The 57,671-nt window shown below is 33.7% G+C and carries 46 protein-coding genes and 2 riboswitches (2 of these 48 cut by a window edge); of the genes, 38 read left to right on the forward strand and 8 right to left on the reverse strand.

The genetic code is table 11. From position 1 onward, the window contains the following. A protein-coding gene (locus SD960_RS09070; protein WP_318802366.1) for a hypothetical protein crosses the window boundary here: on the reverse strand, positions 1-405 show its 5' portion. It extends 405 nt beyond the left edge of the window; the window shows 405 of its 810 coding nt (coding positions 1-405); it begins with the start codon at positions 403-405; the stop codon falls past the left edge of the window. Positions 406-638: 233 nt separating this feature from the next. Here SD960_RS09070 and SD960_RS09075 point away from each other — a divergent pair, with 233 nt between their 5' ends. From SD960_RS09075 to SD960_RS09085, 3 genes are all read left to right on the forward strand, one after another. After that, positions 639-1,547, forward strand: coding sequence for a GLPGLI family protein (locus SD960_RS09075; RefSeq protein WP_318802367.1), 909 nt, complete (start codon positions 639-641; stop codon positions 1,545-1,547). A 40-nt stretch (positions 1,548-1,587) separates the two neighbouring features. Then, the gene (locus tag SD960_RS09080) at positions 1,588-4,275 is read left to right on the forward strand and encodes a carboxypeptidase-like regulatory domain-containing protein (RefSeq protein WP_318802368.1); all 2,688 of its coding nucleotides are present in this window, start codon (positions 1,588-1,590) and stop codon (positions 4,273-4,275) included. A gap of 95 nt (positions 4,276-4,370) precedes the next feature. Further along, positions 4,371-6,608 carry a hypothetical protein gene (locus tag SD960_RS09085; RefSeq protein ID WP_318802369.1) on the forward strand — a complete coding sequence of 746 codons (2,238 nt, stop codon included), beginning with the start codon at positions 4,371-4,373 and terminating at the stop codon, positions 6,606-6,608. Between the two features lie 59 nt (positions 6,609-6,667). On the opposite strand, the gene SD960_RS09090 is transcribed toward SD960_RS09085, so the two are convergent. Both SD960_RS09090 and metK read right to left on the reverse strand, forming a co-directional pair. Then, on the reverse strand, positions 6,668-8,452 hold the full coding sequence (locus SD960_RS09090; RefSeq protein ID WP_318802370.1) for a DUF4153 domain-containing protein: 1,785 nt from the start codon (positions 8,450-8,452) through the stop codon (positions 6,668-6,670). Between the two features lie 159 nt (positions 8,453-8,611). Beyond that, positions 8,612-9,862 carry a methionine adenosyltransferase gene (gene metK / locus SD960_RS09095; RefSeq protein ID WP_318802372.1) on the reverse strand — a complete coding sequence of 417 codons (1,251 nt, stop codon included), beginning with the start codon at positions 9,860-9,862 and terminating at the stop codon, positions 8,612-8,614. Positions 9,863-10,622: 760 nt separating this feature from the next. On the opposite strand from metK, the gene SD960_RS09100 reads away from it, so the two are divergent. The 11 genes from SD960_RS09100 (at position 10,623) to SD960_RS09150 (ending at position 21,997) form a co-directional block, all read left to right on the forward strand. Next, the gene (locus SD960_RS09100) at positions 10,623-10,808 is read left to right on the forward strand and encodes a hypothetical protein (protein WP_318802374.1); all 186 of its coding nucleotides are present in this window, start codon (positions 10,623-10,625) and stop codon (positions 10,806-10,808) included. A 105-nt stretch (positions 10,809-10,913) separates the two neighbouring features. Beyond that, a complete protein-coding gene (locus SD960_RS09105; protein ID WP_318802375.1) occupies positions 10,914-12,218 on the forward strand; it encodes an O-acetylhomoserine aminocarboxypropyltransferase/cysteine synthase family protein in 1,305 nt (434 codons plus the stop codon). A 208-nt stretch (positions 12,219-12,426) separates the two neighbouring features. After that, positions 12,427-13,515, forward strand: coding sequence for an aspartate kinase (locus SD960_RS09110; protein ID WP_318802376.1), 1,089 nt, complete (start codon positions 12,427-12,429; stop codon positions 13,513-13,515). A 625-nt stretch (positions 13,516-14,140) separates the two neighbouring features. After that, a complete protein-coding gene (locus SD960_RS09115; RefSeq protein ID WP_042566154.1) occupies positions 14,141-14,341 on the forward strand; it encodes a hypothetical protein in 201 nt (66 codons plus the stop codon). Between the two features lie 188 nt (positions 14,342-14,529). After that, positions 14,530-14,638, forward strand: a riboswitch (SAM riboswitch). 79 nt (positions 14,639-14,717) lie between these two features. Further along, a complete protein-coding gene (locus tag SD960_RS09120) occupies positions 14,718-15,701 on the forward strand; it encodes an alpha/beta fold hydrolase (RefSeq protein ID WP_318802378.1) in 984 nt (327 codons plus the stop codon). Between the two features lies 1 nt (position 15,702). Continuing rightward, complete coding sequence (thrA, locus tag SD960_RS09125) at positions 15,703-18,117, forward strand: bifunctional aspartate kinase/homoserine dehydrogenase I (RefSeq protein ID WP_318802379.1); 2,415 nt, start codon at positions 15,703-15,705, stop codon at positions 18,115-18,117. Between the two features lie 54 nt (positions 18,118-18,171). Beyond that, complete coding sequence (locus tag SD960_RS09130) at positions 18,172-18,888, forward strand: hypothetical protein (protein ID WP_318802380.1); 717 nt, start codon at positions 18,172-18,174, stop codon at positions 18,886-18,888. A gap of 50 nt (positions 18,889-18,938) precedes the next feature. Next, positions 18,939-19,364: an OsmC family protein gene (locus SD960_RS09135; RefSeq protein WP_318802381.1), complete on the forward strand. Its 426-nt coding sequence runs from the start codon at positions 18,939-18,941 to the stop codon at positions 19,362-19,364. Between the two features lie 143 nt (positions 19,365-19,507). Then, positions 19,508-20,680, forward strand: coding sequence for a trans-sulfuration enzyme family protein (locus SD960_RS09140; RefSeq protein WP_318802382.1), 1,173 nt, complete (start codon positions 19,508-19,510; stop codon positions 20,678-20,680). Positions 20,681-20,879: 199 nt separating this feature from the next. Beyond that, positions 20,880-21,389: an RDD family protein gene (locus tag SD960_RS09145; RefSeq protein ID WP_318802384.1), complete on the forward strand. Its 510-nt coding sequence runs from the start codon at positions 20,880-20,882 to the stop codon at positions 21,387-21,389. Positions 21,390-21,586: 197 nt separating this feature from the next. Continuing rightward, positions 21,587-21,997, forward strand: a complete 411-nt coding sequence (locus SD960_RS09150; RefSeq protein WP_008466594.1) for an RrF2 family transcriptional regulator — start codon at positions 21,587-21,589, stop codon at positions 21,995-21,997. A 378-nt stretch (positions 21,998-22,375) separates the two neighbouring features. Here the strand turns inward: SD960_RS09150 and SD960_RS09155 are convergent, their stop codons facing one another. Next, the gene (locus SD960_RS09155) at positions 22,376-23,158 is read right to left on the reverse strand and encodes a sulfite exporter TauE/SafE family protein (RefSeq protein ID WP_318802385.1); all 783 of its coding nucleotides are present in this window, start codon (positions 23,156-23,158) and stop codon (positions 22,376-22,378) included. 305 nt (positions 23,159-23,463) lie between these two features. Between SD960_RS09155 and SD960_RS09160 the strand changes: the two genes are divergently transcribed. The 16 genes from SD960_RS09160 (at position 23,464) to SD960_RS09235 (ending at position 43,703) form a co-directional block, all read left to right on the forward strand. Then, positions 23,464-24,366 (forward strand): sulfite exporter TauE/SafE family protein, encoded by a 903-nt coding sequence (locus tag SD960_RS09160; protein ID WP_318802386.1) that lies wholly within the window; start codon positions 23,464-23,466, stop codon positions 24,364-24,366. A gap of 26 nt (positions 24,367-24,392) precedes the next feature. Then, complete coding sequence (locus SD960_RS09165; RefSeq protein ID WP_318802388.1) at positions 24,393-25,103, forward strand: phosphoadenylyl-sulfate reductase; 711 nt, start codon at positions 24,393-24,395, stop codon at positions 25,101-25,103. 167 nt (positions 25,104-25,270) lie between these two features. Further along, positions 25,271-26,170, forward strand: a complete 900-nt coding sequence (gene cysD / locus SD960_RS09170) for a sulfate adenylyltransferase subunit CysD (RefSeq protein ID WP_318802390.1) — start codon at positions 25,271-25,273, stop codon at positions 26,168-26,170. Between the two features lie 155 nt (positions 26,171-26,325). Beyond that, positions 26,326-27,570, forward strand: a complete 1,245-nt coding sequence (locus tag SD960_RS09175) for a sulfate adenylyltransferase subunit 1 (RefSeq protein ID WP_318802391.1) — start codon at positions 26,326-26,328, stop codon at positions 27,568-27,570. A gap of 86 nt (positions 27,571-27,656) precedes the next feature. Further along, positions 27,657-29,747: a nitrite reductase gene (locus SD960_RS09180; protein ID WP_318802393.1), complete on the forward strand. Its 2,091-nt coding sequence runs from the start codon at positions 27,657-27,659 to the stop codon at positions 29,745-29,747. Further along, the gene (gene cobA / locus SD960_RS09185) at positions 29,740-30,513 is read left to right on the forward strand and encodes a uroporphyrinogen-III C-methyltransferase (RefSeq protein WP_318802394.1); all 774 of its coding nucleotides are present in this window, start codon (positions 29,740-29,742) and stop codon (positions 30,511-30,513) included. Before SD960_RS09180 ends, cobA begins: the two co-directional genes overlap by 8 nt. A 100-nt stretch (positions 30,514-30,613) precedes the next feature. Beyond that, positions 30,614-31,195, forward strand: coding sequence for a bifunctional precorrin-2 dehydrogenase/sirohydrochlorin ferrochelatase (locus tag SD960_RS09190; protein ID WP_121322509.1), 582 nt, complete (start codon positions 30,614-30,616; stop codon positions 31,193-31,195). Positions 31,196-31,380: 185 nt separating this feature from the next. Further along, entirely contained in the window at positions 31,381-32,433 is a 1,053-nt protein-coding gene (locus tag SD960_RS09195) for an NAD(P)/FAD-dependent oxidoreductase (protein ID WP_115843828.1), read from the forward strand. Between the two features lie 566 nt (positions 32,434-32,999). Next, positions 33,000-33,114: riboswitch (SAM riboswitch) on the forward strand. 323 nt (positions 33,115-33,437) lie between these two features. Beyond that, complete coding sequence (locus tag SD960_RS09200; RefSeq protein WP_318802396.1) at positions 33,438-34,442, forward strand: homocysteine S-methyltransferase family protein; 1,005 nt, start codon at positions 33,438-33,440, stop codon at positions 34,440-34,442. 5 nt (positions 34,443-34,447) lie between these two features. Continuing rightward, positions 34,448-34,882, forward strand: a complete 435-nt coding sequence (locus tag SD960_RS09205; protein ID WP_318802397.1) for a hypothetical protein — start codon at positions 34,448-34,450, stop codon at positions 34,880-34,882. A 427-nt stretch (positions 34,883-35,309) separates the two neighbouring features. Then, on the forward strand, positions 35,310-37,985 hold the full coding sequence (metH, locus tag SD960_RS09210) for a methionine synthase (protein ID WP_318802398.1): 2,676 nt from the start codon (positions 35,310-35,312) through the stop codon (positions 37,983-37,985). Between the two features lie 169 nt (positions 37,986-38,154). Then, positions 38,155-39,111 (forward strand): methylenetetrahydrofolate reductase [NAD(P)H], encoded by a 957-nt coding sequence (gene metF, locus SD960_RS09215; RefSeq protein ID WP_318802399.1) that lies wholly within the window; start codon positions 38,155-38,157, stop codon positions 39,109-39,111. A gap of 214 nt (positions 39,112-39,325) precedes the next feature. Next, on the forward strand, positions 39,326-39,979 hold the full coding sequence (locus tag SD960_RS09220) for a class I SAM-dependent methyltransferase (RefSeq protein WP_318802400.1): 654 nt from the start codon (positions 39,326-39,328) through the stop codon (positions 39,977-39,979). Positions 39,980-40,081: 102 nt separating this feature from the next. Continuing rightward, positions 40,082-41,305, forward strand: coding sequence for a dicarboxylate/amino acid:cation symporter (locus tag SD960_RS09225; protein WP_318802401.1), 1,224 nt, complete (start codon positions 40,082-40,084; stop codon positions 41,303-41,305). A gap of 108 nt (positions 41,306-41,413) precedes the next feature. Continuing rightward, the gene (locus tag SD960_RS09230; RefSeq protein WP_318802402.1) at positions 41,414-42,817 is read left to right on the forward strand and encodes a pyridoxal phosphate-dependent decarboxylase family protein; all 1,404 of its coding nucleotides are present in this window, start codon (positions 41,414-41,416) and stop codon (positions 42,815-42,817) included. A 31-nt stretch (positions 42,818-42,848) separates the two neighbouring features. Then, positions 42,849-43,703 (forward strand): alpha/beta hydrolase, encoded by an 855-nt coding sequence (locus SD960_RS09235; RefSeq protein ID WP_318802403.1) that lies wholly within the window; start codon positions 42,849-42,851, stop codon positions 43,701-43,703. Between the two features lie 478 nt (positions 43,704-44,181). Here SD960_RS09235 and gldA read toward each other — a convergent pair whose 3' ends face one another. Beyond that, positions 44,182-45,078 carry a gliding motility-associated ABC transporter ATP-binding subunit GldA gene (gldA, locus tag SD960_RS09240; protein ID WP_318802404.1) on the reverse strand — a complete coding sequence of 299 codons (897 nt, stop codon included), beginning with the start codon at positions 45,076-45,078 and terminating at the stop codon, positions 44,182-44,184. 146 nt (positions 45,079-45,224) lie between these two features. Here gldA and SD960_RS09245 point away from each other — a divergent pair, with 146 nt between their 5' ends. Both SD960_RS09245 and SD960_RS09250 read left to right on the forward strand, forming a co-directional pair. Next, positions 45,225-45,803: an outer membrane beta-barrel protein gene (locus SD960_RS09245; protein ID WP_042566177.1), complete on the forward strand. Its 579-nt coding sequence runs from the start codon at positions 45,225-45,227 to the stop codon at positions 45,801-45,803. Between the two features lie 162 nt (positions 45,804-45,965). Beyond that, on the forward strand, positions 45,966-46,544 hold the full coding sequence (locus SD960_RS09250) for an outer membrane beta-barrel protein (RefSeq protein ID WP_318802405.1): 579 nt from the start codon (positions 45,966-45,968) through the stop codon (positions 46,542-46,544). Positions 46,545-46,875: 331 nt separating this feature from the next. Here SD960_RS09250 and metE read toward each other — a convergent pair whose 3' ends face one another. Further along, entirely contained in the window at positions 46,876-49,197 is a 2,322-nt protein-coding gene (gene metE / locus SD960_RS09255; RefSeq protein ID WP_318802406.1) for a 5-methyltetrahydropteroyltriglutamate--homocysteine S-methyltransferase, read from the reverse strand. Positions 49,198-49,354: 157 nt separating this feature from the next. Between metE and SD960_RS09260 the strand changes: the two genes are divergently transcribed. Both SD960_RS09260 and SD960_RS09265 read left to right on the forward strand, forming a co-directional pair. Further along, positions 49,355-49,816, forward strand: coding sequence for an Lrp/AsnC family transcriptional regulator (locus SD960_RS09260; protein ID WP_042566180.1), 462 nt, complete (start codon positions 49,355-49,357; stop codon positions 49,814-49,816). 85 nt (positions 49,817-49,901) lie between these two features. Then, positions 49,902-51,248, forward strand: coding sequence for a deoxyguanosinetriphosphate triphosphohydrolase (locus SD960_RS09265; RefSeq protein ID WP_318802407.1), 1,347 nt, complete (start codon positions 49,902-49,904; stop codon positions 51,246-51,248). Here SD960_RS09265 and SD960_RS09270 read toward each other — a convergent pair whose 3' ends face one another. Further along, positions 51,249-52,250 (reverse strand): DUF3078 domain-containing protein, encoded by a 1,002-nt coding sequence (locus SD960_RS09270; protein WP_318802408.1) that lies wholly within the window; start codon positions 52,248-52,250, stop codon positions 51,249-51,251. A 39-nt stretch (positions 52,251-52,289) separates the two neighbouring features. Further along, positions 52,290-54,077, reverse strand: coding sequence for a 1-deoxy-D-xylulose-5-phosphate synthase (locus SD960_RS09275; RefSeq protein ID WP_318802410.1), 1,788 nt, complete (start codon positions 54,075-54,077; stop codon positions 52,290-52,292). A gap of 182 nt (positions 54,078-54,259) precedes the next feature. Here SD960_RS09275 and SD960_RS09280 point away from each other — a divergent pair, with 182 nt between their 5' ends. The 4 genes from SD960_RS09280 to SD960_RS09295 all read left to right on the forward strand — a co-directional run. After that, positions 54,260-55,369: a Fic family protein gene (locus SD960_RS09280; protein WP_318802411.1), complete on the forward strand. Its 1,110-nt coding sequence runs from the start codon at positions 54,260-54,262 to the stop codon at positions 55,367-55,369. A 79-nt stretch (positions 55,370-55,448) separates the two neighbouring features. Continuing rightward, the gene (locus SD960_RS09285; RefSeq protein WP_042566300.1) at positions 55,449-55,892 is read left to right on the forward strand and encodes a nucleoside deaminase; all 444 of its coding nucleotides are present in this window, start codon (positions 55,449-55,451) and stop codon (positions 55,890-55,892) included. Between the two features lie 22 nt (positions 55,893-55,914). Then, complete coding sequence (locus SD960_RS09290) at positions 55,915-56,547, forward strand: hypothetical protein (RefSeq protein ID WP_318802413.1); 633 nt, start codon at positions 55,915-55,917, stop codon at positions 56,545-56,547. Positions 56,548-56,755: 208 nt separating this feature from the next. Next, positions 56,756-57,671, forward strand: partial view of an alpha-2-macroglobulin family protein gene (locus SD960_RS09295; RefSeq protein WP_318802414.1) — the beginning only. Its footprint extends 4,775 nt past the window's final position; 916 of the gene's 5,691 nt are visible here — the first part of the coding sequence; the start codon lies at positions 56,756-56,758; its stop codon lies beyond the right edge, outside the window.

The raw sequence follows: 57,671 nt of genomic DNA on the forward strand, positions 1-57,671 counted from the left end.
AACCCATAATTGATTTTGGGTAGACATGCCAATCGCCGGAACAACAATGGGAATATTATTTTGAGAAAAATTAATTTCAGTCATTTTATTCAATTGATTGTCAAGTAAAATAACAGTATTAAAATCTTCGTAGAATAAAACAATTTTCAGAGGATTCAGAATGTCTACTTTAGTAATATTTCCAAGAGAAACGTTTTTGTATTCAAAAACCTCATTTCCTTTTACTTTACTGAAAACATTGTTTTTTATCTGATAGGAAAATCCAAAAGAATCATAACCAATAAATTCATCTGCATCTAATTTAAAATGAGCGATTGAAGTGACGTTTAGTTTTTGGTTTTGCGCAAAAACAGAGACAGTGCAGCCGATAAATAATAAAAATAAAATACGAACTGTTTTGCCCATAAGATTAAGATTTCAGAAGCGCCAAATTACAAAAAACTACCCGATGAATTGCCTAAATAAGACATATTTGCCTGAATTTAAGTTTTAATATTTCTAAAACGTAATAGTCTAAATAATAGGCGGTTTTGTCTATATCTTACAGCAATTGATATATTTAACTTTCAGTATTTTAAAATTAATAATACATTTGAATGTAAGTTTTATCGGATTTACTCAATTTTAAACAAAACGAAATGAAAAAAGTAATTATATATATGTCTTTTATCCTTGTATTTACTCAAATGCAGGCGCAAAAAGATTTTCAGGGAATGGCTGTTTATGAGTCAAAAACGCAGGCACCAAAATTTGAAGGCATGCGAGGTGGTAATCGGGATATTACGCCAGAGATGCAAAAGAACATGGAAGAGCGAATGAAAAAAATGCTGGAGAAAACGTTTATTCTGAATTTTGATAAATCGGCTTCTATTTATAAAGAAGAAGAAAAACTGGACACGCCCGGACAACAAGGCGGCGGAATGAGAGTGATGATGAATTCGTTTATGGGTGGCGGAGGAACTTTTTACAAGGATGTCAAAACGAAATCGTATACGGTTGATAAAGAATTTATGGGAAAAGAATTTCTCGTTGTCGATTCTCTGCCAAAATTAAACTGGAAATTAGAACAGGAAACCAAGCAAATTGGAGGTTACAATTGTTATAAAGCAACAGCTGTAAAAGAGGCAAGTAAAACTGATTTTAGAAATTTCAGACCTAAAAACAACGACGATAAAAAAACCGAAGAAAAAAAGGATGAAGCCAAAAAAACTTCGGGTGAAACCAAAACGAACTTCGAGGACAATTTTGAAATGCCAAAAGAAATTATTGTAACGGCTTGGTATACGCCGGAAATTCCCGTGAATCAAGGACCCGAAAACTATTGGGGTTTGCCAGGTTTGATTTTGGAAATAAACGACGGAAGAACAACGATTTTATGCTCGAAAATTGTTTTGAATGCCAAAGAAAAAGCAGAAATAAAACCATCTAAAAAAGGAAAAGTAGTTTCACAAAAAGAATACGATGAAACTGTAATTAAAAAGATGGAAGAATTTAGGGAAATGAATCGTGGGCGTGCCGGCGGACCACCGCCAATGATGGGAAGATAAAGCTTCAAACTTCTAAATTTCAAATTCCAAAAAACTTAAAATGAACAAAATACTTTGTTTCGTAGCTTTTTTATTGACTTCTGTTTCCTTTTCTCAAAGTCTTCGTTTTGATGGTTTCATTCAGGACGGACAAAAAAATCCGTTGGAAATGGCCAATATTATGGCTGTAAATACTGCTACAAAAGCAATGGATTCGTACGGAATTACAAATGATAAAGGAAGATTTCAACTGACCTTAAAACCCAATACCTCTTATTCGATAAAAGTGAGTTATCTCGGAATGAAATCGAAAGAAATTACTATTTCGACTAAAACCGAAAACATTGCTCAAAATATTGTTATGGATGATGTCGGAATTGAATTGGAAGGTGTAGAAATTGTGCGCGAAATGCCGGTTTCTATAAGTGGCGATACCATTGTTTACAATGCTGATTCTTTTAAATCCGGAACAGAAAAGAAACTGGAAGATGTCTTGAAAAAACTTCCCGGAGTTGAGGTAAATGCTGATGGAGAAATTGAAGTGGAAGGAAAAAAAGTAAGCAAATTAATGGTTGAAGGCAAAGATTTTTTTGACGGAGATACTAAACTTGGCGTTAAAAATATTCCTGCAGATGCAATTGATAAAATTCAGGTTTTGCGAAATTATAATGAAGTTAGTGCTTTAAAAGGTTTAGAAAACGATCAGGATAATGTGGCAATGAACATTAAACTGAAAGAAGGCAAAAAGAATTTTTGGTTTGGTGATGTTACTGCAGGAATTGGAGTTGGAGAACTCGATAGCCGCTATATTATTAATCCAAAACTATTTTATTATAGTCCGAAATACAGCATCAATTTAATCACCAATTTCAACAATATTGGCGAACTACCGCTTACGGCGCAGGATTATTTTAAGTTTACGGGCGGTTTTAAAAACATGATGAAAAAGGGCGGAAGCAATTTTAATATTTCTTCGAATGATATTGGAATTTCGCTTTTGAGAAACAATCGCGCCAAGGAAATTGAAACGAAATTTGGAGCGACAAATTTTGCTTATTCCGTTACGAAATCATGGAATATTAGCGGTTTTGGAATTCTTTCGACTTCAAAAACAGATTTGGAAACCAAGTCGCAAACTACCATTTTAGATTCTGGTGATCAGCAAAAACGAGATGAATTAACCCATCAAAAAAACAATTTGGGTCTTTTTAAACTGAGTTCGACTTATAAGCCAAATGATAAATTTCAGTTTGATTACGACATCTTAACAAAATTATCAAAACAAAATGAAGATACAGATTTACTGCGTGAATCTGTTGTTCAGAATATTTCGGATACTGAAAATATTTTAACAAATAAAAAGCAGGATCCAACATCGGTAAATCAAAATTTGAGTTTGTATTATACGCAAAGCACTAAAAATATTTTTGCGTTTGAAATGCAGCATTTGTATCAGGATGAAAACCCATTTTATAATGCCAATTTAAGAACACAGCCTTTTGATTTGGCAGGTTATGTTTCCGGACAAGACAGAAACGATTTAAATCAGGATCGTTTTGTGAAAACCAATAAAATCGATGCAAAACTGGATTACTATTATATGGTAACGCCAAAAAGCAACATCAATATTACTTTTGGGAATACCTATTCACATCAAAATTTTAATTCCCACATGTTTCAGATTTTGGATAACGGTGATAAAAATGACCTGAATACTTCGGAAAATAATAATCAGGTCAATTATAATTTTGATGACGTATTTTTAGGATTTCATTATAAAATATTGACAGGAAAATTTACATTAACGCCCGGATTTAGTGTGCATTCGTATGCAATGAAAAACACTCAGCTAGGAACTGATTATTCGCAAAATTTCACAAAAGTATTGCCTGATTTTTTTGCCCTTTATCAAATTAAAAAAGCAGAAACGCTAACTTATAATTTCTCTTTGTCAAACGATTTTACAGATGTTAATCAATTGGCTTCGGGTTATGTTTTATCTGATTACAGTAGTTTGTTTAGAGGAAATCGTTTTCTGGAAAATGCTACTTCGCAGGTGCATACACTAAGATATTTCAAGTATAATATGTTTAATTTCGAGAACATTTTTGCGAATGCAACCTATACCAAAAAAGTAGATGCAATAAAAACGGCAGCAGAATTTACAGGAATTAATCAGTCATCTGTACCGTATAATTCAAATTTGGCCGATGAAACTTTTTCCGGAATGGGAAATTACGGAAGATCATTCTTAAAAAATTATAAAGCTTCGGTAAATGCAAGTTTCAATTGGTCGAAGTTTAATAATATTCAAAACAATCAATTGGCAACAACAGAAAGTTTTGTACAGAGTTATACTGTAAAAGCTTCAACAAATTATAAAAACTTACCTAATATTGAATTTGGATATAATGCTTTAATCAATAAATACAGTGGTTCAACATTTTATACTGATAAGCCTTTTGCAAGATTGGATTATTATTTTCTGAATAGTTTTTCGTTTGTTTCAGAATATGAATTTTACCATTATTACAATGGCAATAAAACAGTCGATAACGAATATGATTTTCTGAGCGCCAGTTTAATTTATCAAAAAAAAGACAGTAAATGGGAGTATAAAATTTCTGCTACAAACCTTCTAAACACAACCTATTTAAATGATGACAGTTTCTCTCAGTTTTCAACCAGGGTTTCTCAATATACCGTGCAGCCGCGCTATATTATTTTTTCGATGAAATATAATTTATAGTATCTATTAAGTATCTATTTTTGGATTTAAGACAATTGATTTCGATAATAATCAAATATCTTTACGTTTAATATTAACAAGCCAAAATTTATATTATGCGCAATTATATATGGAGTTTCTTATTGTTTTTTTGTGTAGTGTTTGCTTCTTTCTCTCAAACAAAAACAATAGAAAAAGGAACTTATATTTCTACAAATAAGGGTCAGAAAATCAAATTAAACTTATTAGACAATAACAAATACGAATTGGTTTTTTACTCTGGTGACTACAAGATTAAAGGCGATTCTTTGGTATTTATTCAAAATAAAAAGGGCGAAAATTCTTTTAACCTTACTTATAAGAATGATAATAAGGCCCAAAAAATTAAAATTAAGTTTATAGATCCTTCTTTCTATTCATTTTATATAGGAACTCAAAAAGGGTCTGAAGCTGTTCAATATGAAAGACTTTCAGATATTAAAACCAAGCTCGATCCCGAATGGACTACTACCGACACTGAGTTTGAAATTGATCGTACCGATTACTTGTATTTAGTATTTGAAGAATATGAGGCAAAGAGTACGATTTCAAAATTTGCTTTGCCAAAAGATGTTTCAGAAATTACGATTAGATATGAACTTGATGAAGTAAATGATCTAAATCTTGCCGGTTTTTATGATAAAAAAACAAATGAATTGCAGATTTCAGAACATGCAGGAAAAAATCCTATTACATTTATAAATTCAAAAGATGCGAAGCCTGACGCAGTATCAAATATTAAACCAATTGAGAACCAAAGCGTCTTACAATGGACATATCCGGGAAAAGAAGCCTTAGTAAAGGAGGATTTTGCAACAGATGTACAAGTAGATACTACAGCAACTGTTGTAGAGGCCTATCAAAAGCCAAAATTTGATTTTAAAATTAAAATCGAAAATAATTTAAAGAAAGCAATTGAGGTAACAAAAAATGCCAAAAGTAAATTTTTGGTAATTGCTATAGATAAAAATCCTTCTGCGAAAGCCGACTTTGAAAATTTTATAAAAGATCAGGAATCTCAGGTAGGATATTATATGTATGACTCTTATAATCCTCAATATGATGCTTTTAATTATTATTTAGCTACAGCCAATGATAAAAAATGGCTAAAAGCAAATAAAATTTCTAATGATACGGGTATTGTGGTTTTAAACGCTAATGGTGATATTCTTGCTACCGCAAAATCTAGTTTATCAGATAAAAAGTCAGAGTTTAATTATTATGAAAATTTTTATAAAAGTCTGCAAATAACAGATGCATTTTTTGCTTTCAAAAATGTGCAGAAAAACAAGAAAGTAACAGATGCTGATTTGGTTACTGCTTTTTATAAGGCTGCAGCGACGGAATTGCCTTATGATTATCACTACGAAGCAGATTCAGCTTATGTAGATGAAGTTACTTATTTTAAGTACACCAAAATTGGTTTAGATAAAAAAGAGATTTCCCAAATTTGGAAAAAATTGATTGAAGCACACCAAAAAGATGCAAAACCGAATAGATATTTAGCAGAAACTATATTGTATGAAATTAAAAATCAAGGTTTTTATAAACATCTATTTAATGAAGACAGAGTGTTAAATGACACTGATTTCCTGGCAATTGATTATTTACTAAAACATTATGATGCAATACAAGGAATGAATTCGGCAAACGAACAAGGAGAAGCAATTGCTATGTATATGGGAACTTTAAGTTCTGAAATTTCATCTTCATTACAGCAAAACATTTATATCTCGCAGGATGGTGTTGAAGGAAGTGTGAATAAAAATAAAATAGGGGTATTATATAAAAAACTAATTAATTACGGAAAAAGCAATTATGATTCGTACAAGAACTATTTTACTTTTTTAACCTCACAAGGTGAGAACAGTAATAATGATGTAGAACTAATAAGAGAATTTAGCACTTATTTCGATAAGTATTTATCTGCCGAAAAAGGAAACGTAATTCAGCGATTAGATGATTTGTATGCTACAATTGATACTGAATTTGAGTACAGTTATGGAGGTTGGAATGCTTTTAAAGAATATCATTCTAATCTTGCTAATTCTGTTGCATGGCAGATAACATTAAAACCTGAAAATGCAAGTTATATAAAAGATGCTATTATTTGGTCTGAATATAGTTTGATTGTTACTAAAAACAACCCATATTACTTAGACACGTTGGCTCAGCTTTATTATAAAGATGGACAAAAAGATAAGGCAATCACAACTCAAAAATTGGCCGTTAAGTTTTTAACTTCTGAAATTGACGAACAAACTGCCGTTGAAATTCGCGAGACATTAAATAAAATGGAAAACGGAACTTATTAGAATTTTAAAATTTACATAAAAAAGAACCCGACAAGATTTATTTTGTCGGGTTTTGTTTTTTATTTTTTAATACCAACCATTACTTTTATCTGGTAGTTTTCTAAGATCTTTTTGTTGTTTTCGATCTTACCATTTGCGCTAATATACGTTAGCAAAATGTTGTATTTTGAGGTTTCTACCTTTTGATTAATTTTTACGGCCGAATTATCGCTATTATTTCTACTCTTAAAGTTGGAATTTGAATTGACAAAATCATCTATTTTTAATGGAATAATATCCTCATTGATTTTTAAATTACGATCGTATTTTTTTTGTTCTGAAAATAGGGAATAAGCCATATTGTCAATAGTGATACAATCTTTACAATCAAAAGAGATGCTGTTGTAGATTGTGAAACTAAAATCATATCCATGAATATTTTCAATGGCATTATCATTTCTTTCATAAAAATAATAGCTAAAAGAATCGTTTACATCGTCTTTTCTATCATATTCAGAACGATATTCAAAACCTAAACTTTCCATAATTTGATGTGAACCCGGATCTTTGTCTTTTTTATAAAGGGCGTCTAATTTTTTGTCAGCGTACGGCAACAGAACTTCAAAACCATAATTCCTATCCAAAAAATAAACAATGCTGCTCAATTCCTGTTCTTCTTCAAAAGTCAGTTTTGTTTTTTTATCCTTTTGCATGTAATTTTCAAAACGTGATAACTGACTGTATTTTGAAACAGAATTGGCACTTTGCGGACCCACAATCGAAAACAATCCGGCGATACACATACTTATAGGAATGAATTTTATTTTTGGATGTTTTTGAATTAAAAAATAAGCCACAACAACGGCAAGCCAAATTGATAACAATAAAACATAATAACGTTCGTGTGTAAATCCGTAAAGATTAATTCGGTATAAAATAGCCCAGAATAATAATGCCAATAGCGGAATTAATAAAAAGTAAAACCAGCGATTATAAGTTCGCATCCAAAGATTTCCGCTTTCATTTGCAATGGGGTGAACGAGTAAAAACGAAAGAATTCCGGTAATGGCAAATGCCAAAACAAGGTAAGAAACCCAACCTACAGGTAATGAAAGCGTAATAAGAATTTTGGCTTCATAACAAATTAAAATTACCAGATAAAGCGTTATCAGAGGCAATAAAACATATTGCGTGAAATTTTTAAGTCCTTTAGGATAATTTAATTGAAGCGGAATTTCATCAGAATCAATCTCGGGAACTCCGCTTAAAAAGAAAATCGTATTGAATATTCCCGCAATGACAAGAAATATATAAAGGTAAATATTATCGTAAAAATCAAATTTAAATAGTTTTTCGACCGCTAAAATAGCCAAAGCCAAACCACAATAAAGCACAACGCTATACAATCCCGAAGTTAGAATTCTGAGGAAAAGCTGTTTGTTAAATTCCCAAAATTCATCCTGATTGTACTTTTTTGGTAAAAATCCGGCAAAGGAAACCAAAAGGTGCAAAGCAATATTGAGAACAAAAAACTGCTGAAATTCTGTTTCGGTTATGTCATCTTTAAAACTAAAAACAAAAGCGACAATTAACAATCCAAGTATTATGCTGCTAATAAAGCGCAGGATTTTATTTTTGTTCGAACTAAGAAAAAATAAACTAACAGAAAGAAAAAGAACCAAACATAATGAAGAACTCATTATGGCTTTTTGGTAAAACTCTCTATTGGGATTATTGTAATCTATTTCGTTAAGAATGATGGCAAAAATAGTTCCGGAAATAGCGGCAATTATTTCCAGAGGAAATCTAAGAATTGTTTTTTGTATTGCGTTAAATACGTTTTGTAACGAAGGAAGTCTGCTCATTTTTGGTTGGGTTAATTTCACACTAAAGAAAAGCAAATGCAAACTAATAACCAAATAAAAACCCCGATCTCTAAACGAATAGAAATCGGGGTAATATAAGTAAGATTAAAAAGAAATGGACTATGAAGTCTAAGAATTAATAACCGTTTGAATTAACAATTAAAGTCCGAATGCAGCTTTTACCTTGTCTACAAAATCAAGTTTTTCCCAGGTAAACAACTCAACAGTTACAGTTTTTGAATGCCCGCCCGGAGCAGCAAAAGTTTTAGTAACAACCTCTGGTTTACGTCCCATATGTCCGTAAGCAGCAGTTTCGCTATAAATAGGGTTTCTTAATTTTAAACGTTGTTCGATAAAGTAAGGACGCATATCAAAAAGTTCTTCCACTTTTTTAGCAATTTCACCGTTAGTTAAATTTACTTTAGAAGTTCCGTAAGTTTCGATGAAGATTCCCATTGGCTCAGCAACTCCAATTGCGTAAGAAACCTGTACAAGAATTTCGTCAGCAACACCTGCAGCTACTAAGTTTTTAGCGATATGACGTGTAGCATAAGCAGCACTTCTATCAACTTTACTTGGGTCTTTTCCAGAAAAAGCACCACCACCATGAGCTCCTTTTCCACCGTATGTGTCAACAATGATTTTTCTTCCTGTTAAACCAGTATCTCCGTGAGGCCCTCCAATTACGAATTTTCCTGTTGGGTTAATATGGTAGTTGATTTTATCATTAAATAAATGAGCGTGAGCTGGATTTTTAGCAATAATTCTAGGAATCAAAATTTCGATAATATCTTTTTTGATTTTAGCAAGCATTGTAGCTTCTTCATCAAAATCATCGTGTTGCGTTGAGATTACAATCGCATCAATACGAGTTGGTTTGTTATCGTCGCTGTATTCTAAAGTTACCTGAGATTTAGCATCCGGACGTAAATAAGTGATTTCATTATTTTCACGTCTTAAAATAGCCAACTCCTGTAATAATTTATGAGATAAATCAAGTGCCAACGGCATGTAGTTTTCAGTTTCGTTAGTTGCGTAACCAAACATCATTCCCTGATCTCCTGCACCTTGTTCTTCTGGCTTAGCTCTGTCTACACCTTGATTAATATCAGCAGATTGTTCGTGAATTGCTGATAAAATTCCACAAGAATTTGCCTCAAACATATACTCGCTTTTTGTATATCCAATTTTACGGATTACTTCACGAGCGATTTGCTGCACATCAAGATAAGTATTCGATTTTACTTCACCGGCCAAAATTACCTGACCAGTTGTAACTAAAGTCTCACATGCTACTTTTGAATCAGCATCAAATGCTAAGAAGTTATCAATTAATGCATCCGAAATTTGATCTGCAACTTTGTCTGGATGCCCTTCACTAACAGATTCTGACGTAAATAAATAAGCCATAATAATTTATTAAATTAAAATTAAGCGAGGAAAATAATTGCTGAAAAAGACTAAAGGAGGGTTCCTGCTTTAGCATTTTTTACTACTGAAATCAATCTTTCAGTATTCATAACGAACCGTTTCATTATGAAGAGGTTGCAATCAGTTCAAATTTTTCCTCTGTATTCGGGTGCAAAAGTACAAAACCATTTTGATTTGCAAATTAAAGTTGAACATTTTTTCTTTTTATAAGCAGAAATTTAACATATCATACTAATTTGATAGGGTAATGGAAAATAAATTAATTTTTTGTTTGGTGGATTGAAAAAAAGTTCTCACATTTGCCAAACAAAACAAGAACAAAATGAATTTAGTTATTAAAAATATGTGTTGCATGATGTCGGAAACTTCCGCAGAGTGCACTATTGTTTAGTATCTAAATCTAAAAATAACAATAAGACCTCTGCAAATTGCAGAGGTTTTTTTTTGATCAAAATCGAATAAAAATTTAAACCATATAAGACATATAAGAAATTTTAAGTTAAGATTTAACAGAATAATAAAATGAACTTATATCACTTATATGGTGAAAAATAAAAAAATAAAAGAAATGAATTCAATAGTAAATAAAATGATGATGTGTTGTAAGATGCCGATGTGCATCCAGACTTGCTATTGCCGAAAGTGAAAGATAAAATCTTTGTTATAGTTTCAACTATAAGCCCTTTTGGTAAGCCATCCGAAAGGGCTTTTTTATTTCCAACAATTAAAATTAAAAATCATGAACACACTAGATATCAATACAATCGCATTTCAATACTTATTAAGATCAGATTCTCAAAAAAGTAATAATGCTGAAGAAACAACCAATAAAGCTCTACAATACAATCCGGAACAATATATGAAAAGTCAAAAATCCTTATTGTTTCAAATGTATGATCTTGAAGAAGAGGAAGATTTTGTTTAAATCTATTTCAATTGCAATATCAAAATTCAATATCAAAAATCAATATCAATATCAATATCAATTACAATATAAATCTATTTAACAATATTTAAAAACTAAGAAATCATGAGCACACAAAAATTCGCAACAAACGCACTACACGCAGGACACGACGTAACTAAAAACGGAAGCACAAGAGCGGTGCCAATTTATCAAACATCGTCATACGTATTTAATAATGCTGATCACGCAGCTAATTTATTTGGCCTTGCTGAAGCAGGATTTATTTATACCAGATTAAATAATCCAACAAATGATGTTCTGGAACAACGTTTAGCAGCGCTTGAGGGCGGAATTGCAGCCGTAGTTACAGCTTCCGGAGCATCGGCAATTGCGACAACTTTCCTGACTTTGCTAAAAGCCGGAGATCACATTGTGGCTTCAAATAGTTTATACGGCGGAACTTATAATTTATTAAAAGTGACTTTGCCCCGTTTAGGAATCACAACAACATTTGTAGATCCTGCAAAAGCAGAAAATTTTACCAAAGCGGCAAAAGAAAATACAAGGGCTTTTTTCGTAGAATCGTTAGGAAATCCAAAATTAGATGTTCTGGATTTGAAAGCAATTTCGGCGGAAGCCAAAAAATTTAAAGTGCCTTTTATTGTAGATAATACTGTCGCGACTTCTTATTTATTAAAGCCAATTGAACACGGAGCGAATATTGTAATTCACTCTTTAACCAAATATATAGCCGGAAACGGAACTTCATTAGGAGGCGCGATTATCGATGCCGGAACTTTTGACTGGTCTAACGGAAAATTCCCTGAGTTTACAGAGCCTTCTGCCGGATATCACGGATTAGTGTATCACGAAGCTCTTGGAAATGCTGCTTTTATTGCAAAAGCAAGAATTGAAGGATTGCGTGATTTTGGATCTGCTTTGAGTCCGTTTAATGCTTTTCAGATTATTCAGGGATTAGAAACATTGCCAATCCGAATTAAGAAACACAGCGAAAATGCTTTGGCTCTTGCCGAATGGTTAGAGAAACAAGATGAGGTGGTTTGGGTAAATTATCCGGGTCTGAAAAACAATAAATATTACGATTTAGCCCAACAATATCTTCCGGAAGGACAAAGTGGTATTATCACTTTTGGATTAAAAGGAGGTTTTGAAGCGGCTAAAAAAGTAGTAGATCAAACAAAATTATTCTCATTGCTGGCCAATATTGGTGATACAAAATCACTAATTATTCATCCGGCAAGTACAACACACCAACAACTTACAGATGATGAACAACTTGAAACGGGAGTTTCAAAAGATTTGATCAGACTTTCTGTTGGAATTGAAGATATCGAAGATTTAATCGCAGACTTAGAAACTGTATTTGCAAGCGTAACGCAATCGCAATACAGCATCAATAAAAATTAGGTTTTTTTGTTTTTTGTTTGAAAAATTGCCTTTAGCGAGTGAGTTTTTGCTAAAGGTGATTTTTTATAGTTTTTAAACCATATAAGTCATATAAGTTGATTTTAGTAGAGACGCACAGCAGTGCGTCTTAAATTGTAAAGTCTGTAATATTAAATGAACTTATATGACTTATATGGTTCAAAATTAATTAACCCTAATAATTAAAATTATGTCAAAGCTTAAAATAAATATTATCCTTTTCGGAATTGGAAATATCGGAAGCACTTTGATTAATCAGATAATTGAAAGTCAGGAGTTTTTTCTGCAAAGCAAAAATATCGATTTTCATTTTCCGATAATCACCAATTCTACTGTTGCTTTTTTCGAGAAAGAAGGTGTTGGATATGCCTGGGAAACCAATTTTGTGCAATTGGCTGTTCCGTTTAAAGTACAAGATATCATAGAATTTGCCAAAGAAAACGAATTTGAAAATTTGATTGCTGTAGATGCCACGGCGAGCGACGAATTGATAAGTCATTATAATACATTGATTCAAAACGGATTTAATATTGTCGCGGTAAATAAAAAGGCAAATACGCTTCCGCTTGATCTTTATAAAGAAATAAGGGAAAATCTTAAAAAGTACGATAAAGAGTTTTTGTACGAAACATCAGTTGATACGGGATTCCCGGTTTTGCAGACTTTGAGAGATTTGTATTCTTCAGGAGAAAAAATAACTAAAATTCGGGGCGTTTTCTCAGATAATCTGAGTTATGTTTTTAATCGATTTTCTAATGAAGATGTTTCTTTTTCTTCCGTTTTAAAAGATGCCAGTTTATTAGGATTGATGCGTTCGACCTTTAAAGAAGATTTGTCAGGAAATGATACGGCAAAAAAACTGCTGATTCTAACCAGAGAAATTGGAAAGGATTTTGAACTTTCAGACATTAAAATCAATTCGCTTATTAAAGAAGAACATTTAGAAAAAAACGGAATTCTGAATAAAGAAGCAATTGACCGATATTTTAAAATTTCAAAAATAACCCAAGCCGATAATCATGTTTTAAGATACGTTGGTGAATTTGATATCGAGAAAAATACATTGGAAGTAAAATTGGTTTCAGAATCTGCAGCATCAGCAATTGGACAATTAAAAGGTTCTGATACTATTTTTGAAATCTACACACAATCGTATGCCGATGTTCCAATTGTAATCCAAAGTGCTTCGGCTTGTAAGCAGGCAATTTCAAGAGGAATTATAACTGATATCTTAAAAGTTGCCGAAAAAATTAAAAATAAGGAAGCAGTTTGGCTTTAAGTCAAATTAAAAAATTGATTTGAAAAGTTCTTTGATAAACTGATTTGTGGAAATAATAAGGTGCAAACTAATTATTTGTAAGTTTTTACTTCTGTTTTGTATAACAAAAGTTTTGTAAGATGTTTTATATCGAAAAAAAGTGGTTTTTTGTCGGATTTTCGTATTAATTTATTGTTTTTTATTTGCGTAATTAAAATAATATTGCCATATTTGTTAAACCCAAAAGCTACTGAATCAATGAACTTAAATGTCTATAAAATGTTTTGCGCCATTTCGGTTAAAACCGTTGGGAAGTCTTTTGCTTAAATTGTAAGAAAACAATAAAAACATATGCAAAAGCCTCCCGATAATTTTTTTGGAGGCTTTTTAATTTTATAAGAAAATGCAAGAATTTAAAATAATAAATAAATCACAGATGAATAAATCCCTACAGATGAACAAGATGTTCTCTGTCGCATTTATTTGCGTACGCGTCTGTTGATACTAAAAGAATATATGAGTTTGAAAAACTTAAACCCTTTTGGTATCCCGATCCAAAAGGGTTTTTTTATTTCATTTAGCTTCTTAACAAAATAATAAACGAATAGTAAACATAATAAAACACAACAAACTAAAACTTAATATCATGAGTACATTGAACTACATCGCAAAAACATTTTCAACATTGAAAAACAGGACTAAAAGAAACAATCCGCCGCCGCCAAAAAATGAATTAATCCATCCAAGGTTCGGAATAACTGAAACAGACAAAAAAGAAGAGAAAAAAGAACCAAACTCTTTATTGTTTTTGATGTACTCAAAAGAAAATGAAACGCTTTTTATCTAAATCAAAAAGCATCATAAAATAGGGGAAGACCTGCTTAAATTTACTGGGCCAATAGTTCGGTAATTTTTTGCGTACAATAGTTTTAGTTTGAATTATGTTTAAGAAATTGAGCAATCAGTTTCGATAAAATTTGTTTGTTTAAGAAATTAGTAGTTAATTTGCACCTTTAAGTTCAAAAACGTATTGAAATGTTATAAAGAAAGGACGAGGGATTAGACCCGATGAATCCTTAGCAACCCTTCGGTAAAGCGAAGAAGGTGCTGCATTCTACCACGCCCAAACGTGGAAAGATAACAACAAGAATTTTTCTAGTTTCATACTAGTTTTTTCTTTCTAATATTTCCAGATACAAATCAATAATACAACAGATTTGAAATTGGAAAATATACCAAACCCCATTAGCATACAAAATTTCACCACCGAAAATGGTGCACTTTATCATTCGTTACCCTTAAGTTTTACCGTATTCGGTTTGCCATTACATAGCGCGCCTATTGTTTTGGTCAATCACGCTTTGACCGGAAATGCTCAGGTTACAGGCGAAAATGGCTGGTGGAATGATTTAATTGGTCAGAGAAAAACAATCGATACAGATAGATTTACCGTTTTGGCATTCAATGTTCCGGGTAACGGGACCGATTCTTTTATCATCGAAAATTACCAGGATTTTACAACAAGGGATATTGCCAGAATTTTTCTTGACGGACTTGATGCCTTAAATATAACTCAGGTTCATACAATCATTGGCGGTTCTGTTGGCGGTGGAATTGCCTGGGAAATGCTGGCTTTAAAACCAAACATAACTCAAAACTTAATTCCAATTGCAACCGACTGGAAATCGACAGACTGGATGATTGCCAATTGCTTTTTACAAGAACAAATCCTGAACAATTCATCAAAACCAATTGAAGATGCCAGGATTCATGCCATGTTGTGTTACAGATCTCCGGAATCATTCAAGGAAAAATTTCAACGTACGACAAACCCAAATCTTTCTGTTTTTAACATAGAAAGCTGGCTGGCACATCACGGAGATAAATTGCAAAAAAGATATCAATTGGCTTCTTATAAATTAATGAACCAGTTGCTTAAAACCATAGATATTACTCGAAATAGTGAGAGTTTCGAAACCTTAATATCAAAAACAAACGCCACAATTCACATTATCGGAATTAATTCTGACTTGTTTTTTACGGCAAAAGAAAACAGAGAAACTTATCAGGAATTAAAAAAGTTCAAAGACAATGTTTTTTATAACGAAATAGATTCTGTTCACGGACATGACGCTTTTTTAATCGAGTACAAACAATTAGATCATTTACTTGCCGATATTTTTAAGGCAGAAACAATAGCAAAATAAAATGAAAGTATTAAAATTTGGAGGTAAATCATTATCAAACGGAGAAGGACTTAACAAAGTGGTCTCAATTATTTCAGATAAAGTAAATCAGGGCGAACAAATTGCCGTTGTAGTTTCTGCCCGCGGAAATGCTACAGATGAATTAGAATATATTTTAAAAATTGCTGCCAAAAACGGAAATTATAAACCATTATTCGAAAACTTTAAAATCTATCAAATTTCAGATTATCCACAAGTTGATTTATCTGAAGAGTTTACCATTTTAGAAAAACTTTTTGAAGGTGTAAGCTTAATTGGAGATTACAGCAACAAAATTAAAGATCAGATTTTGTCAAAAGGCGAATTGCTTTCGGCTAAATTATTGACCTCGATTTTAAAAGAAAAAGGAATTCCGGCTAATTTTGTTGACGCAAGAGAATTACTAAAAACCGATTCTAAATTTGGTGATGCTCAGCCTCTGGAACAACTTTCGAAGAAAAATGTTGTCAATTATTTTAAAGAACATAACGGTTCAACCGTAAATATTGTAACCGGTTTTATTGGTTCAAACAACAATAACGACACGACAACTTTAGGAAGAAACGGTAGTAATTATACTGCTTCGTTAATTGCTAATTATTTGAATGCCGAAGAGTTACAAAACTTTACACACGTTGACGGAATTTACACAGCAAATCCTGATTTGGTTGCCGATGCTAAAAAAATCGAATTTCTATCATTTAATGAAGCAAACGAATTAGCCAATTTTGGAGCAACAATTTTACACGCAAAAACAATTATTCCATTATTGGAAAAAAATATTCCGCTTCGTATTTTAAATACATTTAATCACGAAAATCGCGGAACTTTAATTACTTCAGATTCTGCAAAAGAAGGAATCAAAACACTTTCTGTTTTAGAGAATGTTTCTCTTGTAAATCTTGAAGGACGCGGATTACTTGGAAAAGCCGGTGTTGACGCCCGAATTTTTAAAGTAATGGGCGATCACAATATTAGCGTAAGTATCATTTCACAAGGTTCTTCAGAAAGAGGAATTGGGCTTGTGGTGGCTACTGATAAAGCAACATTAGCAATGGTCGAATTAGAGAAAGAGTTCGAAAACGACTTTTATTCTAAAGATGTAAATCAGATAACAGTAACAGATAATGTATCTGTAATTTCAATTATTGGTCAGGATTTGAGCACTTTCCATAAGCCTTACACGGCATTAATTAAAAATAAAATTGTTCCGATATTGTTTAACAACACCGTAACGGGTAAAAACGTGAGTTTGGTTGTTAAAAAATCGGAGCTGAATAAAGCTTTAAACGTAATACACGGTGAGATTTTTGGAGTTTCTAAAAAAATCAATATTGCGATTATCGGTCACGGTTTAGTTGGAGGAACTTTAATCAATCAGATTTTAGAATCGGCTTCAGCCATCGAAAAAAGAAAAGATGTTCGATTGAATGTTTTTGCAATTGCCAATTCTAAAAAATTACTTTTAAATAAAAATGGCGTAACTTCAAACTGGAAAACAGACATTGAAAAAGAAGGTCTTCCGTATACAATTGAAGATATAATCGCTTACGCAAATCAGCATCATTTAGAAAACCTAATTGCGATTGATAATACGGCGAGTGCTTCATTCGTAGAAAATTATATTCCGTTTATAGAAAGCAGTTTTGATTTGATTTCTTCGAATAAAGTAGCCAATACATTAAGCTATGGTTTTTATAAAGAATTGAGAAAAGCATTGGCAGAAAACCAAAAGAATTATTTGTACGAAACCAATGTTGGTGCAGGTTTACCATTAATTGATACCATAAAATTATTACACCTTTCTGGTGAAAACATCACGAAGATAAAAGGAGTTTTCTCGGGAACGTTGAGTTATTTATTCAATAATTTTTCTGCGAAAGATGTTCCGTTTAGCGAAATTTTAAAAGAAGCAATCGACAATGGATATACAGAACCAGACCCGCGTGAGGATTTATGCGGAAATGATGTGGGAAGAAAATTATTGATTTTAGCCAGAGAATTAGACTTGCAAAATGAGTTTGAAGAAATCTCAATTCAGAATTTAATTCCGGAACATTTACGTGATGGGAATGTGTCAGATTTCTTAACGAAACTAAAAGAATTCGACCCAATTTACGATAAAATAAAAGCAGATCAAAAGCCAAATCACGTATTAAGATACATCGGTGAATTGTCTGGAGATTTACAAAACGACAAAGGAAATCTGGAAGTAAAATTAGTTTCTGTACCTTCAGATACTGCTCTGGGCGGATTAAAAGGTTCTGATTCTTTCTTCGAAATTTACACAGAATCTTACGGAGATCGTCCAATTGTTATTCAGGGAGCTGGTGCAGGTTCTGCTGTAACGGCAAGAGGAGTATTTGGAGATATCTTGAGATTGTCAGATAAAGGGTAAGAAATAAAAATAAAATTGTAATTCAGAAATAAAATTAATTGCCCCAAACACAATATGAATAAATTCTTTTTAGGAATATTTTTAATGTTATTTTTAGTAGCATGTAGTAGTGATAATAATGAAAATGAAACAGAAGATGTTTTTAGTTATCCTACAACTTTAAAATTGATGCAGTATGAAATTTTGGAAAATGTTAGGGTTTTTACAAAGAGCGGCGAGATCAAAGATGAAAACGTTATTAAACGTTTTATAACAAATGGCGGTAAAGAGCCAAGTCTTTTTGAATCAAAAGGGCCGTCATTACGTATTGAAAGTGAGAGTCTAATTAATTATAAAACTAAAGATTCTGTTGAATTCGATTGGGGATATTTAAAACAAAAATTGTCCGTTAAAGAAGTTGGAAAAGAAATTTATTTTTACCCAAAAGATACTTTAGTGTATTATGATATTAATCAAGGCGTCTTAGATGATTTTGTTTTTAAAATGGGAAATTATAAACCATACTATAAAACAGTCACTATACCTGGTACTTTTCCAACTGTTGTAGCCAGTTTATATGCAGCTGTAGTAGCTACAGGAAATCTAAATGCGTTGACTTTTAATACGATGAGTTATAAAACAATAAGATCAAAAAACATGCAAATTTATGAACAGTCTCAAAGGTTTGTTTTGAATAACGGATTTGACAAAAATGTTCTTGCCCTATTAAATGCAGGAGACACAATAGCAATACAAAATACAAGAATGGTCTTTGAAAAGATTAAAAACTAATGAGTATTTAAATTCGAAAATTTAAATTTCGTTAATAACAAACAAAAAAAATGAAAGTAACCTTAAACAGAGTAAACGACGCGTTTCATTTCAAATTAAAAAATGAAAGAGGTCATGTAGTTGACGTTGACAGCAGAGCCGAATTTGGCGGAAGCGATTTAGGTGCAAGTCCGATGGAATTGGTATTAATGGGAGTGGTAGGATGCAGTGCTATTGATATGATTTCGATTTTAAAGAAACAGCGTCAGGAAATCACTTCTTTTAATGCTGAGGTCGAAGGCGAGCGCGTGCAAGTTGACGAAGCAAAACCTTTTAAAGAAATCAATGTCGTTTTTTATTTAGAAGGAGATATTAATCCAGAAAAAGCACAACGCGCTGCACAGCTTTCTTTCGAGAAGTACTGCTCAGTTGCCAAAACAGTTGAGCCAACAGCAACAATTAAATACAAAGTTGTGTTGAACAACGAAGCGCTATAAATTAGAAAATGAGTCAATTAGAGAATTAGATAATTTTTAGATTGGCGAATAAATAACTACTCAATTTAGTTTGTGTTTTAAATCAAGCTTTATGCGCATCGCAGGAACTTGAAACCTGAAACATGAAACAAAAAACAAACATAATGAACGAACAAGAATTTGGTTTTGAAACACAAGCCATCCGTACACATTTAGAAAAAACACAATTCCAGGAACATTCTACTCCATTGTATTTATCATCAAGTTTTGTATTTGAGGATGCCGAAGATATGCGAGCGTCTTTTACAGAAGAAAAAGTCCGTAATATTTACTCTCGCTTCAGTAATCCAAATACCACAGAATTTGTGGATAAAGTATGTGCAATGGAAGGTGCCGAAGCTGGTTATGCTTTTGCAACCGGAATGGCAGCGATCTATTCTACATTTGCAGGATTATTAGAATCAGGGGATCACATTGTATCTGCCGGAAGTGTTTTTGGGTCTACGCATGCGTTGTTTATGACTTATTTTCCAAAATGGAAAATTGAAACGTCTTATTTTGATATTAATAAACCAGAAACAATAGAGAGTTTCATCAAACCAAATACAAAAATTTTATATGCCGAAACACCAACAAATCCGGGTGTCGATGTAGTAGATTTGGAATTATTGGGTCAAATCGCAAAAAAGCATAATTTGATTTTAATAATCGACAATTGTTTTGCCACGCCATACATTCAGCAGCCTATCAAATACGGTGCTCATATAGTTATTCATTCAGCAACAAAATTAATCGATGGTCAAGGACGCGTTTTAGGCGGAGTTGCAGTTGGAGAAGCTGAATTGATTCGTAAAATATACCTGTTTTCAAGAAATACAGGACCGGCAATGTCACCATTTAATGCGTGGGTTTTGTCAAAAAGCTTAGAAACTCTGGCAGTTCGTGTTGATAAACATTGCGAAAATGCTTTGAAAGTAGCAGAGTTTTTAGAAAGTCACCCAAATGTACAAAGTGTGAAATATCCCTTTTTAAAATCGCATCCAAAGTATGAGATTGCCAAAAAACAAATGCTTTTAGGTGGTAATATCATTGCCATTGAAATTAAAGGTGGAATCGAAGCAGGGAGAAAATTTTTAGATAAAATTAAATTATGTTCACTTTCGGCAAACATTGGAGATGTGAAAACGATTGTAACGCATCCAGCCTCAACAACACACAGTAAATTGTCTGTTGAAGAAAAGCTGGCAGTAGGAATTACAGAAGGATTAGTGCGTGTTTCTGTAGGTTTGGAAACTGTAAAAGATATTATCGCCGATTTAGATCAGGCGCTTTCTTAATTTAGATTTTAGACTTTAGATTTCTGATTTTAGATCCTGGAAATCTCCATAGGCAAATTATAAATAACGATTTTTAGCTGTAATTATTTACAGTTGAAAATCGTTATTCTATTTTGTAATTGTTTGCATAAAAAGTATATTTTTGTTTGGATTAAAATTTAAATCTATTAATAATCATAAACTTAAAACCAAACCAACCATGAGTAACTCTACTTACATTATTGATGACAAATTATTAGTTTCCGGCGGACAAAGGTTTCTTAATTATCTTTTGGATAATATTTTTGTTTTAGCATTAATTTTCCTTTTAGCTGTTTTCCTGGCATTTTTTGGCACTCTTTTAGGATTGACCGGATTAGTTAACTGGATGAATAACATTGGCGATTTAGAAGGCAGATTTCTTTTTGTTGTTTTTACAATCATTTATTATACAGTTACTGAAGGTTTATTTGGAAGATCTTTGGCTAAACTTATTACAGGTACAATTGTAGTTGATGAAAATGGTGTGAAACCTGATTTTGGAACTATTGTAAAAAGAAGTTTATGCCGAATAATTCCTTTTGACGGACTTTCATTTTTAGGAAGCTCAGCAAGAGGATGGCATGATTCATTATCAGATACTTATGTCGTGAACAAAAAGGCATTAGAGGAAGAAGTGAAAATATTTCATGAATTTAATTTAATTGGAGTTCAGGAATTACAAGCGTAAGGAGGAAAGGAAAGCTATTTAGAAGATAAAATGGAATTACAGAAGACAAAGAGATAATTTGATAGGCTAAGTAGAATTTAAATCTCGTTCTGTTATTATTCTCATATAAAAAGCATATTTTTGTTGTTTAAATATCAAGATTTGCGATTTCGTTATGAAATCTAAAATCTAAACTCAACAATCTAAAATAGACGCACGTGCTTTCAAAGAAAACAAAATACGGAATTAAAGCTTTAACTTATTTGGCCAGACGCGAAAACAACGAGCCTGTGCAAATTGCCGAAATTGCCAAAAGTGAACATATTTCGATTAAATTTCTCGAAAGTATTTTATTATTGCTCAGAAACTCCGGTTTTTTAGGTGCAAAAAAAGGAAAAGGCGGAGGTTATTATCTGATAAAAGATCCGAAAGACATTAGCATGGCCAAAGTCTACCGAATTCTTGAAGGCCCTATTGCGTTATTGCCTTGCGCGAGTCATAACTTTTACGAAAGATGCGACGATTGTGATGATGAATCAACCTGCGCTGCAAGACGTTTAATGACCGAAGTTCGTGATAATACGCTTAAAATTCTTGAAAGTAATTCATTGGCAGATATTGCATTTTAGTCAAATATAAAAGACCTTTTCAGTAAATGGAAAGGTCTTTTTGTTTTTGTCCTGCAAGGTTTTCGAAACCTTGCAGATATGGAGTAGTACGAAACCTGTACAGAAAGAAAAAAATTACCACGGAGAACGCAAAGTTTTTTAAATATGTTAAGTTTAGTAAAAACACAAAGTTCGCAAAGCTTTGCGTACTTAGCTTGTGTAAACACAACTTAAATCTTAGTGAACTCTGCGAAAAACCTTTGTGATCTCTGTGTTAAAAATAATTAGGATGTATAAATCTGTAATATTTCTCCACGACATTTAGCATTGATTCTAATAGATATCTATTAGAATCATATTTACAAAGTATTGAAAATTTTGCAGGATTGGAATTTTATTCTAAAAAATCAACTTATATCCAGCAATAAAAAGCATTATCGCAATCGCATTTCTCAGCAATAAATCGGGTACTTTTCCACTTAACATACTTCCTATAAAAATTCCGGGAAGTGATCCCATTAATAATTGGCCTAATAATCCTAAATCAAGATTTCCCATAGAGGCGTGTCCAATTCCCGCAACAAGCGTTAACGGAACGGCATGCGCAATTTCGGTTCCAACCAAACGAGGAGTTGGTAAAAGCGGATAAAGAAAAAATAAAGTAACCGTACCCAGAGCCCCAGCGCCAATAGAAGTCAGCGTTACTGTTGCGCCTAATAAAACCCCAATTCCAATAGTAAGCATGTTTTGTGTATGACTTTCACTATGAAATTTATCTCCGGCATGTTTTTGAGAAAATACTAAAAGTTTCTTTTTGAATAAAATAGCGACTGATGTAAAAAGAAGTGCCCATCCCAAACTGTACTTTATTACAGCATTTATAGTTGAAATATCGGTTTTAATACTATTTAAAATCCAAAGTGTAAGCAAAGCTGCAGGAACACTGCCAAGTGTAAGCCAGCCTGTAATAGACCAATTGATATTTCCTTTTTTATGATGGACAAATACACCTCCCATTTTGGTAAAAGAAGCATATAATAAATCGGTACCAACTGCTGTGGTTGGCGGAATACCAAACCATAATAAAATCGGAGTCATTAAAGAACCTCCGCCAACACCTGTTAATCCAACAACAAAACCAACCACTAAACCTGCAATTACAAGACCAATCTGAAAATCCATAATAAATATTTGGCGTAAAAGTAACAACAATTTTATAATTATCCTATGGAAATGGTAGACATTCAAAATGTATTTAAAAACCAAATGTTTAGTAAATATTTGTTGTTTAAATAAGTTGAATTATGCTGTTATTTGTTAAATTATTCCGTTGAAACTTTAAATATTTCGTTATAGTGTAATTAATGGATTATTAAGGGGTTAAAAAAATAAAAATATTGTTTTGATATTTAGAAATAAGTAGTATTTTTGCAAAGTAATCTAGTAAGCCGATAGGGTAATAGATTTTTTAAAAGAAACATAGAAATATGGAGAAAGAACTGAAAATAAATAGTGTTGATGTAAAGTCTGATACGTCGATAAAAGAAAAATTATGGGTTATCATACCGGTAGTTTTGCTTGTGGGGTTGTTAAGTACTTTGATCTACAATCATTATGCTGACTTTTCATGGAATGGTTTTGTTTCAGGATTTAATCAGGAATTTTTAGTTTTTTTCTTTATTGGTGTTTTTGCTCAGTTGGTAGACGGAACATTAGGAATGGGTTACGGAGCAACTTCAACTTCTTTTTTATTGGCTTATGGAGTACCGCCGGTAGTGAGTAGTACGGGAGTTCACGTAGCAGAAATGTTTACGACAGGAGCATCAGCAATTTCGCATCACCGTTTTGGGAATATCAATAAAAAGTTGGTAAAACATTTGTTGATTCCGGGAGTTTTGGGATCAATAGTGGGGGCTTATTTATTGTCTGATGTTATTAATGGTGATGTTATAAAGCCTTTTATTGCAGTTTACATGATAATTTTAGCGATAATTATTATAAAAAAAGCGCTAAAAAAAACAATTATAAAAAAGAAAACCAAAAAATTAAGCGTTTTGGCAGCTTTTGGAGGTTTTATGGATTCTGTTGGCGGTGGAGGCTGGGGGCCAATCGTAACTTCTACATTGTTAGGAAGAGGAAGAAATCCTCGTTACACTATTGGTTCGGTAAACGCAGCAGAGTTTGCAGTTTCATTTGCAAGCGGAATCACGTTCATGCTTTTTGGAGGAATCCACGGTTGGCAGGTAATCATCGGTTTGATTTTAGGAGGTGTAATTGCAGCACCGCTTGGAGCTTATCTTGTAAATAAAATCAAAAGAAAACCAATGATGATTGCCGTTGGAATTTTAATTATATTATTGAGTTTAAAAACATTATCTAAATTATTGTAATCGATTTTTTAGGAAGGAAAGAGAATATGAGTGCGACAATTATAGAATCATTATTAGATAAAACAAAGGATCTTTCGCTTGACGAAACATTAACTTTTTTAGCAAATGAATTTCCGGGAAAAGTGATTTTTTCGACCTCTTTTGGTCAGGAAGATCAGGTAATTACAGATTTTATTGCAAAAAGTAATACTGACATTACCATTTTCACCCTGGATACGGGAAGACTATTTCAGGAAACTTATGATGTTTTTCACAAAACATTAAAAAAGTACAAAAGACCAATTGAAGTTTATTTTCCGGAAGCAACAGCAGTAGAAAATTTACTGAAACAAAAAGGACCAAACAGCTTTTACGATTCGGTTGAGAATAGAAAAGAATGTTGTTTTATTCGAAAAGTAGTTCCGCTACGAAAAGCTTTGGCAGGAAATTCGGTTTGGATAACAGGTTTAAGAGCAGAACAATCGGAAAACAGACAAGATTTGAATTTGTTTGAATACGACGGAGGTTTCGAAATTATCAAATTCAATCCATTACTAAAATGGACTTTAGAAGAAGTTGAAACGTATTTGACAGAAAATAATGTTCCTCAAAATGCTTTACACAAACAAGGTTTCGTAAGCATAGGATGCGCACCATGTACGAGAGCCATTTTTCCCGGAGAAGACATCAGAGCCGGAAGATGGTGGTGGGAATCAAGCCATAAAGAATGTGGTTTGCATAGCGCGAAGAAAGAATAAAGAGAATAGAATAAAGAGAATAGAATAAAGAGAATAGAATAAAGAGAAAAGAAGCTAGAGGCAAGAGATTGAGATTAGAATCAAAATAATAGAATAAAATATAGCGGAGAGATTTAGATAAGGGAAAACCTGAAACCTGAAACTTGAAACTTTTTAAACAAAATAAAATGAGTTCAGTATTAAAAACAAACGCTTTAGAGAGTGAAGCAATATACATTTTCAGAGAAGTAATTTCACAGTTTGATAAACCGGTTTTACTTTTCTCCGGAGGAAAAGATTCTATAACATTAGTGCGTTTGGCGCAAAAAGCATTTTTTCCTGCAAAGATTCCGTTTCCTCTTTTGCATGTTGATACCGGACATAATTTCCCTGAAACAATTGCTTTCAGAGATAAATTGGTTGAAGAATTAGGATTAGAATTGATCGTTCGTAATGTTCAGGATGCTATTGATGAAGGAAAAGTGGTTGAAGAAACCGGAAAATATTCCAGTAGAAACAGCTTGCAGACTATTACACTTTTAGATGCAATTGAAGAATTTAAGTTTGATGCTTGTATTGGTGGCGCGCGTCGTGATGAAGAGAAAGCAAGAGCTAAAGAGCGTATTTTTTCAGTTCGTGACGATTTTGGTCAATGGGATGAAAAAAACCAACGCCCTGAGTTATTTGATATTTTGAACGGAAAAATAGAAAATGGTCAAAACGTTCGTGTTTTTCCAATTTCAAACTGGACAGAATTAGATGTTTGGAGTTATATCGAAAAAGAACACATCGAGATTCCATCAATCTATTTTTCACATAAAAGAAAAGTTTTTTTGAGAGACGGTTTAATCTGGTCACATTCTCCTTATGTGTACCAAGAAGAAGACGAACAAATCGAAGAACGAATTGTTCGCTTCAGAACCGTTGGAGATATGAGTTGTACAGCCGCTGTTGAATCTTATGCAGCAACAATTCAGGAAGTTGTAGGTGAAATTAGAGAATCTACCATTTCTGAAAGAGGAGCCAGAATCGACGACAAACGTTCTGAAGCCGCAATGGAAAAGAGAAAACAACAGGGGTATTTTTAATTAATTATTAATTGTGAATTGTAAATTATTAATGCAATTCGGAACGTAATTAAAGTCAAAATCAGAAAAACAAAAACATATAGATTTAAATTTTAGTTCAAAGGGAAACAACCTGAAACTTGAAACAAATTTAAACCTGAAACAAAATTACAAGAATGGAAGTTTTAAAAATAGCAACAGCAGGAAGTGTAGATGACGGAAAAAGTACTTTAATTGGAAGATTATTGTACGATACAAAATCATTGACGACAGATAAAATTGAAGCAATAGAAAAAAGCAGTAAACAAAAAGGGTACGATTATCTTGATTTTTCTTTGGCCACTGACGGATTGGTAGCAGAAAGAGAACAAGGAATTACAATTGATGTTGCGCATATTTATTTTTCGACTGCAAAGAAAAGTTACATTATTGCCGATACTCCGGGTCACGTAGAATATACGAGAAACATGGTTACAGGAGCTTCGACTTCTCAGGTTTCTATTATTTTAATCGACGCCAGAAAAGGAGTAATTGAGCAAACATATCGTCACTTTTTTATCAATAATTTATTGAGAGTAAAAGAGGTAATCGTTGCAATTAATAAAATGGATTTGGTTGATTATTCTGAAGAAGTTTTCAATAAAATCAAAGCCGATTTCCAGGCATTAAATGCTAAAAGCACTTTCAAAGAGCAAAACGTAAGTTATATTCCGCTAAGTGCAATCAACGGTGGAAACGTAGTTGATAAATCAGAAAATATGACTTGGTATGATGGTCAAACAGTTTTGGAACATTTAGAAGGATTGCATTCTTCAGATGTATTTGAAGCAGGAAAAGCACGTTTCCCGGTTCAGACCGTTATTCGTCCAAAAACAGAAGAATACCATGATTTTAGAGGTTACGCCGGAAAATTATACGGAAATTCAATTAAAGTTGGCGATGCCGTTACGGTTCTTCCATCTTTAACAGAATCTAAAGTTTCAAAAATTCACTTTTTTGATAAAACATTTGATGAAGCTGTTGCAGGTTCATCTATCACAATCGAATTAGAAAATGATATTAATGTGACGAGAGGTGACATGATTGTAAAATCATCTGAACTTCCAAAAATTGAAAAAGAAATCACCACAACAGTTTGCTGGATGGACAGTAAAAAACTAGTTGCGGGCACAAAATATATCGTACAGCACAACACAAATTCCGTTTTGGCAAAAGTAGAAAGTATCAAAAATACAATCTCAACCGATTATTCAGGAACAAAAGAAGCATCGCAATTGGCCATAAACGAAATTGGAGAAGTAACCATCAAATTAAGCAAGCCTTTATATTTTGATGCTTACAACGAAAACAAATCAAACGGAGCTTTTATCTTAATTGATACAGCAACAAACACAACAGCAGGAGTAGGATTCATTAGATAGTTGATAGTTTGTGGTTTTTAGTTGATAGTTATGCTGCCAACAACCTAACCATAAACAAACAACCATAAACTACAAACTAAGAGAAAATGGAAAGTTTTAGAACAGAAATAGAAAACCCGATAGTTCAAAAAGAGATTATCGATTTAGAAAAAAAGATTCATTTATTCCGTGGAGGAAAAATTGATGATGAGCGTTTTCGTAGTCTTCGTTTAGCACGCGGAATTTACGGTCAGCGTCAGGAAGGCGTGCAAATGATTCGTATTAAATTGCCTTACGGTAAAGTTACGAGTGAGCAATTGGTGCGTATTACTAAAGTTTCTGACGAATATTCTACTGGACGTTTGCATATTACAACACGTCAGGATATCCAGATTCACTATGTAAGTTTAGACAGAACTCCGGAACTTTGGGCAAATTTGGCTAAAGACGATATCACATTGCGTGAAGCTTGTGGAAACACAGTTCGTAATATTACAGGAAGCGAATTGGCTGGTGTAGATGTAAACGAACCATTTGATGTTTCTCCTTACGCACACGCCTTATTTCAATATTTATTAAGAAACCCAATTTGTCAGGAAATGGGACGTAAATTCAAAATTTCGTTCTCTTCTTCAGACGAAGATACGGCTTTGAGTTATTTGCACGATTTAGGATTTATTCCGAAAGTTGTAGATGGCGTTCGTGGTTTCAAAATCATGTTTGGAGGAGGTTTAGGATCTCAGCCGGCGCATGCTGAATTACTTTCAGAGTTTGTTCCTGCAAACCAAATCATTCCAACAGCAGAAGGAATCATCCGTATTTTTGACAGATACGGTGAGCGTGCAAAAAGGATGAAAGCTCGTATGAAATTCTTAATCAAAGAAATGGGAAAAGATGTTTTTCTTGATTTAGTTGAAAAAGAGAAAAAAGCCATAGCTTTTGAAACATACGAAATTGATACAACTGCTTTTGACGGACCAATTCCGGAACCATTATTACAAGCTCCAAAAGTAACGATCGAGGATACTGTAGCTTATGAAACGTGGAAAAAATCAAATGTAATCAAACAAAAACAAGAAGGCTATTACGCTATTGGAATCAAAGTTTTATTAGGAGATTTCTATACCGATAAAGCCCGATTATTAGCCGATTTAATTAAGAATTACGCAGCAAATGAATTACGTTTTTCATTGCGTCAAAATATTGTAATACGTCACGTAAAAGAAGAGAATTTACCTTTCTTTTATCAGGAATTAGCCAAATTGGACTTCGTTCATTTAGGGTATAATTCTACAGCAGATATTACAGCTTGTCCGGGTACAGATACTTGTAATTTGGGGATTGCAAGTAGTACCGGGATTGCAGAAGAATTAGAAAAAGTTTTAAATGCAGAATATCCTCAGTATTTGAACAATCAGGAAATTGAAATCAAAATTTCGGGTTGTATGAATGCTTGTGGACAGCACAATATGTCGGCAATTGGTTTTCAGGGAATGTCGATCAATTCAGGAAAATTAGTAGCTCCGGCATTGCAGGTTTTATTAGGCGGAGGAAGATTAGGAAATGGAGCAGGACGTTTTGCGGATAAAGTAATCAAAATTCCAAGCCGTAGAGGACCTGACGCTTTGCGTACCATTTTAAATGATTTTGATGCGAATGCAAACGGAGAAAAATTCCTAAACTATTACGATCAAAAAGGAGAGAAATATTTCTATGAAATTTTAAAACCTTTCGCAGATGTAACCAATTTAACCGAAGCTGATTTTGTAGATTGGGGTAATGCTGACAACTACGTAAAAGCAGTTGGAGTTGGAGAATGTGCTGGTGTTGTGATCGATTTAGTAGCGACTTTATTATTAGAAGCTAAAGATAAATTGACTTTTGCTCAGGAATCTTTCGATGAAGGAAAATGGTCAGATGCTATTTACCACGCTTACGCCGGATTTGTAAATGGTGCTAAAGCATTATTACTTTCAGAAAACGAAAAAACAAACAATCACGCAGGAATCGTTGATTTATTTGATACTGTTTTTATTGCAACTAATAAAATTGGATTGCCAACAACATTCAGAGAATTGGTATATCAAATCAATCAAAACGAACCAAGTGAAGCGTTTGCAAAACAATATATTGAAGAAGGAATTGCATTTTTTGCAATTATAGAAAAATACAGAGCTCAAGAATTAGCAAATGCATAATATCAAACCAAAAGTAACTTTAGTCGGTGCAGGTCCCGGCGATCCGGATTTGCTTACGCTGAAAGGTGTAAAAGCATTGGCTGAAGCGAATGTGGTTTTGTATGATGCATTGGCTAATGACGAAATATTAGCACACGCTCCTAAAAATGCCATCAAAATTTTTGTTGGAAAAAAGATAGGGAATCACGCTTACACGCAGGATCAAATCAATCAGTTGATTGTAGATAATGCATTAACGTACGGAAATGTAGTACGTTTAAAAGGTGGAGATCCGTTTATTTTTGGGCGTGGAAGCGAAGAAATAGAATTTATTGAAAGTTTCGGAATCGAGACGGTTGTCGTTCCTGGAATATCTTCAGTAGTAGCAGTTCCTGCAAGTCAGGGAATTTCAATTACAAAAAGAGGCGTTTCAGAAAGTTTCTGGGCAATTACAGGCACAACCTCTGATAGAAAATTATCTGCCGATGTAGCCTTAGCCGCACAGTCATCAGCAACAGTGGTTATTTTGATGGGAATGCACAAATTGCCTCAAATTATCGATTTGTTTCAAAAAGAAGACAAAGGAGATTTGCCCGTAGCGATCATTCAAAACGGCACAACTTCAGAAGAAAAAGTAGGTGTTGGAACCGTAAATTCAATTTTAGAAATTGTAAAAGAGAAAAAATTGAGTTCGCCAGCAATTATCGTTCTCGGAGAGGTTGTGCGAGAAAGCAATAAATTAAAAGGCTTTTACGAAGAATTTCTATCAAAAGAAATTGCAAGATAAGAAAACATAGCCTGAGGTTTCAACCTCAGGAACGCATGAATATTTAATTCAATATTCATCAAAAAATCATCTAATTTTGTTTAGATGAAATTAAATTAAAATGGAACAAAACGAATTATATCCAATATTTTTAAAGCTTCACAATTTAAACGTTTTAATTGTGGGCGGAGGAAATGTCGGTCTAGAAAAGCTTTCTTTTTTGCTAAAGTCAAGTCCAAATGCCAATGTTGAGGTGGTGGCGCCCGATTTTCATTTAGAAATTAAAGTTTTAGCCGAAAATCATCCTTCAATTAAATTGACGGAAGCGAAGTTCAAGAAGAAAATGCTCAAAAAACGCCACATGGTAATCGCTTGTACCGATGATTTAAAAGTCAATAAAAGAGTATACGATTTATCCCGAAAGCGTTATTTGATTTGCAATATTGCGGATACGCCAGATTTGTGTGATTATTATCTAGGCGGAATCGTAACGAAAGGAAATGTAAAAATAGCCATTTCGACTAACGGAAAATCACCAACAACAGCCAAAAGGCTAAGAGAATTTTTCGAAGAAGTAATTCCGGAAGATATCAATCAAATGGTAGAAAATCTAAACGAATACCGAAAGACATTAAAAGGCGATTTTGAAGAAAAGGTTAAAAGAATGAATGAAATAACCAATTCATTAAAGAATAAAGAATAAAGAGCAAAGAATAAAGAATAACAAAAGTCCCCGTAGGGACGAATTATATTGTAGCGTCGTCCCGAGGTTTCGGGATTAACCCGATGGAAAATTAGGCAAAGAAATCAATGATAAAAATCATTTGATATTAGAATATATTATTCGTTTCTTTGTATTATTAAGAATGATTATAAACAACAACCATAATGATTAAAACAGATATACTTATAATTGGAGCAGGACCAACAGGTTTATTTGCCGTTTTCGAGGCAGGATTATTGAAATTAAAATGTCATATTTTAGATGCATTGCCACAAGCAGGAGGACAACTTTCAGAATTGTATCCAAAAAAGCCTATTTATGATATTCCTGGTTTCCCTGAAGTTTTAGCAGGAGATTTAATTGATAACCTACAAGAGCAAATTAAGCAGTTTGAGCCAGGTTATACATTAGGAGAACGTGCTGAAACTATTGAAAAACAAGAAGACGGAAGTTTTATCGTAACCTCAAATAAAGGAACTAAATTTCATGCGCCTGTTATTGCAATCGCAGGAGGTTTAGGAAGTTTTGAGCCACGAAAGCCACTTATTGAAGATATCGAGTTTTATGAAGATAAGGGAGTTAAATACTTCATTAAAAATCCGGAGAAATTCAGAGATAAAAGAGTTGTAATTGCCGGAGGAGGAGATTCAGCTTTAGACTGGAGTATCTTTTTGGCCAATGTAGCTTCAGAAGTAACTTTAATTCACAGAAGAAACGAATTTAGAGGAGCTCTTGATTCTGTAGAAAAAGTACAGGAATTAAAAACAGCAGGAAAGATTAAATTAATTACACCTGCAGAAGTAATCGGAATTAACGGTGCTGAGCATGTTGAATCATTAGATATCGAAGAAAACGGAGCACACCGTAAAATCGAAACAGATTATTTTATTCCACTTTTCGGGTTAACACCAAAATTAGGACCAATCGCAGACTGGGGATTAGAGATTGAGAAAAATGCTATTAAAGTAAACAATGCCTTAGATTACCAGACTAATATTCCGGGAATCTTCGCCATTGGAGACGTAAACACATACCCAGGTAAATTGAAATTGATTCTATGTGGTTTCCACGAAGCGACATTAATGTGTCAGGCTGCATACGCAATCATCAATCCGGGTAAAAAATATGTATTGAAATATACAACAGTTTCTGGAGTAGACGGTTTCGACGGAACACGTAAAGAAGCACCTAAGGCAGTTGTGAAAGCGATTGTTTAATTTGAGATTCTAAGTCGCTAAGATACTAAGGCTCTAAGATTTTTATAGAAAGCTCAAACTTATGGTTTGGGCTTTTTTTAATCCCAGCGGGATGCCATGTTTATAGAATAAATAAGATCTATTGAAAAAGCCCCAGCGGGGCGACATGTAATTATTTATAAAAATCATATCACTCCTCTGGAGCTTTGGCCAACTGCATAATCATTTGCTATAAACATTATGCTCCGCTGGAGCTTTATTAAAAAAGGTTCTATTAGCATTTAAACGAATGTTCTAAACAATTTTTATTATAGATATTTAAAACATAGCCAGTGGTTTCAACCACTCGACTGCAATGAATATCATAATGCATGTTCATAATGCATAATACGATCCGTTTCCCACAGTTGGAAACCGCGGGCTATATTTGAAAGAAAATAAGTCAAACTTTAGCCTTAGAACCTTAGCAACTTAGCCCCTTTTAAAAAACCTTAGAACCTCAGAACCTTAGCCCCTCAGAACCTTAAAAAAACATTTGCAAATCGCAAGGCTATTTCATACCTTTGCACTGTTCTTAAAATTATTGAAAGTTATCACGAAAGGCGGAGGGATAGACCCGATGAAACCTTAGCAACCCTTTATCATAAAGAAGGTGCTAAATTCTACTTTGTACTAGTCCATAGTATTAAAGATAGATAACAAAAATACATTACTCGTATTTCTCACACTTTTCCTGACAACCATACAATATTATTTTACTGAATTCACAGTTTAATGAGCGAATTATTGGCGCATTTATGCCGTCATCGTTCCCGCTTTCGCCTATATCTCTCCGTTTCACTGCGAGGATACCGGCTCAATCGGGGCTAATTAGCCGGCAATAGTGAATTTTTGGAATTAATGTGAATCAAAACGCGTACCCTAACAGGTTTTCAATACCGAGGCTTCGGGACTGTTAGGTATGTTTTAATAATAGAATAAAAAAGCTTAGTGCCTTAGCGCCTTCGTGGCAAAAGACAAAAAAAATGGCAATAACAATTCAGGAAGCAATTAAAAAAAATATCCTAATCCTTGACGGGGCAATGGGAACAATGCTGCAACGCTATAATTTCTCAGAAGAAGATTTCAGAGGCGAACGTTTCAAAGATTTTCCGCATCCATTAAAAGGAAACAACGATTTACTATCCATAACACAACCACAAGCGATCCGCGATGTTCACGCTGCGTATTTTGATGCAGGTGCTGACATTGTGGAAACCAATACTTTTTCAGGAACTACGATCGGTATGGCCGATTATTTCCTGGAAGATTTGGTTTATGAATTAAACTACGAATCGGCTAAAATTGCCAGACAAGTAGCTGATGAATTCACCGCTAAAAATCCGGAGAAACCACGTTTCGTTGCCGGCTCAATTGGACCAACAAACAGAACTGCAAGTATGTCACCAGATGTAAACGATCCGGGTTACAGAGCCGTAACGTTTGATGATTTGCGTATTGCGTATAAACAACAAGTGGAAGCTTTAATGGATGGTGGATGCGATTTACTTTTGGTAGAAACCATTTTCGATACTTTAAATGCAAAAGCGGCACTTTTCGCGATCGAAGAAGTAAAAGATGATCGCAATCTTGATATTCCAATCATGGTTTCAGGAACGATTACCGACGCTTCAGGAAGAACACTTTCTGGTCAAACGGTTGAAGCGTTTTTGATTTCAGTATCACATATTCCGTTATTAAGTGTAGGTTTCAATTGCGCTCTTGGAGCCGATTTATTGAAACCGTATCTGAAAACATTATCGCAGCATACACAGTTCAATGTTTCAGCACATCCAAATGCAGGATTGCCAAACGCATTCGGACAATATGATGAAACACCAGAACAAACTCAGGCTTTAATTAAAGAATATTTGGACGATAATTTAATCAACATCATCGGTGGTTGTTGCGGAACAACTCCGGATCATATTCGGTTAATTGCTGAAGTGGCGAAGGGTTATAAGCCACGTGTGGCGCCGGTATTTGCATAAATAAGATGAAAGAAAATAACATTAATAAAAACTTGATAGGACCAATTCTTCTTTTTGCAATATTATTTTTGTTGTTTTTTCTTTCAAATAAAGATGCTGAGCAATATGATAAATACAAGAAAACGCTCAAAGGTGAAACCATTGGTTTTGCAACCAGGACCGAAAAAGTGAAAAGAGATTATTTAAAATATTATTTCTATTCTGGCAGAAAAATTTTATCAGAAACCTCCATAGAGAAATACAATGGTGACAAATTAATTAATAAATTTTATAAAATAAAGTACAACATAAATAATCCTGAAGAAAACTATATTGTTTTAGAAGAAGAATTAGAACCTGATTCCATTTCATTAGTTAAAGCAGGATTTACTAAAATCAAATATTATTTCTATGATGCAGGTGTAACTTGTAAATATATAGAGAAGTCAAAATGGAAATAGTAATGGTTTTTCATAAGATTGATAAAGGGGAATTAAGTAAAAGTTCCGGAGGAACGAAATGTTGGTAGCAACGGAATTTATTCCGTTGAAATGAGAAAACAATTCACAACAAAAGTTCCGTAGGAACGAAATATAAAATTGGTTCAAAGATTTAGAAAATTTATTTCAAAAACGAGAATTGATCGTAAAATAAACCATCTTATGAAACCAAAATTGCGTGAGGGATAGAAGAGGATAGCCCACAGCCTGACGAAGGAGGTGCGAGGACTAGAAACGGATAGCCCTGTTCGCCGCGGCGAAACACGCCCAAAATAAGATTATTGAAAAACGAATATACCTACAAGGTTTTAAAAACCTTGCAGGAAAAACAAAGAATAAAAAAACTCAGAACCTTAGAATCTCAGGATCTTAGTAACTTAAAAAAGAAATGGCAGAAAAAAGAAGAGATCTTGTATTAGCAGGATTAGAACCGTTGATTATTACACCCGAAAGTGTTTTTGTAAACGTTGGGGAACGTACGAATGTAACAGGTTCGCGAAAATTCCTTCGCTTGATCAAGGAAGAGAAATATGACGAGGCACTTGATATTGCAAGACAACAAGTAGAAGGTGGAGCACAAATCATCGATATTAATATGGATGAAGGAATGCTTGATGGTGTTCAGGCAATGACTAAATTTTTGAATTTAATTGCATCAGAACCGGATATTTCGAGGGTGCCGATTATGATCGACAGCTCGAAATGGGAAATCATCGAAGCGGGTCTGAAAGTAGTACAAGGAAAAAGCGTTGTCAACTCGATTTCGTTGAAAGAAGGAGAAGAAGCCTTTATTCATCACGCTAAATTAATCAAACGTTACGGAGCCGCGGCGATTATCATGGCTTTTGACGAAGTAGGTCAGGCCGATAATTTTGACCGAAGAGTCGAGATTTGTCAGCGTTCGTATGATATTTTGGTTAACAAAGTAGGTTTTCCTCCACAGGATATCATTTTTGATTTAAATATTTTCCCCGTTGCAACCGGAATGGAAGAACATCGCCTAAATGCTTTGGACTTTTTTAGAGGTACAAAATGGGTTCGTGATAACTTGCCACATGCGCATATTAGTGGTGGTGTGAGTAACGTTTCGTTTTCTTTTAGAGGAAATGATACAGTTCGTGAAGCAATGCACTCAGTGTTTTTATACCACGCGATCAAGAACGGAATGACGATGGGAATCGTGAATCCGGAGATGCTTTCGATTTACGATGATATCCCAAAAGATTTATTAGAACACGTTGAAGATGTAATCTTAAACAGACGCGACGATGCAACAGAAAGACTTTTAGATTTTGCTGAAAACGTAAAAGGCGAGGTAAAAAGTGATGAGAAAGCAATTCAGGAATGGCGTTTAGGAACGGTTCAGGAAAGAATTACGCACTCATTGGTAAAAGGAGTTGATGCTTTTATTGAAGAAGATGTTGAAGAAGCGCGTTTAGCAGCAACGAAACCAATTGAAGTTATCGAAATCAATTTGATGACGGGAATGAATGTGGTTGGAGATTTATTCGGAAGTGGAAAAATGTTCCTTCCTCAGGTTGTAAAATCGGCACGTGTAATGAAAAAAGCCGTAGCGTATTTATTGCCATATATTGAAGCCAGCAAACAAGCCGGCGATAAACAAGGAAACGGAAAAATCCTGATGGCAACCGTAAAAGGTGACGTTCACGATATTGGTAAAAACATTGTTTCTGTGGTTTTGGCGTGTAACAATTACGAGATTGTAGATCTTGGTGTTATGGTGCCTCCGGAAAAAATTATTGCGGCTGCGATTGAACATAATGTTGACATTATTGGTTTAAGCGGATTAATCACGCCTTCGCTTGACGAAATGGTTTATTTGGCCAAAGAACTTGACAAACAAGATATTAAAATCCCGATTATGATTGGTGGAGCAACCACTTCGCGCGCGCATACTGCCGTGAAGATCGCGCCGCAATATCGAGAAACGGTAATTCACGTAAACGATGCTTCGCGCGCTGTGACGGTTGCAGGAAATCTTTTAGATCATAACCGAAAAATATATGCAAGCGATATTCGTGCAGAATACGATGCTTTTAGAGAAACGTTTTTAAATCGTTCGAGAGATAAAAATTTCTTAAGTATTGAAGATGCCCGTAAAAATAAAATGCAATTAGACTGGAGCGAATACACGCCAACAAAGCCAAAAGTAATTGGTAAACAAATTGTTGAGGTTGAGCTAGATGTTTTGGTTCCGTATATCGACTGGACACCATTTTTTCAAACCTGGGAATTGCACGGAAAATATCCGGCAATTTTAACAGATGAGGTTGTGGGTAAAGAAGCAACTTCTGTTTTTGCAGATGCTCAGGAAATGTTGAAAATAATTTTGGCTGAGAAAAAATTAAAAGCAAAAGGAATTTACGGCATTTTCCCTGCGAATCAGGTTGATGATGATGATATCGAATTGCGTGACGAAAACGGAAAAGTATTGGAGAAATTCTTAACACTTCGCCAGCAATCACAAAAAACAAAAGGCGCGCCGAATATTGCATTGTCTGATTTTATTCTGCCAAAAGAAAGCGGAATAGAAGATTATATAGGAGCTTTTTGTGTAACAACCGGTTTTGGTGTTGACGAATGGGCAGCTGAATTTGAGGCAGCTTTAGACGATTACAATTCGATTATGGTGAAAGCGCTTGCCGATCGTTTTGCTGAGGCTTTTGCCGAATATCTCCACGAAAAAGTTCGTAAAGATTTCTGGGGTTATGATCGGGAAGAATCTTTAACAAACGAAGAATTAATTAAAGAAAATTATAAAGGAATTCGTCCGGCACCAGGATATCCGGCTTGTCCTGATCACCTCGAGAAACCAACGATTTGGAAACTTTTAAATGTGGCCGAAGAAATTGGAGTAACTCTGACAGAAAGCATGGCGATGTGGCCGGCTTCATCTGTGTCGGGATATTATTTTGGAAACCCAAAAAGCAGGTATTTCGGACTCGGAAAAATAAAAGAAGATCAGGTGGTTGATTACGCCAAACGACGCAATGTACCAACCGATTATGCAATGAAATGGTTAAACCCTAATATAGCAGACTAAAGAAAAGTTTCAAGTTTATTTAGTTTCAGGTTTCAAGTTATCGAAAGCAACTTGAAACATGGAACCTGAAACTTGAAACAAAAAAGATATTTGATTACGTTTTTTGATTTCAGATTTTTTACACGAACTAAAACTCAAAACTCATAATTCATAACTCATAACTCTAATAATGAAAGTAACAGAACATATAGAAAACGCTAAGGGAAAAACATTATTCTCATTTGAACTTATTCCGCCTCAAAAGGGAAAAAGCATTCAGGAATTATACGATAATATTGATCCGTTGATGGAGTTTAAGCCGCCATTTATTGATGTAACGACTTCGCGTGAAGAATACATTTATATTGATAAAGGCAACGGACTTTTAGATAAAAAATTGACTCGTATGCGTCCGGGAACGCTTGGTATTTGCGCTTCTATAAAACATAAATACAATGTAGATACTGTACCGCACTTGCTTTGCGGCGGATTTACACAGGAAGAAACAGAATACATGTTGGTTGATTGTCAGTATTTGGGAATCACTAATGTAATGGCACTTCGCGGAGATGCGATGAAAGACGAACAATCTTTTGTTCCTAAAGTTGGAGGTAATCATTTTGCCATAGATTTAGTTCGCCAAATCAACGATTTAAATTGCGGAAAATACCTTCATGAAGTTATGGATGTTGACAATAAAGCTGATTTTTGTATTGGTGTTGCAGGATATCCGGAGAAACATTTAGAATCTCCATCTTTACAATCAGATTTAAAAAGATTGAAAGAAAAAGTAGATGCGGGAGCTGATTACGTAGTAACACAAATGTTTTTTGACAATGCTAAATATTTTGAGTTTGTCAAAAAAGCAAGAGAAATAGGCATTACAATTCCGATTATTCCGGGAATTAAACCAATTGCTGTTCAAAGACATTTACAGATTTTACCACAGATTTTCAGAATCGATTTACCGGAAGATTTAATCGATGCGGTTGATAAATGCAAAAACAATGCAGAAATAAAACAAGTTGGAATCGAGTGGGCGATCCAGCAGTCTCTAGAATTAAAAGCGGCCGGAGTTCCTGTGTTACATTATTATTCAATGGGGAAATCTGAGAATATTCGCCAGATCGCAAGTCAGATTTTTTAAGAGATTTTACTCGTTTTAAGCATTGCACACATTTTTGTCATTCCGAGGAACGAGGAATCTCCGCAAGTAACTCCGCACAGAAAAGCGGACAATCTTTGTCGAGCTTCTTGCGAAGATTCCTCGTTCCTCGGAATGACAAACATTGGAAGTAATTGCTAGCTTGGAATTTGGAATTTATCACGAACCTTCGGGATTGGAATTTAATTTTTATTTTATGAAAAAAGAAGAATTACAAGCGATAGCTTCTCAGCTAAAACATCCAACGGGAGAAAAAGGAATTGAAATGGCAAATATGATGAATAAAACCAACATCAATATGACACGCCATTCCATTCAAAACCTAAATATATCCAAAGAAAATAAAATTCTGGAATTAGGTCACGGAAATGCGGGACATGTAGAATTTTTATTTCAACAATCAGAAAACTTAAAATATTACGGACTGGAAATGTCTGAACTAATGTTTCAGGAAGCACGCCAGATAAACAGAAATTTTGTCTCTCAAAAACAAGCTTTCTTTTCGCTTTATGGCGGAAATAAAATTCCGTTTGAAGACGAATGTTTCGATAAAATATTCACTGTAAATACTATCTATTTTTGGCAGGAACCTGAAAAATTACTTCTGGAAATTTACAGAGTTCTGAGACCAAACGGAAATTTCTGCCTCACATTTGCTGAAGAAGATTTCATGAAGAAACTTCCTTTTACTCAATTTGAATTTGAACTCTACAGCACCGAAAAAGCACAGCAATTAATAAAGAAAACACCTTTTAAAATCGTTTATACAGAAACTCAAACAGAGAAAGTAAAAAGTAAAACAGGAGAATTGGTTGACAGAGCTTTTACTACCTTGGTTTTAGAAAAATAACAAAAAGTTAGAATAATAATTTTCGAACTCTTTTTTTGAGTACTTTAATTGATTTTTTTATTGCAAGTTTCTATTTCTGAATCCTAAATACTTTTTATAATTATGGAAGTTAAAAAAATCAATTTTCTCAAAAGTTACAGTAGCATTCTGTTGCTTCTTAGCGGTATTATCCTAGGAAGTATTTTAGGTCTTTTTTTTGGTAAAGATGTCATGGTTATAAAACCGCTTGGGGACATTTTTTTGAACTTGCTTTTTACTGCAATTATTCCGCTTATATTTTTCACGATTGCGTCTTCTATTGCCAATTTAGAAAGAACAGAAAAGTTAGGGAAACTTTTTATTATTATGATTGCCGTATTTTTAGCCACAGTCCTAATTTCGGCAATTGTTATGATTTCGGCGGTTTATCTTTTTCCTATCCACCAAAATATTATAATTTCTAAAGTTCCTGTTGAAACTATTCAATCAGCAAGTATTGGAGAGCAAATTGCCCAATTGCTTACGGTAAATGATTTCTTCGAATTGTTGTCTCGAAAAAGCATGCTGGCACTTATTATTTTTTCGTTTTTAATTGGTTTTGCCAGTTTGCAATCCGGTGAAAAAGGCAGCAGTTTCAGAAGTTTTCTGGATTCAGGAAATGAAGTCATGAAACAATTACTAAATATGATTATGAAATTGGCACCAATAGGTTTGGGCGCTTATTTTGCTTATCAGGTTGGCGTTTTCGGACCGCAATTATTTGGTGTTTACGCCAAACCATTAGGGATTTATTATGGTGCTTGTATATTCTATTTCTTTGTGTTTTTTAGTTTGTATGCTTTTGTAGCAGGAGGAAAAAGAGCATTTAAAGTATTTTGGAGTAACAATATTACGCCTGCTTTAACCGCAGTTGGGACTTGTAGTAGTATAGCAACAATTCCTGCAAATCTTGAAGCGGCAGAAAAAATGAATATTCCAAATCATGTAAAAAACTTAGTTATTCCGCTTGGTGCACCTCTGCATAAAGATGGATCCAGTATGTCATCTATTTTAAAAATAACAGTTCTTTTTGCCATGTTCGGAAAAGATTTTACAGAACCTTCAACCATACTTTTAGCTTTAGGAATTACTGTTATTGTTTCAATTGTAGAAGGCGGAATCCCGAATGGAGGTTATATTGGAGAAGTCTTAGCCATTACCGTTTACGGATTGCCAATGGAACAAGCTTTACCTGTAGCTATGATTTTAGGAACTTTAGTCGATCCAATTGCTACTTTATTAAATGTAAATGGCGATTTAATTTGTTCGATGATGATTTCGCGGTTCTCCGAAAAAACAAAATGGTAGGTTATTTATAAATTCCAAAATTTTAAATTCCAAATCCTAAACTCAAATTCTGCGTTATCTGTAAAATCTGCATGAAAAATAAAATACCAGTTTCATTAAATAAATAATATGAATTCAATATTACAACATGATCTAAACGATCTCGAAAATATTTTAGAAAAAGCAAAACAACAAGGAATAGATTTCTTAAATGATCTGGAAAATATTCCAACTTCTAATAAAAACTCAATTATTTATACCAGAGAATTAAACGAACTAGGCTTAGGCTCTTTGAGTGCGCTGAAAGAATTTAATGAACGATTAGCACCGTTGATGGTTGCTTCTCCAGGGCCGCGATATTGGGGATTTGTTACGGGAGGATCAACACCGGCTTCTATTGTGGGCGATTGGCTGGCTACGGTTTACGACCAAAATACGCAGGCAATAAAAGCACAAGGAGGTGCTTCGGCATTAATTGAATTTGAGACCATCAATTTATTACTGCAGTTATTTCAATTGCCGGATTCTTTTTTAGGCGGATTTGTGACCGGAGCCACAATGTCAAATTTTACCAGTTTGGGAGTTGCGAGACAATGGTTTGGGAAACAATTTGGGAAAGATTTTGCCAAAAACGGAATTTCAGAACCAATCAATATTCTAACGGCAACACCACATTCTTCGTCAATAAAATCATTGGCGATGTTAGGAATTGGAAGTAATAATTACACGACAATTAAAACAATTGAAGGCAACCGTGAAGCAATGGATATCTCTGATTTAGAAAAAAACATTGAAAGCTTAAACGGACGACCTTTTATACTAATTTCAAGTGCAGGAACGGTTAATACAGCCGATTTTGATGATTTCAAAATCATTTCAAAACTAAAAGGGAAATACAATTTCTGGTGGCATATTGATGCCGCTTTTGGTGGTTTTGCTGCAGTTTCGGATAAATTTAAACACTTAGTTGAAGGCTGGGAAGGGGCAGACAGTATTACAATTGATTGCCATAAATGGTTGAATGTTCCTTATGAAAGTGCTTTTTATTTAGTTAAAAAAGAACATACAAGTTTACAAATAGAAACATTTCAAAATTCAAATGCACCTTATTTAGGAAATCCGTTAGAGAATTTTAATTATCTGAATGTATTGCCTGAAAATTCAAGGCGGTTAAGAGCTTTGCCGGTTTGGTTTTCGTTATTGGCATACGGAAAAGAAGGATTTTGTGATATTGTAGAAAACAGCGCTTCAATGGCGCTTCATTTTGCAAATGAGCTTATAGAAGATGGAAATTTTGAACTATTGGCGCCAATTCGTCTTAATAATGTTTGTTTTACTTTAAAAGGAGATCATAATCAGGAAAAAGTTTCGCAATTTCTGACAATGCTTAATGATAGCGGAAAAGTTTTTATGACACCAACGGTTTATCGAAACCGAAAAGGAATCAGGGCTTCATTTGTAAATTGGCGCACAAATGAAACTGATATTAAAGTTGTTATAGATGAAATGAAAGAAACATTAAATGCTTTATAGTATATTTATAAATCAGTTTAAATGAATTAAAATGAGATCAGAATTTAAATTTTTCCTTTATCTATTTGTCTTCGTTTTTTCTAATCAGGGATTCTCACAACAAAATGGGACTAAAATTAATCTCTGGGAAAACGGTGCTCCTGGTTTTGAAGATCGTAAAGATGAACCGGAACAAGCCCAGGATTGGTGGGTAAGGAATATTCATAATCCTTCGGTAATGGCTTATTTTCCTGAAAAACCTAATGGAATGGCGGTACTTATTTGTCCTGGAGGCGGACATGAAAATTTGGTTTTTAATTCTGAAGGAAAAGATGCCGCTATATATTTAAATAGTATTGGGATAACCGCCTTTGTTTTAAAATATCGTTTGACAAGAGCAAAAGATTCACCGTACAAACTTGAAACTCATGTGAAGCAGGATGCTGAAAGAGCGATGCGGATAATAAGAAGCAGAGCAGCTGATTTTAAAATTGACGCTAACCGAATTGGTGCAATGGGATTTTCAGCGGGAGGAGAAGTAGTTGCTTTAATTGCTTATAACGCAAATAATGTTCTGGAAAACACCACCGATTTAATTGATAAAATAGACTCACAGCCCAATTTTCAAATATTGATTTATCCCGGGCCATTATTTATTCCGAAAGAAATTAAGGCTGATGCGCCACCTGCTTTTTTATTGGCAGCAAACGATGATTCCTGCTGTTCGGGTCCTATAATTGAATTGCTTAATGGATATCGAAAAGCAAATGTTCCGGTAGAAATGCATTTGTATTCAAAAGGAGGTCATGCATTTAACATGGGAAAAAGAGCGAAAACAAATTCATTAAAAACCTGGCCACAACGATTGGCAGATTGGTTTGAAGATAATAATTATTTTGTGAAATGATTTTGGTAAAAGTAATTTTGATACGATGAACGCTCCAATTGGTATTATTTTGGATATTCACACGCTTTTGGAATTATAATCGCGCTGATTCAAATTATTGGCGGCTATATGTTATTATTTAGACGAACCTTGTTAATGGGGTCAACAATTCTGTTTTCTCTCTGAATTTAACCTTGATTAATGTCTTTTATCAGATGAATGCCGGTGCGCTATTGCAATCTGTATTGTTAACAATTGGTGTTTTCTATTTGGTTGTACTGGATTCAAAGAAACTAATTGACTTTTTCTTTAAAGCAAAATCGAATTTGCAATCAGTACCTATTAATGGAGTTTTTCTGAAAAATAGTTTAAGGCTTTCAGCAATTTTGCTTTCATTGTTATTTACAATTTATCTGAAGAATTTAATGAAATAAAAAAAGAGCTCGTTTAATAATTTAAACGAGCTCTTCTTATGTAAAACTGAAACTGAAACTGAAAACTACTTAGTAATCTCTCTAAAAACAGCTTCAAGATTTTTATTTTTCTGGTTTAGTTGTAATGTTTTTAAACCGTTTTCGTTGGCAAAATCAAAAATAGCTGGGCGCATATCTTTTTCTGCAACAAACGTTAATTCCCAGGTCATATCATGAATGTTTCTATATGAGGTGATATTTTCCAGCTTTGCTAAAAGCTGTTCCTGAATCTGATAATCAAATTCTACCTCGATAACTTGTTCTTTATTTTCAGAAATTAAATGATCTAATTTTTTATCAGCCACAATTTGTCCTTTGTCAATAATAATGACACGATCGCAAATAGCTTCTACTTCCTGCATAATATGAGTTGATAAAAAAACTGTTTTATCTTTCCCAACATTTTTAATAACATTACGAATCTCCATTAACTGATTAGGATCCAGACCTGTAGTTGGTTCGTCCAGAATTAAAACATCCGGATTGTGCAATAATGCGTTCGCAAGTCCCACGCGCTGACGGTACCCTTTAGAGAGCTGACTTATTTTTTTATGGCTTTCGGGTGTCAGTCCTGTCAGTTGAATTACTTCTTCAATTCTTGATTTGGCAACATGATAAACATCGGCATTAAAAGCCAAATACTCACGAACATACAAATCCAAATACAACGGATTGTGCTCCGGTAAATACCCAATAGAAAGCTGGACTGCCTTTGTATTTGTCATGACATCATGACCATTTACAAGAGCAGAGCCATTATCGGCAAGTAAATAAGTAGTTAGGATTTTCATTAACGTAGATTTTCCTGCGCCGTTTGGTCCTAAGAATCCTACGATTTCTCCTTTCTCAATTTTAAAAGAAATTTCATTAAGCGCTTTTTGCGTTCCGTAACTTTTTGATATGTTGTTTACTTCTATCGACATGGAGTATTTATTTGCTACAAAAGTAAACAGAAATAACCTCGTTTACTACATTTTTGTTTTTTTAAGAAGTCATAAAAAAATCTTAACGTTTAGTAGCTACGGCATCGTTATTGTTAAAGGGTTATTAAATTTTAAAATATCACAAAATGAAAAAAATGTTAGTTATCGTTGCATTAGCTGTAGTTAGCTTTGCAAATGCACAAAAAGGGACAATCTTAGTTGGTGGAAGTATTGGATATTCTTCAGAAACTAGAACTCTTGGTAATAACGAAGTAAAAAACAATGAATTTGATTTTTCTCCAAAAGTGGGTTACCAATTTCACGAAAGTTGGACTGTAGGAGGTGAGGCTTCTTTTGGTTCTTCTAAAACAAAACAAGGAGTTAACGAAGATAGATTTAACACTACTAAATTAGGTGCATTTTTACGTTACACAATGCCATTGAATCCAACTTTCTCATTCTTTGCAGAATTAGGATTAGGTTACCAAGCTGAAAAAGACAAAACTTATGCTGGACCACTTACTTCAACTGCTAAAGGTGACGGTATGTATGTTGGTGTAACACCAGCTCTTTTTATCGATATGAAAAAAGGTTTTGGTTTAAACTTCAACATTGGTGGATTAAACTACGGTACAATAAACTACGAAAACAACGGACCAGAATACAAAAACTTCGATTTTAATTTTGGTAAAACATTTAATATTGGAGTTTCTAAAAACTTCTAATATTAAGGTTATATTAAATGAAAGCATCCGCCGTGGCGGATGCTTTTTTGTTTTAAGATGTTTTATGTGTTCGATTTTAAACAAATTGTTAAGAAATCTGTTAGAATGAAATCGTGGTATTTTTCTTGTTTAGGCTATGTAAAATCTTAATAAATCTTACCTATGAAAAAAATGCTACTTATTCTTGCATTGGCTATGTTTAGCTTTGCAAATGCCCAAAAGGGAACAATTTTAGTTGGAGGAAACATTGGTTATTCTTCTGAAAATATTGATCGACCACTAGCAGAAGTGAAAACAAATACCTTTGAGTTTTCTCCAAAAGTGGGTTATCAGTTTCATGATAACTGGACAGTAGGTGCTGAATTTATGATCCAGTCTTCAAAAACTAATAGTGGAGAAGGAGAAGGTAAATTTAATGCTTACAAATACGGTGTATTTGTACGTTATTCAGTTCCGTTAAGCGAGACTTTTTCTGTATTTGCTGATCTTGGGGCTGGTTTTCAAAATCAGAAAACAAAAACGGATGACGGTACAATTACTACAACACAAAAAGCAGACGGTATTTATACAGGAATAACCCCAGCACTTTTTATCAATATGAAAAAAGGTTTTGGCTTAAATTTCAGTATTGGTGGTTTAGGATACGAAACATTAAGCTATGACGCTAGTAATACTGATGTGAGTAAATTCTATTTCAATTTTGGAAAAACAGTTAATATTGGAGTTTCTAAAAACTTTTAATATATGAATTATATTCAATTTTGAAGAAAGCATCCGCGTTGGCGGATGCTTTTTGCTTTTTATGTGAAGTCTTTAAAAACTAAAAATTCTCATTTAGCCCCGATAGAAGCGATATCCTTTTGTGGCGGGGTTCGCCATAAAAGATATAGCGGATAGCGGGACATAAGGGTGTTTTGAAAACATAAATTTCTGCTTCAAAAATTCACTATAACTTATTTATATTTTAAAAACAAAAATGCCAATCAAAGTGAAGCCGAAAAATCATAACTACAGATTTTCAGCCTCACTTTGTTGACATTAAAAAACAAAAATATATTAAAAATAAAAAGTATTAATTAACTGGACTTTCAACAGCGGCTCTCATTTCCTGAGCAGCGGCAACCATTTCGATTAAAGCTTTTTTGGTTTCATCCCAATGGCGTGTTTTTAAACCACAATCGGGATTTACCCATAATTGATCTATCGGAATTACAGCCGAAGCTTTTTCTAGTAATTTTACCATTTCCTGACTCGAAGGAACACGTGGCGAGTGAATATCATAAACTCCCGGCCCGATTTCGTTAGGATATTTAAAGTTGGCAAAAGCATCTAAAAGTTCCATCTGCGAACGCGAACATTCTATTGTAATAACATCGGCATCCATATCGGCAATATTTTGGATAATATCATTAAATTCGCTGTAACACATATGTGTATGAATTTGAGTATCATCATTTACACCACTTGCCGAAATTCTAAACGCTTTTACAGCCCATTCTAAATAGTTTGCCCATTCTTCTTTTCTCAAAGGCAAACCTTCGCGAATCGCAGGTTCATCAATTTGAATAATTTTGATTCCCGCTTTTTCAAGATCTACAACTTCGTCACGAATTGCTAAAGCTATTTGTGTACAAGTTTCAGAACGCGGCTGATCGTTACGGACAAACGACCATTGCAAGATCGTTACAGGCCCGGTAAGCATTCCTTTTACCCATTTTGGAGTCAAAGATTGTGCATATTTCGACCATTTTACTGTCATAGGGTTTGGTCTTGAAACATCACCATAAATTACCGGAGGTTTCACGCAGCGGCTTCCGTAACTTTGAACCCAACCGTTTTTTGTGAAAGTAAAACCAGACAATTGTTCGCCAAAATATTCTACCATATCATTACGTTCAAATTCACCATGAACTAGAACATCGATTCCGGTTTCTTCCTGAAAACGAATCGTAGCTTCGGTTTCTTTTTCGATTAAATCATTGTATTGCTCTGTAGTTAATTCTCCTTTTTTGAATTTTGCTCTCCAGCTTCTCACTTCTGCTGTTTGAGGAAAAGATCCAATAGTTGTTGTAGGGAATAATGGAAGATTTAAAGCTTCAATCTGACTTTTTCTTCTTGTTGCAAATGTACTTTTGCGTTTATCATCAGAAACTGTAATGTTGGCTACACGAGATTTAACTTCATTATTGTGAATTAACTTTGAAGTTTTACGGTTTTCATTCGCAATTGTATTTTGTTTAAAATCTTCTGAACTTTCAATAGAAATTTCATTCGAAGCAAATTGTTTCAATAATACAATTTCGTTAATTTTTTGTTTGGCAAAAGCAAGCCATTGTTTGATTTCAGGCGTAAGTGTTGCATCATTCGTTTCTAAATCTAAATCACACGGGCTGTGAATTAAAGAACAAGACGGAGCAACTAATATTCTGTTTTCTCCCAAAGCATCAGTCGCTTTTTTGATTAATTCCAACGATTTTTTGAAATCATTTTTCCAGATATTTCTACCGTCAACAACTCCCAATGAAAGATTTACAGTAGCGTTTAATTTTCCTGATTCTAAAATGTCATTCAATTGTAAAGGACAGCGTACCAAATCTAAATGAAAAGTATCAACAGGCAAAGCCAATGCAGTTTCCAGATTTTCGCCAAAACAATCAAAATAGTTTGCCAGAATGATTTTTATTTTTGGAAAACGAATATTGATTTCATTATAAACTTCTGTAAAAGTGTTTCTTTCTTTATCCGTTAAATTTAAAGCTAAGAAAGGCTCGTCAAGCTGAATATAAGCTACATTTTCTGCTTGTAATTTTTCGAAAATTTCAAAGTAAACCGGAAGCAATTTGTCAATAAGATCAATTCGGTGAAAACCTTCTTCTTTTTCTTTTCCTAAAAGTAAATAAGAAATTGGCCCAATTAAAACTGGTTTTGTAGCAATTCCTAAATCTTTTGCTTCCTTAAATTCATTGATTATTTTTTCTGAAAACAATTCAAATTTTTGGTTTTTTGTAAATTCAGGAACAATATAATGGTAATTGGTATCAAACCATTTTGTCATTTCCATCGCCACAACATCTTGCCCGTTTTTTTGTGCGCCTCTTGCCATTGCAAAATACAAATCAATAGAAGAATTGGTTTTGGCAAATTCATGATAACGCTCCGGAATGGCACCCAAAGCCAAGGTTAAATCAAGCACCTGATCGTAAAACGAAAAATCATTAGACGGAATTAAATCTACTCCGGCTTCGGCTTGTAATTTCCAGTTGTTAAGGCGAATTTCTTTTCCGGCATCGATAAGTTCTTCAGCCGAAATTTTTCCTGCCCAGTACAATTCGCTGGCTTTTTTGAGTTCTCTGTTGCTGCCAATTCGTGGGTAACCTAAATTATTTGTTTTCATTTTTGTTTCAGTATTTTTTACTGAACAAATTTATTGTTTTAGGTTTTAATGCTTATATTTGGTTATTATTTAAGTAAATTGTCTTTTAAAAAGCATTTTTATAAGATTATATTACTGAGGTAATGTGTTTAAAAGAACTTTAGCAGTAAAAATTACTATGGAAAACTTAGATAAAACCGATTTATTGATACTGAAACACCTGCAGGAAAACTCCAATATTAATACAAAAGACCTCGCCAGTAAATTATTTCTGACGGTAACGCCGGTTTATGAACGTATAAAAAGGCTGGAACGCGACGGATATATTACTAAATATGTAGCTTTATTAGATAAGAAAAAAATGAATCGCGGCATGACGGTTTTCTGTAATGTTCGCCTAAAAGAGCACGCAAAAAATGTAGGAAGTAATTTTGTGAAAGATATTGTGGCACTTCCTGAAATTATAGAATGTTATAATATTGCCGGAGACTACGATTTTATGCTAAAGATACTTGTTCAGGATATGGCTAGTTATCAGGATTTTGTCATGAATAAATTATCAACCATAGAAAATATTGGAAATACCAATAGTATTTTTGTCATGGGAGAAATTAAACATAGTACGGCTTTAGAGTTTTAATCGCTATAAAATCATAAAATAAAATGTATTTTTGACATTTAGATCCACAATCTACAATCTAAAATCACAAATCTAAAATTGAATAATGAACTGGGAACAACTTTTATCACTCAAACGCCAAGGCGATACCAACAAAAGATTACGTGTAGAACAAGATGATACCCGTTTAGGATTTGAGGTAGATTATGACCGAATTATATTTTCGTCAGCCTTTAGATCTTTGCAGGATAAAACACAGGTTATTCCGCTTTCAAAAACAGATTTCGTACACACGAGATTGACACACAGTTTAGAAGTTTCAGTTGTAGGACGCTCTTTAGGACGTTTGGTGGGGAAAAAAATCATCGAAAAATATCCTGATTTAAAAGATATTCATGGTTACCATATGAATGATTTTGGTGCCATTGTAGCGGCGGCATCTTTGGCGCATGATATAGGAAATCCTCCTTTTGGTCATTCTGGTGAAAAAGCTATTGGAGAATATTTTTCAATAGGAAACGGACTAAAACATAAAGATAAACTAACGGCAAAACAATGGCAGGATTTGATTGATTTTGAAGGAAATGCCAATGGATTTTCTGTCCTTACCGCCAGTCGCCCTGGAATTGAGGGCGGACTTAGAATTTCTTATGCCACTTTAGGCGCTTTTATGAAATATCCAAAAGAAAGCCTTCCTAAAAAACCAACAAACAATATTGCCGATAAAAAATACGGTTTCTTCCAGACTGATAAATCATTTTTTGAAGAAGTAGCTCAGGATATGGGAATGATTGCCAACAAAGAGGGCGAGGATATTGGTTTCGAAAGACATCCTCTAGCCTATTTGGTAGAAGCAGCAGACGATATTTGCTACACAATTATTGATTTTGAAGATGGAATAAATCTTGGTTTAGTCTCTGAAGATTTTGCTTTAGAATATTTAATAAAACTGGTAAAAGACAATATTGGCGTTTCAAAATATAAAATGTTAGAGACCAAAGAGGATCGCATTAGTTATTTAAGAGCTCTGGCAATTGGAGCTTTAATAAACGACGCGGTTGATGTTTTTATTGAAAATGAAGAAGCAATCCTGGCCGGGAAATTTCCTTTTGCTTTAACAGATAAAAGCAAATACAAAGCTCAAATGGATGATATTATCAAATTAAGTGTTGAGAAAATCTATCAAAGCCGTGAAGTAATTGAAAAGGAAATTGTAGGTTATCAAATTATTCAAACCTTGCTGGATAAATTTATAACAGCTTTTAATAACAAATATCAAGGAAAGGCATCCAATTATGATAATTTAATTTTAAAAATGCTGCCGGAAAAGCATCATTTAGATAAAACTAACTTATACGAACGTTTGCTTCATATTTGTCATTTTGTTTCTCTGTTGACAGATGGAAATGCTTTAGAATTATTCGAAACTATTAACGGAAGAAAAAATAATTAATTACTGAAAAGCATATACAAGACCTACACCCAGAACTTGTCGTAGCTGAGCTCTTGGCCCGTCATTAACCTGACTTGTTGTTCCTGTTACCGGATCTACAACATCTATTTTGGTTTTGATGTCATCATCATAAACTAAATGAAGTCCAATGTTTGCTTTTACATAGGCATTAACTACAAGGTCTATACGGGTGTCGTAATCAATGTCGACATTTCCAAATTTGTTCAGATAATCGGTATATAAACTTAGCCTGTTTTCATAAAAAACGTTTTTATAAATTTCGTTTTTCATATATCCGGTGAATAAAATACCAAATTCGGCTTTTACTTTTTGTCCTTCTTCAACTAAAATTTGACTTGCAGGGTCATTAGGATCAGTTATATAAACGGCTTTTTTAACACCAAAAGAACCTTGATTTGCTAAATATTGATCTAATACCAAAGTAGTTTTTAACGTGATTGGAGAGAAATAAAACGTTCTGTCTTTTTGTTTGTTTGAATTCTCAGCTCCAGCTCCTAAAAAGATGTAGGCCGGTGCAAATGGTTTAGAGATTGCAATATCCCTATTAGGATAATTGTATCCGTCTGTAAATTGTGTGTTAAAATTAAACTTGGCAGAATAATACCAGTTTGATAAAGTGTCTTTTCTAAATCCGTAAGTAGAGTTTAACTGAACAGCATCATCCGTTTTTCTCAATTCAGTACCATCTTGTTTATTTAAACCATATTTTACAATAAGTTCATTCACCCATTTATGATTTCCTTTGGCATAAGTTCTTCCAAATTCACCTTTAAATAAACCAGAGATAGAACTTGTTCCCCCTGCGCTCCAGTTAACAAATGCAATTTCTGAAATATCAAAACCTATTTGGTTTTTCTTTGTCCAGTTTGAAGGAATTTTTGGTAATTGGGCAGGATCTAGCGTAGTTCGAATAATTTGAGCAGATGTCGTAACTGAAAAACTAAAAAGGAATAATAAGATGGTGAATCGAAATAATTTCATTAGGTTAACTTTTGATTTTTTTTTGACTGCGCAAAATAATTATTTTGAACGGTTAGAAAAAAGATTTGCTAAACTTTTAACGTCAATTTTGCATAATTGTTGTAATTGTAAGACAGTTCCATGCTCAATAAATACATCAGGAACGCCCAGAATTTGTATTTTATTTGTATAGTTATTCGCTGCTGCAAATTCAAGAATTGCACTGCCAAAACCTCCATTTATTACACCGTCTTCAATCGTAATAATAGTTTTGAAGTGCTCAAAAATATAATGTAATATATTGTTGTCTAATGGTTTAATGAAAGAAAGGTCGTAATGGGCAATGGTTTTTGGATTTCCGCATTCGTTTAGGGCAGCAATCACATTATTACCAATTGTTCCAGTTGATAAAACAGCTATTTCTGTACCGCTTTTTAGGCAATTTCCTTCGCCAATTTTAATATTTTCGTATTGTCCGAAATTTTCTACTTCCCAATTCGAAATAACACCTCGTCCGCGTGGATATCGAATTGCAATCGGATGTTTTAACCCAAATTGAACTGTATATAAAATGTTTTGAAGCGCAATTTCATTAATTGGCGCATAAATTATCATATTCGGGATCGATCTTAAATAAGCAATATCAAAAACACCATGGTGAGTTGCTCCGTCTTCGCCAACCAAACCTGCTCTGTCCAGACAAAAAATGACAGGCAAATCCTGTAAGGCAACATCATGAATAACCTGATCGTAGGCACGCTGTAAAAAAGTCGAATAAATATTGCAATACACAATCATGCCCTGAGTTGCCATTCCGGCGGCAAGCGTAACAGCGTGCTGCTCTGCAATACCAACATCAAAAGCACGTTCGGGAATTTCATCCATCATGAACTTCAAAGAACTTCCGGATGGCATTGCGGGTGTGATTCCGATAATTTTTTCATTTTTTTTGGCCAAATCCAGAAGAGTTAAACCAAAAACATCCTGATATTTTGGAGGAAGATTATCTTCATATTTCAAATAAATTTCTCCGGTTAAAGCATCAAATTTTCCAGGCGCATGATATTTCACCTGATTTTCTTCGGCTTGCTGTAAACCTTTTCCTTTTGTCGTGACAATATGAAGGAATTTAGGGCCTTTTATTTTTTTTAAACGGTTTAATTCTTTGATTAAAGTTGGCAGATCATGACCATCAATTGGTCCGGAGTAATCAAAATTCAAAGATTTGATCATGTTATTCTGCTTCGGATTTTTCCCGTTTTTTACCGCTGTGAGGTATTTTTTTAAAGCCCCAACGCTTGGATCAATTCCGATTGCGTTGTCGTTTAAAATAACGAGAATATTAGCGTCTGTTACTCCGGCGTGGTTCAAGCCTTCAAAAGCCATTCCTGAAGCGATAGAAGCGTCACCAATAATTGCAATATGCTGTTTGTTGAAATCGCCTTTTAGTTGAGAGGCAATCGCCATTCCGAGTGCCGCAGAAATTGATGTTGAAGAATGTCCAACGCCAAAAGTATCGTAAACACTTTCACCTCTTTTAGGAAAACCGGAAATTCCGCCTATTTGTCTGTTGGTATGAAAACTTTCTCGTCTTTCAGTCAGGATTTTATGTCCATACGCCTGATGCCCAACATCCCAAACCAATAAATCCTCCGGTGTGTTAAAAACATAATGCAAGGCAATTGTCAATTCAATTACACCTAAACTTGCGCCCAAATGCCCTTCTTTTACAGAAACAACATCAATAATAAACTGACGCAATTCCTGAGCAATTTGAGGTAATTGCGTCTCTTGTAAAAGACGTAAATCGGCTGGGTTGTTTATGTTTGAAAGTAAATCGCTTTTCATTGTAGAGTAAAAGACAAATTTACGGTTTTAAATTTAAAATAGTGTTTTTGAATGTGGATGATAAATTTATTTGGTATTTTAAATCTAATAAAATCATTTTATTGAAAAAATGAGGCGATTAACAGAATTAATTGCCTCAAAAAATCATTATATTTGAGGCGATTAATAAAATTAATTGCCTCATGAAATATAATTGGCAACTACCAGATTGGGAAAAATTTATATATGATGATTCTGTAATAGATTCATTATGTATTGAATTTGCATTTGAAACTGGAGAATTAAAAGGGCTTGTTGATTCTTTATCCACAGTAATTCAGCAAGAAACTATTTTACAGTTTATGATTTCAGAAGCGATAAAAACTTCTGAAATTGAAGGTGAATTTTTTAGCAGAAAAGATATTACTTCTTCCATAAAAAAGAATTTAGGAATTAGTGAGAATTTAAGTCAGATCAGAGATAAAAATGCGCAGGGAATTGGCAAACTAATGGTAATGGTTCGAAATTCTTATTCTGATAAATTAACGGAGTTGAAAATAAAAGAATGGCATTCTATCCTGATGGAACATTCTAAAAACGTTACTCCGGGCGAATATAGAAGTGGAGAAGAACCTATGCAAATTATTTCGGGTAATTACAATAAGGAAATTGTTCATTTTGAAGCTCCGCCATCAAATCAGGTTCCTGCGGAAATGAAGATATTCATTAAATGGTACCATGATTTTGAAGTAAAAAGCGATATTAAAAAAGCATTGATTAAAACGGCTATTTCTCATTTGTATTTTGAAAGCATACATCCTTTTGAAGATGGAAATGGAAGAATTGGCAGAGCTATTGCAGAAAAGTGTCTTTCAGAATCGTTAAACCGTCCTGTTTTAATGAGTATTTCAAGTACCATTGAACAGAATAAAAAAGCATATTACCAATCACTAAAAGCGGCACAGCGAACTCTCGAAATTACAGATTGGATTTTTTACTTTTCTAATTTGATTTTGGAATCTCAAAAAAATGCAAAACAAATTGTTCTTTTTACATTAACAAAAAGCAAATTCATAGATCAGTTTAAAGATGTAATGAATGAAAGACAGACAAAGGTTGTTTTGAAAATGTTTGAGAACGGCATTTCTGGTTTTACAGGAGGAATGACGGCGATAAAGTATATTTCAATTACTAAAACTTCCAGAGCAACCGCAACAAGAGATTTGCAGGATTTGACTGAAAAAGGTGTTTTAAAACCAAGAGGAGAAGGTAGAAACCGATCTTATGATTTGAATTTGTCAGCAAAAGAATAATTAAAACCTAACGATTTGTCAATATTTTTCTAACGCTTAAATCTAGAAAAATTATTTTCAAAACCCTATTTTTGCAATTATGATAAATCCTTTTACCGACGAATACTTTATGAAAAAAGCTTTGCAGGAAGCTGAAATGGCCTACGAAAAAGGCGAAATTCCTGTTGGTGCCATCATTGTTGTGGCTGATAAAGTAATTGCAAGAAGTCATAATCTGACAGAGTTATTAAATGATGTTACGGCTCATGCCGAAATGCAATCCATAACTGCGGCCGCAAATTTTCTGGGCGGGAAATATCTTAAAGATTGCACTTTATATGTTACACTCGAACCTTGCCAAATGTGTGCAGGAGCTTTGTATTGGAGTCAGATTTCAAAAATCGTTTTTGGAGCGCGCGATGAACAACGAGGTTTTATGGTAATGGGAACAAAACTGCACCCAAAAACAACTGTTGTTTCTGGAGTTATGGCCAATGAAGCGGCTGAATTAATGAAGCGTTTTTTTATGGAAAGACGTAAATAATATTTTTGATGATAACAATGTTATGACTGATTTTTCAACAATAAAAAAACTATTTCACATTTCAGAATCTAATGGTTTTGCAAATAAAGAAATAGAAACTGTTAAAAATATTTTTGGGAATCTTCCACAAGTATTTGTTGATTATTACGCTGAATTGGGTAAAATTCAAAACTTAAATCAGACACAAGATTTATTAATTACACCGGAACGTTTTCAATATTATCAGCACAATGACTTTTTGATATTTTATTCTGAGAATCAAAGAGCTTGTGTTTGGGGAATCAATAAACAGGATTTATTAAATGCTAATCCGCCAGTTTATATAAGTTATGATCAAAAAACGTGGCTGTTAGAAACAGAAACCTTATTAGAGTTTTTTACCGCAATGGCTTTTCTTCAGGCCGCTTTCGCACTTCAATTTTCACCTGAGTCATTTAAAGAATTGAAGCAAAATGAGATAGATTTTATCGTTGAAAACTACAAAAATAAAAACGTTGCTTTTAAACAATGGTGTGAAGGAATAAAATTTTACGGAAATTATAGTGATGATGTTATTATAATTATGAGTAATGATCAACTTTTTTATTCAGCCAATACCGAGGAACATTTTCATGAGATGGATGAAAATTTGTCCAAATTAGGTATAGAATTGTGAAACATTTTTTCTGCTAAAAGCTATCAATAATTCTTTCTTTTCCTTTTTGAAAAATAATTCAGGCAACTGAATTTTCCTCTTAAAATACTTCGGAAAATAGTATACATTTACTAGAATATAATTAGTGTTTTGTTAATATGATTTTAAGATCATCAAACAGCATTAGGTATGTTCTAACAGTATTTGTAACAATTAACTCCTTATCAAAGTGAAAGCAAGAAAATTAGTTTACGTGTTTTTTGTGTTTTTAATTTTTCAGGCCTGTGGCAAAAAATCAGATTTTAATTCTGATTTTTCATTATTCAAAGAATATATAACAAGTTTTACAGGCGGTATCGTCTCGGCACAATCGGATATACGTGTTGTTTTGGCTTTCGATAAAAAAGAATGGAAAGTAAATGAGGTTTTAGATAATGATTTGTTTGATATTTCGCCAAGTGTCGACGGAAAAGTTGTTGCGCTTTCAGGTAATACAATTGCTTTTATTCCGGAGAAAAAACTAAAAGCAGGAACAGAATACCAGGTAACATTACACTTAGATAAGTTAATTGAACTTCCTAAAAAAACAGACGATGATAAAACAGATCTTTCTGATTTTAATTTCACTGTTAAAACTGTAAAACAGGATTTTACCATCAATACGCTGGATATTCAGTCATACAGTAAAGAATATCAATACCTTAATTGCGTTCTTAAAACAGCAGATGATATCGATTTAGAAACAGCCCAAAAATTGGTTGAAGCTTCTCAAAACGGAAATAAAGTCAAAATTAAATTTGATAAAACACCAAATTCAGGAAAAGAATTTAAGTTTATAATTGATAGCATTCAACGATTAGATTCAGAAAGTAATCTGGAGATTGCATATGATGGAAATGATTTTGATATCGACCAAAAGGGAAAAATGGATTTTCCGATTACAGCGATTAATGATTTTAAGATTGTGAAAGTCGATATTCCTGATGATAATAATCAGCAAGTATTAATCAATTTTTCTGAACCATTAGAAAAAGGTCAGGATTTTAAAGGATTAGTTGCAATTCAAAACACAAATAACCTTAAGTTTTCTACTCAGGGAAATATTCTTAAAGTTTATTTCAGCAATCAAAAACCAGTTGAAGAAG

The sequence above is a fragment of the Flavobacterium sp. MMLR14_040 genome (assembly GCF_033657265.1).
Taxonomy (GTDB): Bacteria; Bacteroidota; Bacteroidia; order Flavobacteriales; family Flavobacteriaceae; genus Flavobacterium.

Bases quoted from the DNA above. Each gene is read 5' to 3' on its own strand.
- SD960_RS09100 (WP_318802374.1), top strand. From the start codon at position 10,623: ATGAACACACTAGATATCAATACAATCGCATTTCAATACTTATTAAGA.
- SD960_RS09140 (WP_318802382.1), top strand. From the start codon at position 19,508: ATGAACGAACAAGAATTTGGTTTTGAAACACAAGCCATCCGTACACAT.
- SD960_RS09200 (WP_318802396.1), top strand. From the start codon at position 33,438: ATGGCAATAACAATTCAGGAAGCAATTAAAAAAAATATCCTAATCCTT.
- SD960_RS09175 (WP_318802391.1), top strand. From the start codon at position 26,326: ATGGAAGTTTTAAAAATAGCAACAGCAGGAAGTGTAGATGACGGAAAA.
- SD960_RS09205 (WP_318802397.1), top strand. From the start codon at position 34,448: ATGAAAGAAAATAACATTAATAAAAACTTGATAGGACCAATTCTTCTT.
- SD960_RS09275 (WP_318802410.1), bottom strand. From the start codon at position 54,077: ATGAAAAGCGATTTACTTTCAAACATAAACAACCCAGCCGATTTACGT.
- SD960_RS09115 (WP_042566154.1), top strand. From the start codon at position 14,141: ATGAGTACATTGAACTACATCGCAAAAACATTTTCAACATTGAAAAAC.
- SD960_RS09080 (WP_318802368.1), top strand. From the start codon at position 1,588: ATGAACAAAATACTTTGTTTCGTAGCTTTTTTATTGACTTCTGTTTCC.
- cysD (WP_318802390.1), top strand. From the start codon at position 25,271: ATGAGTTCAGTATTAAAAACAAACGCTTTAGAGAGTGAAGCAATATAC.
- SD960_RS09270 (WP_318802408.1), bottom strand. From the start codon at position 52,250: ATGAAATTATTTCGATTCACCATCTTATTATTCCTTTTTAGTTTTTCA.
- SD960_RS09235 (WP_318802403.1), top strand. From the start codon at position 42,849: ATGAGATCAGAATTTAAATTTTTCCTTTATCTATTTGTCTTCGTTTTT.
- SD960_RS09165 (WP_318802388.1), top strand. From the start codon at position 24,393: ATGAGTGCGACAATTATAGAATCATTATTAGATAAAACAAAGGATCTT.
- SD960_RS09245 (WP_042566177.1), top strand. From the start codon at position 45,225: ATGAAAAAAATGTTAGTTATCGTTGCATTAGCTGTAGTTAGCTTTGCA.
- SD960_RS09130 (WP_318802380.1), top strand. From the start codon at position 18,172: ATGAATAAATTCTTTTTAGGAATATTTTTAATGTTATTTTTAGTAGCA.
- SD960_RS09260 (WP_042566180.1), top strand. From the start codon at position 49,355: ATGGAAAACTTAGATAAAACCGATTTATTGATACTGAAACACCTGCAG.
- SD960_RS09225 (WP_318802401.1), top strand. From the start codon at position 40,082: ATGGAAGTTAAAAAAATCAATTTTCTCAAAAGTTACAGTAGCATTCTG.
- SD960_RS09135 (WP_318802381.1), top strand. From the start codon at position 18,939: ATGAAAGTAACCTTAAACAGAGTAAACGACGCGTTTCATTTCAAATTA.
- SD960_RS09160 (WP_318802386.1), top strand. From the start codon at position 23,464: ATGGAGAAAGAACTGAAAATAAATAGTGTTGATGTAAAGTCTGATACG.
- SD960_RS09195 (WP_115843828.1), top strand. From the start codon at position 31,381: ATGATTAAAACAGATATACTTATAATTGGAGCAGGACCAACAGGTTTA.
- SD960_RS09220 (WP_318802400.1), top strand. From the start codon at position 39,326: ATGAAAAAAGAAGAATTACAAGCGATAGCTTCTCAGCTAAAACATCCA.
- SD960_RS09145 (WP_318802384.1), top strand. From the start codon at position 20,880: ATGAGTAACTCTACTTACATTATTGATGACAAATTATTAGTTTCCGGC.
- SD960_RS09230 (WP_318802402.1), top strand. From the start codon at position 41,414: ATGAATTCAATATTACAACATGATCTAAACGATCTCGAAAATATTTTA.
- SD960_RS09250 (WP_318802405.1), top strand. From the start codon at position 45,966: ATGAAAAAAATGCTACTTATTCTTGCATTGGCTATGTTTAGCTTTGCA.
- metH (WP_318802398.1), top strand. From the start codon at position 35,310: ATGGCAGAAAAAAGAAGAGATCTTGTATTAGCAGGATTAGAACCGTTG.
- SD960_RS09190 (WP_121322509.1), top strand. From the start codon at position 30,614: ATGGAACAAAACGAATTATATCCAATATTTTTAAAGCTTCACAATTTA.
- SD960_RS09285 (WP_042566300.1), top strand. From the start codon at position 55,449: ATGATAAATCCTTTTACCGACGAATACTTTATGAAAAAAGCTTTGCAG.
- SD960_RS09110 (WP_318802376.1), top strand. From the start codon at position 12,427: ATGTCAAAGCTTAAAATAAATATTATCCTTTTCGGAATTGGAAATATC.
- SD960_RS09280 (WP_318802411.1), top strand. From the start codon at position 54,260: ATGAAATATAATTGGCAACTACCAGATTGGGAAAAATTTATATATGAT.
- SD960_RS09075 (WP_318802367.1), top strand. From the start codon at position 639: ATGAAAAAAGTAATTATATATATGTCTTTTATCCTTGTATTTACTCAA.
- metK (WP_318802372.1), bottom strand. From the start codon at position 9,862: ATGGCTTATTTATTTACGTCAGAATCTGTTAGTGAAGGGCATCCAGAC.
- SD960_RS09105 (WP_318802375.1), top strand. From the start codon at position 10,914: ATGAGCACACAAAAATTCGCAACAAACGCACTACACGCAGGACACGAC.
- metF (WP_318802399.1), top strand. From the start codon at position 38,155: ATGAAAGTAACAGAACATATAGAAAACGCTAAGGGAAAAACATTATTC.
- SD960_RS09180 (WP_318802393.1), top strand. From the start codon at position 27,657: ATGGAAAGTTTTAGAACAGAAATAGAAAACCCGATAGTTCAAAAAGAG.
- thrA (WP_318802379.1), top strand. From the start codon at position 15,703: ATGAAAGTATTAAAATTTGGAGGTAAATCATTATCAAACGGAGAAGGA.
- SD960_RS09090 (WP_318802370.1), bottom strand. From the start codon at position 8,452: ATGAGCAGACTTCCTTCGTTACAAAACGTATTTAACGCAATACAAAAA.
- gldA (WP_318802404.1), bottom strand. From the start codon at position 45,078: ATGTCGATAGAAGTAAACAACATATCAAAAAGTTACGGAACGCAAAAA.
- metE (WP_318802406.1), bottom strand. From the start codon at position 49,197: ATGAAAACAAATAATTTAGGTTACCCACGAATTGGCAGCAACAGAGAA.
- SD960_RS09085 (WP_318802369.1), top strand. From the start codon at position 4,371: ATGCGCAATTATATATGGAGTTTCTTATTGTTTTTTTGTGTAGTGTTT.
- SD960_RS09155 (WP_318802385.1), bottom strand. From the start codon at position 23,158: ATGGATTTTCAGATTGGTCTTGTAATTGCAGGTTTAGTGGTTGGTTTT.
- SD960_RS09265 (WP_318802407.1), top strand. From the start codon at position 49,902: ATGAACTGGGAACAACTTTTATCACTCAAACGCCAAGGCGATACCAAC.
- SD960_RS09290 (WP_318802413.1), top strand. From the start codon at position 55,915: ATGACTGATTTTTCAACAATAAAAAAACTATTTCACATTTCAGAATCT.
- cobA (WP_318802394.1), top strand. From the start codon at position 29,740: ATGCATAATATCAAACCAAAAGTAACTTTAGTCGGTGCAGGTCCCGGC.